Below are 56,672 nucleotides of genomic sequence, written 5' to 3'. Positions count from 1 at the left end.
TCGAGCTTTTCCCCGTTCAATGCTTGGAACAGTGCTGAATGTTCGCTGTCCACCGGCAGGATTTTCGCACCGTATACCGAGGCGTTTTCCATGACGAGATGCCCGGCTGTCACCAATGTCTCTTTGTTGGCGATGGCGATCGTCCGGCCGAGTTTGATGGCCTCGAGTGTCGGCTGAAGCCCGACGCTCCCGATGACCGCATTGACCAGGACATCTGCATCGTATGTAGCAGTCTCGATCAGGCCTTCACTGCCTGAAACGACAGAAACGCCCGGAAACTCGCTCCGCAAAGCGGCAGCATCTTCTGCCCCTTGCACGCAGACGATTTCCGGCCGGAATTCCCGGATGATGCCTCTTGCCATTTCTATGTTTTTCCCGGCTGAAAAGCCGGTCAATTGAAACTCATTCGGATGTTCCCTTATGATATCTGCTGTCTGCACACCGATCGAACCAGTGGCTCCGAGCAAGATGATGCTTTTGCGCATTCAGAAGCTCCCTTTCTTAAATGAAATGTAAAAAGTGCAGCAGCGGCATGACGAACAGAATGCTGTCGAAGCGGTCCAATATCCCGCCGTGCCCGGGCAGGATATGCCCGGAGTCCTTGACGTTGAAATGCCTTTTAAGCGCAGACTCGACCAAGTCGCCGAGCTGCCCGAAAATCGATGCTGCGATGGTGACGATTACAATGATAAGAATCGATTTGTCCAGATCGACAAAATAATTCAATACGAGCGCCACTGCGATGGCCCAGATAATGCCGCCCACAAATCCCTCGATTGTTTTGTTCGGGGAGATTTCCGGCCATAATTTGCGCTTGCCGATTTTCCGCCCGGTGAAATAAGCCCCCGAATCGGTGAACCAGACCACTAGCAGGGCATAGACGACAAAAGCCAGCCCCTCGATGCGGGTTTCGATCATGTAGTAAAATCCGACGCCGATATATAAAGTACCTAAAATAGCAAATGCGGCATCGTCGAATGTAAAACTGTTTTTGACCACTACTGTGTGGATGAGCAGCAGAATGACTGCAATAAAGGCAAATTCCACTTTGACATATCCGGTGAGTTCATAAATGTGAACTGCCCATTCGTCCGGCATCATAAATGCATACAAAGCGATCAGAGAGATCAGCCCGGGGATGCTGAACAAGCTTCTGCCTTTCATATTCAACAGTTCCTGCAGCCCGACGGTCGCGAGTGCGAACGTCATCAGAATAAACGGGATCCCGCCGTAGATGACGAATGGAATGAAAAGAGCGGCCGCAATGATTCCAGTAATAATGCGCTGTTTCAATTTGCTTCTTCCCCTTTCAATCCTCCAAACCGGCGATTTCGTTTCTGGAAATCTTCAATCGCTTCAAGCAGCGACTCTTCTCCAAAATCCGGCCATAAAGTTTCGGTGAACCAAAATTCTGTATACGCCAATTGCCAAAGCATGAAATTGCTCAGGCGGACTTCGCCGCTTGTTCGGATCAGCAAATCCGGCTCTGGCAGGTCATTTGTCATCAACCCGGCTGTAATATGGTCTTCCGTGATATCTTCAAGATTCAACGTGCCTGCTGCAACTTGCGCTGCGATGTTTTTGACTGCATCGACGATTTCTGCGCGGCTGCCATAATTCAAAGCGAAATTCAGCACAAGGCCGGTATTGTCTTTGGTCGCTTCCTTCGCTTTGCGGATCGCTTCCAGCGTATGGGCCGGCAAGTTGTGGTGATACCCCATCATTTCAACCCGGACATTCTCTTCGATCAATTCCGGCAGGAACACCGATAGGAATTCTTCCGGCAAGCGCATGAGGAAATCCACTTCCATTTTCGGGCGCTTCCAATTTTCAGTTGAAAAAGCATAAAGCGTCAGAACGCCTACGCCCAATTCATTGGCCAGCTTCGTGATTTTGCGCACCGTCTTCATACCTTCATGATGGCCTGCAACCCGCGGAAGAGACCGCTTTTTCGCCCATCGGCCATTTCCATCCATAATGATGGCAATGTGGGATGGAACACCCATTGCTGCAACTTCTGAAACGAAGCCTTCATTTTCAATTGCAGGATCTGCCATCCTTTTTAATAATTTATTGAACATATTTTAATCCTCCACCTATTGCAAATCGGCATGTCTAAAGCTTATCATATCAAAAAAAACAGGGTTGTGCGCTTTCTTTCTGGCTGTTGCCACATTTTTGGCAGAAAAAAAGCGTCCTGCTAGACAGGACGCTTTGCGTGATTAAAAGTTCTGTTTAAACTTCCATAATCTCTTTTTCTTTGTCTTTCGCCACATCATCGATTTTCGCAATGTACGAATCCGTCAATTTCTGGACGTCGTCAGAATAGCTGCGCAAATCATCTTCTGTGATCTCACTTTTCTTCTCGAGCTTTTTAAGATCATCGTTCGCATCGCGGCGGATGTTGCGGATGCCGACTTTCGCTTCTTCCGCTTCTTTTTTCACTTGCTTAACCAGATCCTTGCGGCGCTCTTCTGTCAATGCTGGAATCGCCAGGCGGATGACAGAGCCATCGTTTGACGGGCTCAACCCGAGATCAGATTTCAAGATCGCTTTTTCAATGTCGCCCAAGACTGATTTGTCGTAAGGCTGGATCATGATCAAGCGTGCTTCCGGTACGGAAACACCGGCCACTTGGTTGATCGGAGTAGGTGCACCATAATAATCCACTGTCAATTTGTTTAGAATTGAAGGGTTTGCGCGTCCAGCACGGATGGAAGAAAGTTCACGTGAAAAAGCTGAAAGTGCGTTTTCCATTTTCGTCTTCGTATCGTTCATCACTGTTTTTGGCATTATAATGTTCTCCTCACCACTGTCCCGATTTTTTCACCGAGAACAGCCCGTTTTATATTTCCGTTTTCCATAATTGAGAATACTACGAGTGGGATGTCATTGTCCATACATAGTGTAGAAGCGGTGGAATCCATGACCTGCAAGCCTTGCTGGATGACGTCGAAATACGATAATTCTTCGTATTTCACTGCGTCCACGTCTGTTTTCGGATCCGCTGAGTAAACGCCATCCACATTGTTTTTCGCCATCAGGATGACATCAGCTTCAATTTCTGCAGCGCGCAGGGCAGCTGTCGTATCGGTTGAGAAGTACGGGTTGCCGGTGCCTGCCGCAAAAATGACAACACGCTTTTTCTCCAAATGGCGGATTGCCCGTCTGCGGATATAAGGTTCGGCGACCTGGCGCATTTCAATAGAAGAAAGCACCCGGGTTTCGACGTCCTGTTTTTCCAAGGAATCCTGAAGCGCCAGCGAATTCATCACTGTTGCGAGCATTCCCATATAATCTGCAGTGGCGCGGTCCATGCCCATTTCAGAGCCGATCTTGCCTCTCCAGATATTGCCGCCGCCGACAACAACTGCCACTTCCACACCAAGTTCCACTACATCTTTGACCTGGCTAGCCACCGATTTGATGATTTCAGGAGATAAACCGAATCCCTTTTCCCCAGCCATCGCTTCTCCACTAAGTTTTAATACAATGCGTTTATATTGTTGAACACTCATCGGTACCCTCCATTACACTTTTATTGAAAAATAGGGAACACATGCTGTGTTCCCCGGGTGGATCGTATGCTTTTCGAACTTATTTTTTGTTGACTTGGCTCATAACTTCATCAGCAAAGTTGTCTTCGCGTTTTTCGATGCCTTCGCCGACTTCGTAGCGGATGAATTCTTTTACTGTTCCGCCAGTTGAAGCTGCAAAGTCGCGTACTTTCTGGTCAGAGTTCTTAACGAACGCCTGGTCCAAAAGGCAAACGTCTTCGAAATATTTGCCAAGGCGGCCTTCAACCATTTTCGCAACGATGTTTTCTGGCTTGCCTTCGTTAAGGGCTTGCTCAGTCAAGATTTTGCGCTCGTGTTCAACTTCGTCAGCTGACACTTCGTCACGTGAAACGTATTTCGGGTTCAAAGCAGCGATATGCATCGCGATGTCGCGTGCAGCTTCTGCGTTTGTAGAGTTTTCAAGTACAACCAATACGGAAATGCGGCCGCCCATGTGCAGGTAAGGACCGAAAGCGTCAGCATCCGTTTTTGTGCGGATTTCGAAACGGCGCAAAGTGATTTTTTCACCGATCTTCGCGATTGCGTTCGAGATGTGGTCAGCAACAGTCAAGCCGTTTGACATTGTTGAAGCAGTAGCTTCTTCAATTGTAGCAGGCTTCGTGTCGATCAAGTGCTCGCCCAATTCTTTTACAAGTGTCTGGAAGCCTTCGTTTTTAGCAACGAAATCAGTTTCCGCGTTCACTTCGTAGATTACAGCTTCGTTGTCTTTCACAAGGATGTTTGTAATCCCTTCAGCAGCAATGCGGTCTGCTTTCTTAGAAGCGCTTGATAGGCCTTTTTCACGCAAGAAGTCGATAGCTGCGTCGATGTCGCCATCTGTCTGCACTAGCGCTTTTTTGCAATCCATCATACCTGCGCCTGTTTTTTCACGCAATTCTTTTACCATTTGTGCTGTAACTGCCATGATTGAATTCCTCCTTAGGATATGAACAATTTCTCAAAAAAAGGTGATAAGTGGGTTTCGCCGCTTATCACCTGTAACACTTGTGAATTACTCAGCAGCTTCAGCTGGAGTTTCTTCGTCTTCTTCCGGTTTAGACTCAAGCAAAGCGTCCGCCATTTTACCAGTTAAAAGTTTAACAGCGCGGATTGCATCGTCGTTTGCAGGAATTACATAATCGATTTCATCAGGGTCGCAGTTTGTATCAACGATACCTACGATCGGGATGTTCAATTTCATTGCTTCTGCAACAGCAATGCGTTCTTTGCGTGGGTCAACTACGAACATAACGTCCGGCAGTGAACTCATATCACGGATACCGCCAAGGAATTTAACAAGGCGTTCGTGTTCTTTTTTCAATTGAACTACTTCTTTTTTCGGTAGAACTTCAAAAGTTCCATCTTCTTCCATGCGCTCGATCTGTTTCAAACGGCTCACACGTTTTTGGATTGTACCGAAGTTTGTAAGTGTTCCACCCAACCAACGCTGGTTGATGTAGTAGTTGCCAGAACGTTCAGCTTCTTCTTTGATTGCGTCCTGAGCTTGTTTTTTCGTTCCAACGAATAGTACTTTACCGCCTTCTTCGCCCACTTGTTTCATGAAGTTATAAGCTTCTTCCAATTTGCGGACTGTTTTTTGAAGGTCGATGATGTAGATACCGTTACGCTCAACGAAAATATATTTTTTCATTTTCGGGTTCCAACGGCGAGTCTGGTGGCCAAAGTGTACACCAGCTTCAAGCAATTGTTTCATAGAAATTACTGACATGTGTGTTTCCTCCTGATAGGTTATTTTTTCCCTCCGCATTCTTCTTCTCTGTACCGTTACTTTTGAAAAAGCACCTGCGGCACAAATCCGAATGCGTGTGTATTTAACACCATTTGAAATTATACCACGGTCCTTGTACGGACCGCAACAAGTTTCTCTTATAAATTAGCGGAAACGCTTCGGACATTCGCTTCCCATAATTTCATCTGGATCGTTCATAAAGAATATGGAGCACCAGACCGACGAAGCCAGCAAAGAAAGCAAAATAAAAAAGCACCGGACAGAATCCGGCGCTTTTCGATCATGCTTAGTTCATTTTCAATTGTTCAAGCTCTGCAAGGAACTTCGTGTTCAATACTTTGATGTAAGTCCCTTTCATCCCAAGCGAACGCGATTCGATAACGCCGGCACTTTCAAGTTTGCGGAGTGCGTTGACGATTACCGAACGTGTGATGCCGACGCGGTCAGCGATTTTTGAAGCGACAAGCAAGCCTTCGTTGCCGTCCAGCTCTTCAAAAATGTGCTCAATCGCTTCAAGCTCACTGTATGAAAGTGAAGAAATCGCCATTTGAACAACTGCTTTACTGCGCGCTTCTTCTTCAATGCGGTCGCCTTTTTCACGAAGGATCTCCATGCCAACTACAGTCGCACCATATTCGCCAAGGATCAAGTCATCGTCATGGAATTCTTCTTTGACGCGGCCGAGTAGCAATGTGCCCAGACGTTCGCCTCCGCCGATAATCGGAACGATCGTTGTCAAAGCATCTTTGAACAATTCACGCTCTTCGACCGGGAAGATTGTGTGTTCGCTGTTTACATCAAGGTTAGCAGATGTTTCAGTGATGTTTGAAAGGTTTTGTGTGTATTCCATCGGGAATTGGCGCTCTTCGAGCATCCCTTTCATGCGTTCGTTCTCGATTTGCTGGCTGACAGCAAATCCTAGCAGTTTACCTTTACGGCTAACGACGAACGTGTTGCATTCAATTACTTCGCTCAATGTTTCAGCCATGTCTTTAAAGTTAACAGGTTTCCCTGCCGCTGCTTGAAGCATTGAGTTAATTTTTCTTGTTTTTTCCAATAAATTCATTTAAATGAACCTCCTACGGTTTTCATGCAGTATTTATTAAATATTCTAAAGGTTTTTACTCTTTAAAGATACTGAAACGCCTTGAATTACAGGATAAATTGTGACAAATCTTTGTTTTTTGCCACATTTTCAAGCTTTTCATTCACATATTGAGGCGTGATGTCGATCTGGGCAGGCGATATTTCACTTGCTTCGAATGACAGCTCCTCCAATAAGCGTTCTAAAATGGTGTGAAGCCGGCGGGCACCGATGTTATCGGTTTCCTGGTTCACCTCATAGGCGATTTCAGCCAGTCTAATAATTGACGCATCATTGAAGTTTATCACAACTCCCTCTGTTTCGAGAAGTGCTTTGTACTGATTTATCAATGAATGCTTCGGTTCTGTTAAAATTTTGACAAAATCATCAACTTCCAGCTTCTGCAGCTCCACGCGGATCGGGAAGCGCCCTTGCAGTTCCGGAATCAGATCGGACGGCTTGGACATATGGAATGCCCCCGCAGCTACAAACAGCACATAATCCGTTTTCACGGTGCCGTATTTCGTGTTGATCGTCGAGCCTTCCACAATCGGCAGGATATCGCGCTGGACACCTTCGCGCGAAACGTCCGCCGAAGATGAGCTGTTCTTGCTCGCAATTTTATCCATCTCATCGATGAAGATGATGCCCTGCTGCTCGGTCCGCTCAATGGCTTCTGCTGCCACTTCCTCGTCATCGACCAGTTTAGCCGCCTCTTCAGCAGCCAGTATCCGGCGGGCTTCCTTCACTTGGACTTTGCGTTTTTTCTTTTTCTTCGGCATCAAAGAAGACAAGGCGTCTTGCATATTCGCACCCATCTGCTCCATTCCCGAACCTTGCAGGGCGTCAAACATGCTCGGAATATTTTCCGAAACTTCGACGGTCAGCCAGTTTTCTTCCAGCTTTCCGGCTTTGAGGTCAGCTGCAATTTCACGACGCTTGACCCGCACCTCCACTTCAGCCACCGGATCTTCCTCTTCCTGGTCCATCTTCTGCCCGAAAAGCATTTCGAGCGGATTCTGGCCATTCGGCTTTTTCTTCAAGGAAGGGGCGAGCAATTTGACGATGCGGTCGTTCGCTGCTGCTTCCGCCTGCTCCTTCACCGCTTCAAAACGCTCTTCTTTGATCATGCGGACAGCCGCTTCCACCAGGTCGCGCACCATCGATTCCACATCCCTGCCGACATAGCCGACCTCCGTGAATTTGGTCGCTTCCACTTTAACGAAAGGGGCACCGGTCAGTTTGGCGATCCGGCGGGCGATTTCCGTCTTGCCGACGCCTGTCGGCCCGATCATCAGAATATTTTTCGGTATCACTTCATCGCGCAATTCGTCATCAAGACGGCTTCTGCGGTAGCGGTTGCGGAGGGCGATCGCGATGGAGCGCTTCGCATCTTTCTGCCCGACAATATATCGGTCCAGATGGTCTGTGATTTGCCTTGGAGTCAGATCTTGCTGTTTTTTCATTTCGCCAGCTCCTCCACTACGATTTGATGGTTGGTGTATACGCAAATATCCGCTGCTGTCTCCAGTGCAGACTGCGCGATTTCATAAGCAGTCAGTTTGTCGCCTGCATATTTCTTCAGCGCACGGCCGGCTGCCAATGCGTAATTCCCGCCCGAACCGATGGCCAGGATCCCGTCATCAGGCTCGATGACTTCCCCGGTTCCGGAAACCAGCAGGAGCTCATCTGCATCCATGACGATCAGCATCGCCTCAAGCTGGCGGAGCATCTTATCGCCGCGCCATTGCTTTGCGAGTTCGACTGCTGCGCGCTGGAGGTTTCCGTTGTATTCTGTCAGCTTGCCTTCAAACATTTCAAACAGCGTGAAGGCATCTGCCACGGAACCGGCAAACCCGGTCAATACTTTGCCGTTGTACAGCCTCCGCACTTTCCGCGCCGTGTGCTTCATGACGACTGCATTGCCGAATGTCACTTGCCCGTCGCCGGCCATCGCGCATTCCCCGTTATGCCGTACTGCAAATATCGTGGTTGCATGGAATTCGTGCATTTGGATATCCCCTCTCTAAGCTCTTGGATGTGAATTCAAATAGGTCTTCCGTAAATGCTCTTTTGTAACATGGGTATAGACTTGGGTAGAACTCAGATGTGAATGGCCCAGGAGTTCCTGGACCGTCCGCATGTCCGCCCCGTTGTTCAATAAATGCGTTGCGAATGTGTGGCGGATCATATGGGGATAGATCGCCGAATTGGCGGACGCTTTTTTCATGCATTCGTTCAATATATGGCGGATGCCGCGGTCCGTTACCGGTTCGCCGCGATTGTTGACGAACAAGCTTTGGTGGTCCTGCTTCTTCATCAGCTTAGGACGCACTTCTTCGATGTAATGTTCCAAAGCATCATGAGCAAACCCGCCATACGGAATATAGCGTTCTTTGCGCCCTTTCCCCATGACTTTGACAATGTGCATGGTCCGGTCTAGATCCTGCATCCGGATCGACACGCATTCATTGACCCGCATGCCGGTCGCATAAAGCAATTCCAGCAGCGCGGTGTTCCGTTTGGACAGTTTATCCTCACCCTGGACCGATTTGAACAGCACTTCCATCTCTTCTTCGTAGAAGAACTGGGGCAGCCGTTCTTCTTTTTTCGGATGGTAGAGCGACCGGAAAGCCGCTTCACTCAGCCCGAACTCGCGGCTGCCATACCGGAAAAAGGAACGGATGGATGAAATTTTCCGGGATATGGTGGTGCGTGACAGCTTCGTTTCATAAAGCTTCGTCACATAATTTCTCGCGTGCAGGTATTCCACTTCCTGCAATTCACCGATTCCTTCCTGTTCCATAAACAGAAAAAAATCCTCCAAGTCTTTCTCATAGTGGTGGACGGTGTGTTCGGAATAATTTTTTTCAAGTTGGATGTAGGCCATGTAAGATTTCAGCATTCCGTGTTTATCCATATCTCGTGAGCCCACCTTTTCCGCAAATACAAAAGCCTCTAAATTATAACAACATTCAGAGGCTTTTATCAATTAAACAGTTACGGTATTCATAAAATTGTGAATAGCTTTCAACGCCCGGTCTGCATGTTTTTCTGCGCGTTCCTGCTTGGACTTGATGCGTTCCCCGAGGTCGGGGAACAGTCCGAAGTTGACGTTCATCGGCTGGAAGTTCTTGCTGTCCGCTTCTGTGATATAGCGCGCCATGCTGCCCAATGCCGTTTCAGCCGGCATGACGATCAACTCTTCCCCTTGCGCCAGGCGGGCGGCATTGATGCCGGCAAGCAAGCCGCTTCCTGCCGACTCCACATAGCCTTCGACACCGGTCATTTGCCCGGCAAAGAAAATCGTCGGGTTGGCCCGCAGCTGGTATGTCGGCTGGAGCACTTTCGGCGAATTGATGAATGTGTTGCGGTGCATCACGCCGTAGCGAACGATTTCCACATTCTCAAGGCCCGGAATCAGTTTCAAGACTTCTTTCTGAGGTCCCCATTTTAAATGCGTCTGGAAGCCGACGATGTTGTAAAGCGTGCCGGCTGCGTCATCCTGGCGAAGCTGGACGACTGCATACGGGCGCTTGCCTGTTTTCGGGTCTTCCAGTCCAACCGGTTTCATCGGGCCGAACGTCAGCGTTTTCTCGCCTCTCGCCGCCATCACTTCAACGGGCATGCAGCCTTCGAAATAAATCTCTTTTTCGAATTCCTTCAACGGCACCACTTCCGCTTCGACGAGCGCTGTGTGGAAGCGTTTGAACTCCTCTTCAGTCATCGGGCAGTTCAAGTAAGCCGCTTCCCCTTTGTCGTAGCGGGATTTCAAGTAGACCTTGTCCATATCGATGCTGTCTTTTTCAACGATCGGCGCTGCCGCATCGTAGAAGTACAGATAGTCCTGGCCGGTCAAGTCCCGGATTTTTTCAGCTAATGCCGGAGAGGTCAACGGCCCGGTCGCGATGATTGTGATGCCTTCAGGAATTTCCGTGACTTCTTCGTTGATCACTTCAACCAGCGGATGGTTCCGGACTTTATCGGTCACCATGCCGGCAAATTCGTGGCGGTCAACTGCCAATGCACCGCCTGCAGGGACAGATGCCTTGTCTGCCGACTCGATGATGACGGAGTCGAGCTGGCGCATTTCTTCTTTGATGACGCCTACTGCATTTGTCAATGAATTTGCGCGGAGCGAGTTGCTGCATACCAATTCCGCAAATTTATCCGTATGGTGTGCTGGCGTCTGCTTCACCGGACGCATTTCGTAAAGACGGACATTGATGCCGCGTTTTGCTACTTGCCAAGCCGCTTCGCTGCCTGCGAGGCCAGCCCCGATTATATTTACATACTTTTCCATTCTCAAACACCTCTATCAATTATTGAACTTCTTCTTTATAGTCGCATTTCGTACACGTAATCTGCACGCCTTTTTTCACTTTTTTCTCTACGAGCAATTCGCTGCATTTCGGGCACGGCCGTTCAATCGGCTTGTCCCATGAAACGAATTCGCATTCCGGGTAGCGGTCGCAGCCGTAGAAGACACGGCGTTTTTTGCTCTTCCGCTCGACGATCTCGCCTTTTTTGCATGTCGGGCAAGTAACGCCGATGTGCTTGACGATCGCTTTCGTATTCCGGCAATCCGGGAAATTGCTGCAGGCCATGAATTTGCCGTAGCGCCCCAGCTTGAAGACCATCGGGGATCCGCAAAGTTCGCAATCTTCCCCTGCAGGCTCGTCCTTGATCTGCACTTTTTCCATTTCGTTCTCGGCCACTTCAAGATTTTTTTCAAAATCTTTGAAGAACGCATCAATGATGTTTCTCCACTCGATTTCGCCGTCTTCGACGCTGTCGAGGTCATGCTCCATCTTGGCCGTAAATTCGATGTTCAGAATATCCGGGAAAAATTCAAGGACCAGCGCATGCACAATTTCGCCCAGTTCAGTCGGGATAAACCGTTTCGCATCAAGCGCTACATAGCCGCGTTTTTGGATCGTGTCCAATGTCGGAGCATATGTCGACGGACGGCCTATGCCGAGCTCTTCAAGCGTGCGGACCAGGCGCGCCTCAGTATAGCGCGGAGGCGGCTGCGTGAAATGCTGTTTCGGCTCGATGCCGACAGCTTTTACAATATCACCTTCTGCCATCTCAGGCAAAATATTGTCTTTTTCGTCTTTCTGGTCATCAGTTCCTTCAATATAAAGCTTCATGAAGCCCGGGAATTTCACTTGGGACCCATTCGCCCGGAACACCGCTTCGCCGTTTTGCAGTTCAGCCATCACCGTATCAAGAATAGCAGGCGACATCTGGCTTGCCACAAAACGGTCCCATATCAATTTATACAAGCGGTAAAGGTCGCGGGACAGGATGCTCTTGAGCGATTCCGGCGTCCGCATCACGCTTGTCGGTCGCACCGCTTCGTGGGCGTCCTGCGATTTTGCGGATTGTTTGGCCGCAGTCGTTTTCGTGACATAGTCGTCTCCGTAATTCTGCGTAATAAAGTCAAGGGCATCTCTTTTCGCCGTATCCGAAATACGCGTTGAATCCGTACGCATATACGTGATCAAACCGGTGATGCCTTCTTTCCCGACGGATATACCTTCGTAAAGCTGCTGTGCCAGCATCATGGTCTTTTTCGCACGGAAGTTCAGTTTGCGGGCAGCCTCCTGCTGGAGGGATGAAGTTGTAAAAGAAGGGGAAGGATTTCTCTTTCTTTCCTTTTTGACAACGCGGTTGACTGTGAAGTCGTCGCCTTTCATGGTGGCCATGACGGCTTTCACGTCTTCTTCATTCTGCAGTTTCGCTTTTTCGTCTGCTGTGCCGTAATACTGGGCTTCGAATTTCTTTTTCGCTTTTTCAAATTCGCCCGTGATGGACCAGTATTCTTCCGGTTCGAAGTCCTTGATTTCGTTTTCCCGGTCGATGATCAAGCGCAGGGCTACCGACTGGACGCGTCCAGCCGACAAGCCTTTTTTCACCTTTTTCCAAAGAAGCGGGCTGATGCTGTAACCGACCAGCCGGTCGAGGATGCGGCGTGCCTGCTGTGCATCCACAAGGTCCATATCGATTTTTCTCGGGTGTTTGAATGATTCCTTAATGGCATCTTTCGTAATTTCATTGAAAACCACCCGGCAGTCTGAATCCTGATCCACGCCAAGGGCATGAGCCAAGTGCCATGCAATTGCTTCCCCTTCGCGATCCGGGTCAGCCGCCAGAAAGACTTTCTTCGCTTTTTTTGCTTCTTTTTTCAAATCCTGTAAAATCGGGCCTTTGCCTCTGATCGTGATATACCGGGGTTCGTAGTTGTTCTCTACGTCTACTCCCATTTGGCTTCGGGGCAAATCGCGCAAATGTCCCAATGACGCGCGGACTTTATACTTTTTCCCTAAATACCGTTCAATTGTTTTCGCCTTTGCCGGCGATTCAACAATCACCAAAAAATCCGCCATACTTTTTCCTCCTCATAGAGGTTTCTTAAAATTAGCTAAAAGAATTACCTGATGCAAAATGTATAACAGTTTTTACCGGATTGCAAGGCTTTTCGTTTTAAGCCATTATTTTTCAGCCGTCAATTGCCTGTATTCCTCTGTAATTTGGCTGCCTTTCCAGACCGGTTTCGCGCCTTCCAGAATCAATTTATGGGGCCCTTCCGACAGCGGGGACCGGATGTCGCCCGGCACTGCAAAAACATCTTTTCCATGGTCGAGGGCGTGCTCGATCGTGCTCAGCGTCCCGCTTTTCGGCCGTGCTTCCGTCACGAGTACGCCTTGGGACAATCCGCTGATGATCCGGTTGCGCATTGGGAAATTCCAACGCGCCGGTTGCATATAAGGCGGATATTCCGTAATCGATAAAAATTTTTCTTCTATTATATTATGCAGTCTGGCATTTTCTTTCGGGTAGGGATGCAAAAAGCCGCTGCCGCAAACCGCAATGGTTTCGCCGCCGAGTTTGATGGCAGTTTCATGGGCCATCGCATCGGCGCCTTTCGCCAACCCGCTGACGATCAGGAACCTTTCGTCGATAAGTTCCGGCAATATGGCATTCATGGCTGTACGGGAATAGGGAGTGGCTTTGCGCGAGCCGATCACTGCCAGCTTCCGAGGGAAAAGAAGCAAGTCGGCACGGCCTTTCGCGTAAAGCACGGCTGGGGGATCGGCCAGTTCCATCAAAGATTCGGGGTAATAAGGATGCAGATAAGATACGGGGGTTATCTTATGTTTGGCGTAGATGTCCCGAAACGGAATCCGCAGTGCTTCTTGGTAAGCCGATTTCAACTTTCCGGCTTGCTCTTGGCCGATCTGAAGGATAAATGCCAGTTCAGCGGAGCTCTTCTTGCCGAGAGCGATCAGTTCGGGATCATCCGTCATCAATCTCTTTAAGCGGTTAAGCGGTTTGGGGTAGACGTAATGAAGTGCGTACAGGCGCTGCAAAAAATCTTCGTTCATCTTATTCCTCCTTGTTTTTTGGGATAAAAAGAAGGCGCATCAGCAAGATGCGCCTTACTCTTATATTAATGTGTTTTGCAGCGGTCGTACAAGCCATTTTCTTTGATGACACGGATTAAAGTTTCACCGATTACTGATGGCGTTTCTGCAACCTGGATGCCAGCTTCGTTCATTGCTTTGATCTTGTCTGCAGCCGTACCTTTACCTCCGGAAATGATCGCACCAGCGTGGCCCATGCGTTTTCCTTCTGGAGCCGTTTGCCCGCCGATAAAGCCGACAACCGGTTTTGTCATATTTTCTTTGACCCAAGCAGCAGCATCTTCTTCAGCTGTGCCGCCGATTTCGCCGATCATGACAACCGCGTAAGTATCTTCGTCCTCGTTGAATGCTTTCAAAACATCGATGAAGTTTGTTCCGTTGACCGGATCTCCACCGATACCGACAGCAGTCGACTGGCCGATGCCTTCTTGAGACAATTGGTGAGTCGCTTCATACGTCAAAGTACCTGAGCGTGAAACAACGCCAACGTGCCCTTTTTTGTGGATGTAGCCAGGCATGATGCCGATTTTGCATTCTTCCGGCGTGATGACGCCTGGGCAGTTCGGTCCGACTAGGCGGGTTTTCTTGCCTTCCATATAGCGCTTCACTTTGACCATATCCAATACCGGGATGTGTTCCGTGATGCAGATCGCCATATCCAAGTCAGATTCAACCGCTTCTAGAATTGCATCAGCAGCAAAAGGAGCCGGTACATAAATTACAGAAACGTTTGCTCCTGTAGCTTTAACAGCGTCTTCAACTGTATTGAAAACAGGTACGCCTTCTACTTCCGTGCCACCTTTGCCTGGAGTTACTCCGGCAACGATTTTAGTTCCGTATTCAAGCATTTGCTTTGTGTGGAAAAGGGCAGTTGACCCTGTAATCCCTTGCACAAGCACTTTCGTGTCTTTATTAATATATACGCTCATTTTTGTCCCTGCCCTTCTTAGCCTACAAGTTCTACGATCTTTTTAGCGCCTTCTGCCATTGTGCCGGCAGCGACGATATCAAGACCTGATTCGTTCAGCAGTTTTTTGCCTAGTTCAACGTTTGTTCCTTCTAGACGAACGACTAGAGGTACGCTCAAGCTGACTTCTTTGGCAGCTTGGATTACGCCTTCAGCAATGATGTCACACTTCATGATTCCGCCGAAAATGTTAACGAAGATCCCTTTTACATTCTTATCTGAAAGAATGATCTTGAAAGCTTCCGTTACTTTTTCAGCGGTCGCACCGCCCCCAACGTCAAGGAAGTTAGCGGGTGTTCCGCCGTAGTAGTTGATCGTGTCCATTGTTGCCATAGCAAGCCCGGCGCCGTTAACCATACAGCCGATGTTCCCGTCTAAAGAAATGTAGCTCAAGTCATACTTGGAAGCTTCGATTTCTTTTGGATCTTCTTCGTCGTAGTCGCGCATTTCCATGATGTCCTGGTGACGGCCTAATGCGTTTGCGTCAAAGTTGAATTTCGCATCCAATGCTACAACTTGTCCGTCTCCTGTAACTACTAGAGGGTTGATCTCAACGATTGCGGCATCTTTATCAATGTAAGCCTGGTAAAGGCCAAGCATCAGCTTAGCAGCTTTGTTGACAAGTTTTGCCGGAATGTTCATTTTGAATGCCATGCGGCGTGCCTGGAAGCCAGTCAAGCCGACAACCGGGTCGATTTCTTCGTAGAAGAGGCGCTCCGGGTTGTTTGCTGCTACTTCCTCGATGTCCATTCCGCCTTCTTCAGAACCCATAAGAGTTACACGTGAAGTTTCGCGGTCAAGAACTAGACCAAGGTAGTACTCTTTTTCGATGTTGCTTCCTGCTTCGATGTACAGGCGTTTGACTTCTTTGCCTTCAGGACCTGTCTGGTGCGTTACGAGCACTTTTCCAAGAAGCTCTTTCGCGTAAGCGCGCACTTCATCCAAATTCTTGGCAAGTTTGACGCCGCCTGCTTTACCGCGGCCACCTGCGTGGATCTGGGCTTTCACCACAACAACATCAGTACCAAGTTCTTTAGCGGCTTTGACTGCTTCTTCTGGTGAAAAAGCGACATAGCCTTCAGGAACTGCTACTCCATATTGTTTTAGGATCTGTTTCCCCTGATATTCATGGATATTCATCTTTCGTCCTCCAATCAAACATCTGTATCGTAATTTTATTGCCTTTACCATTGTATTAAAGTTGCCATAAAATGTCCACAGTTGTCGGCTATACTCCAAAAAACTTGAAATATTCCAATATCTCAGGCCTAAGGCAGCGAATGTTCCGCTTCTAATATCGACTTCACCGGTTCGAACGTTTTCCGGTGGATCGGGCAAGGTCCATGCAGCCTCAGCGCTTCGACATGGTCTTTCGTCCCGTAGCCTGAATGCCGGTCAAATCCGTATACTGGATATTCTTCCGCGTATGCATCCATGAGGGCATCCCTCCCTGTTTTGGCGAGAATCGAAGCGGCGGCGATGCATAGGCTCTTGGCATCTCCTTTGATGATCGACTCACACCGCACGCCGCCTTCAAGCATCATGGCATCCGCCAGAATGACTGCAGGCGTCGGCTGGAGCCGGGCAGCCGCTTCCACCATCGATCGCTTTGTCGCCTGGTAGATGTTCAGTTCGTCAATCTTTTCAGGGGGTTGGATATGTACTGCGTAGCTTACCGCCAGCTCCTTGATGAGTTCTGCCAACTCTTCCCGCTTCGTTTTCGAGAGCTTTTTCGAATCATCCAGTCCGGCCAAGCGGCTGCAATCTTCCGGCAGGATGACCGCTGCGGTGACGACCGGCCCGGCAAGCGGCCCTCTCCCCGCTTCGTCGATGCCACAGACCAAGTCGCCGGCCTCTTCTTTGAAGGATCGGTCGAACGCCAATTTCGTTTCGAGATCAAGAAGCAATTTTTGCTGCTGTTCTTTTTTCCTCCGCCAGCTGGCCACTAGCGCCTGTACGCTTTTGCGCGGGTCCGCCTCGACGGCTTCCATCCACGGCTGCCAGTCTTCTGCCGACGCCAGCATTTCTTTGATTTCTGCGGTTGTTTTCATTTCGGTCACGCTCCTTTTCCTAATCTCCGGATGCGTCCAATCGGATGCAGCAGCCGGGAAACCAAAAAAGGCCGAGCCCAATTGCTTGGGTTCAGCCCTGTATGTTATTCCTCATCAACGATCATTTCGTCGCGGTAATCGAATGTCACTCGTCCGAGATACTGATTGCGGATGTCGCGGACAATCGCTTCAGCGGTCATTTCATAGTCGACTTCACCGCCCGGCGAAACAAAGCTCCGCTTTTTGCCGATATGGTCGAAGGTCTTAACGATCTCTTCATCCACAGCGTCGATGCCATAGCGCTCTTTCAACCGCTCCGGGTAGCGCTGTTCCAGAAACTTCAGCGCATAAATCGCCAGTTCCTGCATCTGGATGACCGAATCTTTTATGGCGCCGGTAACGGCCAATTTGAAGCCGATTTCCGGGTCTTCGAACTTCGGCCAAAGAATGCCGGGCGTATCCAGAAGTTCGATTTCCTTGCCGACTTTGATCCATTGCTGGGCTTTTGTAACGCCCGGCATGTTTCCGGTCTTCGCCAGGCTTTTTTTCGACAGGCGGTTGATCAGCGTCGATTTCCCGACATTCGGTATGCCGACGATCATCGCCCGGATCGCACGCGGTTTGATGCCTTTGGCAATCATGCGGTTCCATTTTTCTTCGAGGATTTCCTTGGACGCTTTCGTGACCGCCTGCAGCCCTTTTCCTTCAAGGGAATTGATGGCGACGGCACGTGTGCCCTGCTCTTCAAAATAGCGGATCCATTTTTTTGTTTCAGTTTCATCTGCCATGTCCATCTTGTTCAAGATGATCAAGCGCGGCTTCTGATTGATGACTTGATCAATCATGGGATTGCGCGAAGATAAAGGCAACCGGGCATCGACCAGTTCAAAAATGATATCCACCAATTTGAGCTTTTCCGTCACTTCTCTTCTTGCTTTGGCCATATGCCCTGGAAACCATTGAATCGTCATAAAAACACTCCTTAGTTAACGACGCCGGCTTCTTCCATCGGCCAGAATATGAAACTCGTACTGCCGATGACTTCCTCTATCGGCACGATTCCGATATGCCGGCTGTCCTTGCTCTGTCTGCGGTTATCACCCATCACGAATACATATCCTTCCGGGATGGTGCTCTGGTTCGTAATATCCTCCAACGTAAAATCTTCTGTCAGCGTTCCGGTAATGCCCTGTTTATAAGTATCGAGATACGGTTCTTCCACCGCTTCCCCGTTGATATAAAGCTGGTCATTTTCATAAGCGACATGGTCGCCAGGCAACCCGATCACACGTTTAATATAATCTTTTTCTTCAGGTGCATGGAAAACGATGATATCGAACCGGTCCGGCTCTCCGACTGAATAGCCGATTTTATTGACGATCATCCGGTCTCCGTGTTCCAATGTCGGCATCATAGATTCTCCGTCGACAACTATTGGCGTGAAAAAGAATACCCGGATTATCGCAGCAAGCCCGAAAGCGATCAACAGCGCTTTAGACCATTCCCAGACTTCATTCTTTTTCTTTGCTTCACGTTCCATGCGCGTTCCTCCCTAAACTTTCTGGTTTAATTGTACAAGGATTATACACTTTTAGCAAAGAAAAGCGACGGCGGCCGCGCATCGCCCGGCAACCCCCTGAAGGCTTGGCCGAACGGTGTTCATAGCCTTTCGCCCCCGGACCGCTTCGGCCTCGGGAAGCCCGCCGCCGGACTTGTCGGCACAAAAAAGAAAGAGGGCGCATTCGCCCTCTTCCACTAGTGCAATCTTATCGAATTTCTTTGATGCGAGCTGCTTTACCGCGTAGGTTGCGCAAGTAGTACAATTTCGCACGACGTACTTTACCACGGCGAGTAACTTCAAGCTGTGCAATTTTCGGCGTGTGTACAGGGAATGTACGCTCAACGCCAACACCATAAGAGATTTTGCGGACAGTGAATGATTCACTGATCCCGCCCCCACGGCGGCCGATTACGACTCCTTCGTATACCTGGATCCGTTCGCGAGTTCCCTCGACAACCTTCACGTGTACACGAACAGTGTCTCCCGGACGGAAATCTGGAAGATCCGTACGAAGTTGTTCTTTAGTAATGTCTGCAATAATGTTTTGCATGTTTTTTCTCTCCTTCTACAGATGCTCTTGCACACAATTGCTGCTGCAGCGGAACACCGTGATCCTGTACTTCACATAAAAGTACAGACTCCATAGTATCACTAAACCGCAGGTTGTGCAAGGGGCATTCCGTATATCATTTTATTTTTTCAAGCCGTCTAAAATCTTTTGCTGCGATGGCGTCAGTTCGATTTCCTCCAGCAGATCCGGACGGCGTTCGAGCGTGCGCTTCAGCGCTTGCTCTTCGCGCCAATGGTCCACTTTCCCGTGGTTTCCGGAAGTCAGCACTTCCGGCACTGTCCATCCGCGGAAATTGGCCGGGCGGGTATACTGAGGATGCTCCAGAAGCCCCGTAGAGAAGGAATCGCGTACAGGGGAATCAGCATTGCCCAGCACTCCCGGAAGCAGCCTGACGACGCTGTCAATGACCGTCATGGCTGCCAGTTCTCCTCCGGTCAGCACAAAATCCCCGATTGAGATTTCATCGGTCACCAAATGCTCCCGGATCCGCTCGTCATAGCCTTCGTAATGGCCGCAGATGAAGATGAGCTCTTCTTCTTTTGCAAGCTCTTCCGCTTTCTTCTGCGTAAAGCGTTCGCCCTGCGGGCACATCAGGATCACGCGCGGGTTTTTGACTTCAGCCAAGGATTCAACTGCATTGAAAATCGGCTCCGGCTTCAGGACCATTCCCGCTCCGCCTCCGAACGGATAGTCGTCGACTTGCCGTTTGTTGTCGGCGAATTCGCGGATATCCACTACGCTGAGTTTTACGGCCCCTTTGTCTTGCGCTTTTTTCATAATCGATTGGCTGAAGACGCCCTCGAACATCGGCGGGAATAACGACAGAACATTTATATTCATTCGTTTAACAAACCTTCCATCACTTCGATGGTGATTTTCTTTTCATCGACATCGATTTCTTTGACGACGTCTTCAATGTAAGGGATGTAATGCTTTTTCCCGGTTTTCGGGGTCACTTCCCAGACATCGTTCGCGCCGGTCTCCAAAATGTCGCTGACCTTCCCGATTTCACGCCCCTCTTCCGAGTAGACGGTACAGCCAATGATTTCATGGTGATAAAAGGCATGATCTTCAAGTTCCGTCAGATCGTGTTCGGCAATGCGCAAATACGAGTCTTTGAACTCGACGACATCGTTGATGTTCGGATAGCCTTCGAAGGTCACCAGCTCGAAATTCTTATGCTGCCGGTGGCTTGCGATGGTCACCATGATCGGTTTTTTCGCATCCGGCTTGAACAGCCCAAGCTTTGTGCCGACCGCAAAACGTTCATCCGGAAAGTCTGTACGGGACAGCACCCGGACTTCTCCGCGGATTCCGTGAGTGTTCACGATTTTTCCTACATTAAACCATTCCATGCGCTAAACTCCTTTGCAAATTCAATCCAGATTGACAAAAAAGGAAGGAACCTAGGCTCCTCCCTTTTTTGCTAATCCACAATATCGACGTAAGTTTTTTTCTTATGATAATTGCCTGCTGCTGAGTACACGATGGAGCGGATCGCTTTCGCCACCCGTCCTTGCTTACCAATCACTTTCCCTGTATCGTCTTGATTCACAGAAAGCTTGTAGACAATACGGCTTGCATTTTCGTCGGTTTCGACGCGTACATCATCCGGATGATCAACCAATGGTTTCACAATGTCTTCAATCAGCTGCTTCATAAGAAAGTCTCCCTTACTTGCTTAATTTTTCGTTATGGAATTTTTCCATAATGCCGTTTTTAGAAAACAAGTTGCGGACAGTGTCAGATGGTTTTGCGCCATCATGAAGCCATTTCAACGCCAATTCTTCGTTGATTTTAACTTCAGCTGGAACTGTCAGCGGGTTATAAGTACCTACTGTCTGGATTTGACGGCCGTCACGTGGAGCACGTGAATCAGCAACTACGATACGGTAAAAAGGAGACTTTTTAGCTCCCATACGTTTCAAGCGAATTTTTACTGCCATTTCTTAAAGCACCTCCGAATAGTTTCACACAAGATATTATATTAGCAAGCTTTAAATAGTTTGTAAAGTATTTTTTCTTAACACCTAAAATTTTATTTGAAAAGCGAGTCCAAACCAGGCATCGACATCTTCTTCTTGCCTTTTTGGGTCATGCCGGACATCTGTTTCATCATCTTTTTCATGTCCTCGAACTGCTTGAGCAGGCGGTTGACGTCCTGGATCGTCGTACCGGATCCTTTTGCGATCCGCTTGCGGCGGTTGGAGTTGATGATCTCCGGCGTCGTTTTCTCCTGAGTCGTCATCGAGCGGATGATCGCTTCTACACGCCCCATCTGGCTCTCGTCGACCTTGGCATTTTCCAGGCCTTTGATTTTATTGGCGCCCGGAAGCATTTTCAAAATCTCATCGAGCGGCCCCATCTGCTTGACTTGGTTCATCTGGTCAAGGAAATCGTCGAATGTGAAAGAAGAAGTCCGGAATTTCTCTTCCAATTCCCGCGCTTTTTCTTCATCGACGTTCGATTGCGCTTTTTCGATCAGCGACAGCATATCGCCCATGCCGAGGATGCGGGACGCCATGCGCTCCGGATAGAACGGTTCAAGCGCGTCCAGCTTCTCGCCCATCCCGACAAATTTGATCGGTTTCTGGGTGACGGAACGGATTGACAGCGCCGCACCACCGCGCGTGTCGCCATCGAGTTTCGTCAGCACGACGCCGGTGATGCCGATCGCCGCATCGAAGTTCTGTGCGACGTTGACCGCGTCTTGTCCGGTCATGGCATCGACAACCAGGAAAATTTCATCCGGCTCTTTAAGCGCACGGATGTCTTTCAGCTCCTGCATCAGCGCTTCGTCGACATGCAGGCGGCCTGCTGTATCGATGATGACGGTGTCCAAATGCTGTTCTTTGGCATATTCAATCGCTTGGCGGGCAATTTCCACCGGCGAGACGTCCGTGCCTTTTGAGAAGACAGGAAGCGACAATTGCTTGCCGATCGTCTCAAGCTGCTGAATAGCGGCCGGGCGGTAAACGTCCGCCGCAACCAAAAGCGGTTTGCGGTTGTTCTTCTTGCGCAGCTGGCTCGCGAGTTTCCCTGTAGTGGTCGTTTTACCGGCCCCTTGCAGTCCAACCATCATGATGACAGTCGGCTGTTTGGTCGAGAATACGATTTTGCTTTGTTCACCGCCCATCAATTGGGTCAATTCGTCTTTAACGATTTTCACGACCTGCTGGCCCGGCGTCAAACTTTCCATAACATCGATGCCGATGGCACGTTCGCTGACTTTCTTCACGAATTCTTTTACAACTTTTAAATTGACGTCCGCTTCGATCAAGGCAAAACGGACTTCGCGCATCATTTCTTTGACGTCTGCCTCTGACACTTTCCCTTTGCCTTTGATCTTTTGGACAGTGCCTTGCAGGCGGTCAGCTAATCCTTCAAATGCCATTGCTTTCGCCTCCTAATCCCATTCTTTCAGCTGGGTGAGGAATTCCCCTACCCGTTCGTCTGTAAATGGATGTTTTTCGAACTCTTTTACGAGCTGTTGGCGTTTCTGGAACTTCTCGAACAATTGCAGCTTATGCTCGTATTCTTCAAGCATCGCCTCGGTCCGGCGGATGTTGTCATACACCGCTTGCCGCGTAATATCATAGGCTTCCGCGATTTCCCCGAGGGAGTGGTCGTCCAGATAATAAAGCTCCATATAACTGCGCTGTTTAGGCGTCAGCAATTCCTGATAGAAATCAAACAGGTAGTTCATGCGTGTCGTTTTTTCCAGCCCCATCATTGCAGTTCACCTCGTTTGCTCTTCTATCTACGATACTGAAAACCGTTTCAAGCGTCAAGTAATTTTACTTGTCTCCCTCAGCCGATTCCATCGCTTCTTCGCGGTCCAGCCCTTCAGCAAACAGGCCATACACGTATTTTTGCGGATCGAACGGCTGCAGGTCGTCCATTTGCTCGCCGAGCCCGACAAATTTCACCGGAATCTTCAATTTGCTGCGGATGGCCAGCACGATACCGCCTTTTGCGGTGCCGTCCAGCTTCGTCAGGACAATGCCCGTCACATCCGTCACTTCTTTGAACATTTCCGCTTGGATGAGCGCGTTCTGGCCGGTTGTGGCGTCCAGTGCGAGGAGCACTTCATGCGGCGCACCCGGAATCTCGCGTGCAATGACGCGATGGACTTTTTCCAGCTCTTTCATCAGGTTCACTTTGTTCTGAAGCCGCCCTGCTGTATCACAGATCAGGACATCGACACCGCGCGATTTGGCCGCGCGGACCGCATCGTACATGACCGCTGCCGGGTCGGACCCTTCGCTTTGCTTGATGACATCCACACCGACGCGTTTGCCCCAGACGTCCAATTGTTCAATTGCCCCTGCGCGGAACGTATCGCCTGCAGCCAGCAGCACCGTCTTTCCTTCGCCTTTCAGACGGTGGGCAAGTTTCGCAATGCTGGTCGTCTTGCCGACGCCGTTGACGCCGACAAAAAGAATGACGGACAACTCGTTGTCCAGGTTCAGCCCGGTCGTTTCTTCTTCGCCGGCTTCGTAGATTTCCACCAGTTTCTCAGAGATGACCGATTGCACCGATGAGGTGTCTTTTACATTTTTGCGCTGCACTTCATAGCGCAATTCATCCATCAATTCCATCACGGTTTCGAATCCGACATCCGCCTGGAGAAGGATTTCTTCAAGTTCTTCGAAGAAATCTTCATCGACTTTGCGGTATTTTGCGACCAGGTCGTTGATTTTTGATGTAAAGCCGGTGCGGGTCTTTTCGAGCCCTTCTTTGTACTTCTCTGTCGACTCTTCAGCTTCGGCATTGCCGGCAAATTTATCTTTCAGCTTTTTAAAGAAACTCATTCCTTCACTCCTCGGTTAAGTTTGTTCCTGCAGTTTAACAGATACCAGCTTCGAGATGCCTGATTCCTGCATCGTAATGCCATACAGCACATCCGCGCCTTCCATTGTGCCTTTGCGGTGCGTGATGACGATGAATTGTGTGTCCGCGCTGAATTTCTTCAAATACTGGCTGTACCTGACGACATTCGATTCATCAAGCGCCGCCTCAACTTCATCCAGTACGCAAAACGGCACTGGGCGGATATTGAGGATGGCGAACAACAGCGCGATGGCCGTGAGCGCACGTTCCCCGCCGGACAACAGGCTCAATGTCTGCAGTTTCTTGCCCGGGGGCTGTGCAATGATCTCGACGCCCGTCAGCAGCATATCATCGGGATTCGTCAATACAAGATCCGCTGAGCCGCCTCCGAACAGCTCCTTGAACACCCGCTGAAAATGGCCGCGGATGGCGTGGAATGTCTCATCGAACCGGCTTGTCATTTCTTCATCCATTTCACGGATGACGGTGCGCAAGGTTTCTTTGGCTTCGTTCAAGTCGTTCCGCTGTTCGGTCAGGAAGCTGTGGCGTTCGGAGACATGCTCGAATTCTTCGATGGCCCCGATATTGACCGGCCCCAATTCCTCGATCGACTGCTTCAGCAGCTTCACTTTGCGCCTGACAGCACTTTCCTCGTCCTGCAAGTTGAAGCGCTGGGCTTCATCGAACGACAATTGGTAGTTGTTCTCGAGCTGCGCGAGGTACCCCTGGATCTGTACATCGATGCGGGTCGCTTTGACTTCGCAGATGCGGATGGCTTCGACGTACCCTTTGTAGATCCGCTGGGTCTCTTTCAGCTGCTCTTCGAGCACATTGAGCTCTTCCTGCTTCGCGGTCCGTTCGGACTTCAGCGTTTCGATTGTCCCTTGTTCCGCTATTTTCTGGCCGCTCCATTTTTCGATCTCTGCCAGGATTTCTTCATCGGAGTACACTTTTGCCGCTTCTTCCGATTGGATCCAATCCAGTTCTTTCTGTATCGCTTCCAGTTTCTGGTCACTCTTCAGCTTGCGTTCGAGGAGCTCGGCTTCGCTTTCGGTCAGCTGCGCCACCCGTTCCTTCATGACGGCATACATCGACTTCTGGTCCGCTAATTTGCTGATGACGCTGTCACGCGCCGTGTCGCTTTGCTGCTTGAGCTGCGTCAATTCATCAATTTGCTGTGAGATGGACGAGAGTTCCCCGCTGATCTGGGCCAGGCGCACCGTTGCGGAATCCCGCTTTTCGGATACTGCCGTCAAATCGATCGTCCGGCTGCTCTGTTCCGCCTGGAAAAGGCGATAGCGCTCTTTGGTCGTTTTGAAGACCGCTTCCACTTCCCGCAAAATCATGGCGCGTTCCGATTCAAGGTCGCGGTACTTTTCGCCTTCTGACCGCAAATTGTTGAGCTGCTGTTCCAACGCATTGACTTCCGATTGTTCTTTCCGGATCGTCTTTTCCGCCCCCTGCACAGTGCTGTCGAGTTCCTTCAGCTGGGCGACCAAACCTTCCAATTCCGCTTTGCGCGTGAAGAACGACGCCTGGGATTTGTTGGCGCCTCCGGTCATCGAGCCGCCGGCATTCACCACATCGCCTTCAAGCGTCACGACCCGGTAGCGGTTCATGGTCATTTTAGCGATGGCGGATGCCCCTTTCAGATCTGTGGCGATGATGACATTGCCCAATAAATTCTCGACAATCATGCTGTACGCTTTATCAAAGCCGACCAATTCATAGGCCATTTTGACAAAAGACGGATGCTGTTGGATCGACGCGATGCTGCCGGAAGCCAGCTTCCGTGATTTCATGACGGTCATGGGCAGGAAGGTCGAACGGCCCGCGCGTTTTTTCCGCAGGAATTCGATCGCTTCCCGGGCATGCTGTTCCCCTTCGGTGACGATGTGCTGGCTTGCGCCCCCTAGTGCAGTCTCAATCGCTTTTGCGTAATCCTGATCCACTTGGACGATTTCCGCAACCGCTCCGACAATGCCGCCAAGCTGGCCTTTGTCCCGGGCGACGAGCACTTCCCGGACGCCTTGGAAAAATCCGGAGAAGTCCGCTTCCAGCTCCTGGAGCGTATCGATGCGCGAACCCAATTGCTTCTGGGACTGATAGGCCTGGAAAAGCATTGCCTGCTTCTTATCGAAAGCCTGTTTTGCCGATAGAAAAGCCGCTTCTGCCGTTTTATACTGCGCACGCTTTTCTTCAAGCAAATGCTGGATATCCTTATGTTTCGCTTCCGCTGCCTGCTTCTCTTTTTGGAGCTTCTCCAGTTCAGAAGAAAAATCCGCTTCTTGGAGCGCTATGCGGCTGCTTGAATCTGATAACTGCTTTTCCTGCAGCTCAATATTCTTCAATTCATTTTTCACAGTTGCCTGTTCGTTCATCAAATCGAAATAGGCGGATTTATGTTCTTCTATATCCTGGTCGATGTCTGCAGGCGTTCGGTTCAATTGGTCTTCCAACCCTTTGAGCGTCCGGCGTATGGCCTGCTGCTCCGCTTTGCGCGCTTCGAGGAGAGCCAGGTGCTCACTGTGTTTTTTCGCAAGCGCGGCATTCTCCAGCTTTTCCGCTTCAAGATTCCCTGAAAGCTGCTGCGCCTGCCGGTGGGCATTGTTTTTCTTCTCAGACATCAGCAGCTTGCGGCCTTCCCATTTCTCGCTTTCCCCGCTCGCCACAACCAGCGCATTCTGCGAATGGTCAATCCTGCTGTCGAGGACTTTCAAGGATTTACGGATACCTGATACAGCCGCTTCTTTTTCTTCAATTTCGACGGCGAGCTGCCGCTCTTTACCGGCATGCGCCTTCGCTTCGCTCTCCAGCCCTTCCAATTCCTGCTGAAGCTGCGAAATGTCGTGCGCCAAAAGTGCGATATCCGCATCTTTCAGCTGCTCGTTCATGTCCAAGAAATCCCTGGCTGCCGATGCCTGGATCTGCAGCGGTTCCATGCGCCCGTCCAGTTCGTGGAGGATATCGAGCACGCGGTTCAAGTTCTCATCGGTTTCGTTCAACTTCGATTCCGCTTTCCGCTTCCGCTGCTTGTATTTCAGCACACCCGCGGCTTCTTCAAAAATCGAGCGGCGCTCTTCGGCTTTGCTGTTGAGGATTTCATCGACACGCCCTTGGGAAATGATCGAGAAGGCCTCCTTGCCAAGGCCGGAGTCCATGAACAGATCGGTGATGTCCTTCAGCCGGCAATTTTGCTTGTTCAGCAAATACGCGCTTTCACCACTGCGAAAAACCCTCCGCGTTACGCTGATTTCGCTGTAATCGAGAGGGACTTGGCCGTCCGTATTATCCAGGATCAGAGTGACTTCTGCAAAATTCAACGGCTTTCGGGAATCGCTGCCGGCAAAAATGACGTCTTCCATCTTTGCCCCGCGCAGCGATTTTGCCGATTGTTCACCGAGAACCCAGCGGATGGCATCGGTTACGTTGCTCTTGCCGCTGCCGTTCGGCCCGACCACTGCGGTCACGCCCGGAACGAAATCGATGCCGATCCGGTCGGCGAACGATTTGAATCCCATGACTTCTAAACGTTTTAAATACATCACTTAATCCTCCATTGCTTCCTGCAATTTGCGGATTGCCAACTGAGCGGCCTGCTGCTCCGCTTCTTTTTTCGAGCGGCCGTTCCCGACGCCGAGCTCCTGCTCAGCGAGGGACACCCGTGTGACAAATACCCGGCTATGTGCAGGCCCTTTTTCTTCGATGATCTCGTATGTCAAGGCGCCGCTGTTTTTCTGTTGGACCAGTTCTTGCAGCTGGCTCTTATAATCCATCACATTCGAAAAAGCCCCGACTTCGACTTTCGGGAACAAAACGGTTTCCAGAAATGCGACTACGGCTTCAAGCCCTTGATCGAGGTATAATGCGCCGATCAGCGACTCGAACACGTCAGCTAAAAGTGCGGGCCTTGTCCGGCCGCCTGTCTGTTCCTCACCTTTTCCAAGCAGGATGTAGTTCCCGAGATTGAGCTCATTGGCAAACGTCACCAAGGATGGTTCGCAGACGATGGCTGCGCGCAGTTTTGTCAGTTTCCCTTCGCTCATCTCCGGATATTTTGCATACAAAAAGTGAGAGACAGACAGTTCCAGAACAGCGTCTCCTAAAAATTCAAGGCGTTCATTGTCCAGGTAGTGGCGTCTGCGGTGTTCGTTCACATAGGACGAATGGGTAAACGCCTGGTAAAGCAATGCCGGCTGCTCAAATTGGATGTTCAAGGTTCTTTGGAGCTCGTCGAAAGCTGCACGGGCGCTTTCTTTGATCGCTCCGGGTTTTTGTGTATGGGGTTTTCTTTTCATTGCCATTTTTTATCTGCCTTCCTATAACGTTCTGCCTTTGATTTTACCTTGTTTTATGGGTTTGTGCAAAAAATGAATTGGCGCCCACCAGCTTCTTGCAAAGCCGGCGGACGCCAAGTTACACTCGGTCTATTACGCTTGTTTTTTCTCGATATACGATACTGCGTCGCCTACTGTTGACATACCTTCTGCGTCTTCGTCAGAAATTTCCATGTCGAATTCGTCTTCAAGTTCCATGACCAATTCAACTACGTCCAATGAATCTGCACCAAGGTCGCCTGTGAATGAAGCTTCTAGCTTAACTTCGCTTTCTTCCACACCAAGACGATCCACGATTACTTTTGTTACGCGCTCTAATACTGTTGACAATGCCGTCACCTCCCCTCAAATCAGTATACAGAATTTTTTCTTACATGACCATGCCGCCGTCAAGATGCAGCGTCTGGCCAGTCATATAGGACGAATCGTCCGATGCCAAAAACAGCACCGCTTTCGCCACTTCTTCCGGTTTGCCGAAACGGCCAAGCGGGATTTGCGATAGCATCGTCTTCTGGATGTCCTCGCCCAGCTTGTCTGTCATATCCGTCGTGATAAATCCAGGCGCCACCGCGTTTGCTGTGATATTCCGGCTTGCCAGTTCGCGCGCCGTCGTTTTTGTAAGACCGATGACGCCCGCTTTCGCCGCCACGTAATTGGCCTGCCCTGCATTGCCCATAACACCGACGATGGAAGCGATGTTGATGATCCGGCCTGCTCGCTGTTTCATCATTTGGCGGGTCACGGCTTTCGTGCAGATAAAGACGCCTTTCAGGTTGGTGTTGATGACATCATCCCACTCGTCGTCTTTCATGCGCATCATCAGGTTATCGCGGGTGATTCCCGCATTGTTGACCAGAATGTCGACCGATCCGAATGCCTGCATGGCCTCATCGACAAGCGCCTTCACCGCTTCGGCATCTGAAACATTGGCCTTGACCGCAATGGCTTCGCCGCCGCCCGCTTTGATTTCCTCTACAACCGCTTCCGCTTTTTCCTGGCTGCCGCTGTAATTCACGACTACCTTCGCGCCGGCAGCTGCCAATTTACGGGCGATTTCTGCACCGATTCCGCGCGAGGCCCCGGTGATTATGGCTGTCTTTCCTGTTAAGTCCGTCATTTCGCCAGCTCCTCTACCGCTTTTTCAAAAGTTTCCACATCGTATACCGGCAAAGTCAGAACGGAACGGTCAATTTTCTTGACCAGCCCGCTCAGCACTTTTCCTGGCCCGACTTCGACAAAGACCGTCACCCCTAAATCGATCATTTCCCGTACCGACTGCTCCCACAGGACCGGCGAATACAGTTGGCGCACCAAAAGCTCCTGGAATTGCGAGGCATGGGTTTCGCTTTTCGCCGTCACGTTTGTCACGACCGGAATAATTGCGTCTTCAAGAAACGCTTCGCTCAGCACTTTGGAAAGCGACTGGGAAGCCGGCCGCATCAACTCCGAGTGGAAGGGCCCGCTGACGTCAAGCGGAATCGCCCGTTTGGCGCCTTGTTCTTTCGCCACAGCGCATGCCTTGGCAACGCCTTCTTTGGTGCCGGAAATGACGATCTGCCCTGGACAGTTTAAATTCGCCAGTTGGACAACGCCGTTCGTGTCGGTCACTTTGTTCGTGATTTTTTCCAGTTCTTCGCTGTCCATGCCGAGAATCGCCGCCATGGCGCCTTCTCCGGCCGGCACTGCTTCGTTCATGAACAAACCGCGTTTGTGGACGATGCCCACGGCCGTTTCAAATGGCAGGACACCGGACGCCACAAGCGCGCTGTATTCACCCAGGCTATGGCCGGCTGTATAATCGGGGGAAATGCCCGCCCGGTTCAGCCTTTCAGTGATCATTGCGCTCACTGTCAAAAGCGCTGGCTGTGCGTGGTATGTAAGCGTCAAGTTTTCCTGTGGGCCGTGGAGCATCATTTCCGAAAGGTTGACGCCCAGCACTTCGTCGGCTTCTTCAAAGAACCGGCGGCTCCGGTCGTCGGCAAGAAAGCTTTCGCCCATGCCGACCGTCTGCGATCCTTGTCCTGGATAGATAAATGCAATTTTAGTCATGAGGGTTCTCCTTTTTCAGCGTGCTGTATATCGTTCCTGTCACATCGTGCTCCACCATTGTCCGCGCCTGGCGGACGGCGTTGAACAATGCATTGGCATTTGACGAACCGTGCGCTTTGATAACCGGCGCTTTTAGTCCAAACAATCCGGCACCGCCGTATTCGCTGTAGTCAAGCATGCCTTTCAGGCCGCGCATATCATCTTTCACCAATAATGCGGCCATTTTTGTCTTCGCTGATTTATTGAAAACATCTTTGATCATGGCAAACACGTTCATTGCGGTGCCTTCAATTGTCTTGAGCACCATATTGCCGGTAAAGCCGTCCGTTACGACGACATCCGCAGCGCCATTCAGCAGATCGCGCGATTCCACGTTGCCGATGAAATTGATCGGCGCTTCCTTCAGCAGCGGAAACGCTGCTTTGGTCAATTCGTTGCCCTTTTTCTCTTCCGTTCCAATGTTCAGCAAGCCGACGGTCGGGTTTTGGATGCCGCGTACTTTTTCCGCATAGATGCTGCCCATGACGGCGTACTGGACCAGATGCTCCGGCCGGGCTTCGGCGTTCGCCCCCATGTCCAGCATGACAAACCCTTTGCCGTCGATTGTCGGCAGCGTCGGGGCCAGCGCCGGACGGTCCACGCCTTCGATCCGGCCGACAACAAACAATCCGGCCGACATCAACGCACCGGTATTCCCGGCAGACACACAGGCATCAGCGCGCCCTTCTTTGACCGCTTGCGCCATCTGGACCATCGAAGAATCTTTTTTCCGGCGCACCGCGCGCACCGGGTCGTCTTCCGCTTCGATCACTTCCTCGCAATGGATGACCTCCAAGCGGTCATGGTTTTTCAAAAACGGCTTCATCCGTTCCTGATGGCCATATAATTGAATCTGCAGATCGCTGAATTCGCCTAAAGCTTTGTAGACGCCTTCAATGATCTCTTTTGGGGCGTTGTCTCCGCCCATTCCGTCTACTGCAATAATCATTTCCCGTCACCTTCGCTTCGTTCCGTCATTCGGTACATTTCAAATGTCCCAATAAATACAGTCGCCTGATCGACAGACGACACCACTTTTACAAATGCCCGGTTCTTTTCGGGCTGCCGTTCGATCACTTGCGCTTTCGCCACCACCCGCTGCCCCGCTCTGACCGGCCGCAGAAACTGCAGCTCCGATTTCACGGTCAATGCCAGTTCGTCGTTCATCACGGCCACAGCAAGGGAATTTGCCTGGGCAAATAAATGATGGCCTCTGGCGATCTGATTGCGCTGGAACACATGCTCCGGCTTTACATCGAATATGGAAATCGCTTTTTCATCCAGCTCAATATCGATAATTTCGCCGATCACTTCGTCAATCGGCAATGATTTGACTTCATCCTCGAATGTTTTGACAGCGACATGCTTGATGCGCTCCCGCAGCTCGGGGATCGCCAATTCCATCCGGTCCAGCCGGATCGTCTGAACACTGACGCCGAAATTGGCCGAAAGTTCCTCGTCCGTCACGAATGGATTCGCATTGATGGAAGCTGTCAGCGCTTGCTGTCGCTCTTTTTTGGTCTTTTTCACTTTGTCACCGCCCGCTATTAGCACTTGGTCCTAATATGAGTATATTAATAACAAAAAAAGAATGCAAGGATAATATTGCCCCTGCATTCTCAGTCCAGCCTTCCACCGGCAAGAGCGCCCGAGGTTTCGAGGTGCTCCCGCAGGCATTTTGTTTCCTCGCTGATCCAGAACTCTTCGGAGTTCACCATCGCTTCGGCATCTTTCCGGGCCGTTTCCAGCGCCCGGTAGTCATGCACCAGGTCCGCCATCTTAAACTCCGGCAATCCGCTTTGCTTGCGCCCGAAAAAGTCGCCGGGCCCGCGCAATTGAAGGTCTTTTTCCGCCAGCACGAACCCGTCGTTCGTCTCGGTCATGGAAGACATGCGCTCTTTGCCGACTTCCGTCTTCGGATCGGCGAGCAGCACGCAATAGGATTGGTCGCTGCCGCGCCCGACACGTCCGCGCAATTGATGCAGCTGCGACAAGCCGAATCGTTCCGCATCGTAGATCAGCATGAACGTCGCGTTCGGGACATTGACCCCGACTTCGACGACTGTCGTCGAGACGAGCACGGAAATCTTCCCTTCCGTAAATTCCCGCATGGTCGATTCCTTCTCGTCGCTCGAAAGGCGTCCATGCATCAGGCCGACTGTAAACTTCCCGTGGAAAACACTCGACAGCTGCTGGAAAAGCTCCACTGCGTTCTGGTAGTCCATTTTGTCGGACTCCTCGATGAGCGGGCAGATGACATACGCCTGCCTTCCCGCTGCCAGCTCTTTTTCCATGCGTCCGAGTATTTTGCCGAACATTTCTTTCTTCATCCAATACGTCTCGATTTCTTTGCGCCCTGACGGCATTTCATCGATGACCGACACATCCATTTCACCGAACGCAGAAATGGCGAGCGTCCGGGGGATCGGAGTGGCTGTCATGAACAGCACATCTGGATTATAGCCTTTGTCTTTCAGCACCCGGCGCTGGTCGACGCCGAAACGGTGCTGTTCATCGGTAATGACCAGTCCGAGCTTCTTGAACTGCACATCCGGCTGGATGAGGGCGTGCGTACCGATCAGGATATCGATCTCCCCTGCTGCCAGCTGCTCCATGAGAAGCCCGCGTTTCTTCCCTTTCACCGAACCGGTCAGCAAAGCGATCTTCACCGGAAAGGCCGCAAACCACTCAGCAAGCGTATTGGCATGCTGCTCCGCCAAAATTTCGGTCGGCGCCATGAGGGCGCCTTGCTGGCCGGCCGTAACTGCCGCGTACAGCGCAATGGCGGCGACCACCGTTTTCCCGGAACCTACGTCACCTTGGAGCAGCCGGTTCATCCGGAAAGGCTCTTTCATGTCTTTCGAGATTTCATTGACCACCCGTTTCTGGGCGCCGGTCAGGTCATAAGGCAGCGATTGGATGAAATTCCTCAATTCGTTCAGATCATAATCGATGAATGAACCGCCTTCTTCCTCCCGGTTCTTCTTGCGAAGCGCCTGCATCTTCAACTGGAACATCAGCAGCTCTTCGTAGACAAATCGCCGGCGTGCCTGTTTCAGCGCCTCGCCGTCGGACGGGAAATGGACCGACTCCAATGCTTCGGCAAACGATTCGAGATGATAGGCTGAACGGATGCGCTCCGGCAAGCAATCCTCCAGATCCTCTTTCGCCGAGTCGAGCGCCTGGCGCATCAATTTTCGGAATGTCTTCTGGTGGATGCTGCCTTTCAGGCTGTAAACCGGTTCGAAATCAGCGCCCCCGGTCCGCGGGCCGATCGTATGGCTCTGGACCGTGATGACCTGGCGGCCGCGGTCCCACTTGCCGGCAAGGGTCACGATTTCGCCGATATGCAATTTGGCTTTTACATAAGGCTGATTAAAGAAAATTGCTTTGATCAAATGGCGGCCCACCAGCACTTGCACTGTTGTCCGGGATTTGTTCCTCCCTAAAAAAAGGACGGAAGGTTCACTTTCGACCCTTCCCTCCACAGTCACCCGTTCATTATGCGGCGTATCCGCCAGATCCTTCAGCTGGAAATCTTCATGGCGGTACGGAAATGTCATGATCAGATCATGGATCGTCTCAATTTTCATTTCCTGTAAAGTTTCCGCAGCTTGTCTGCCGACCCCTTTTAACGTGGCGACAGAATCTTTACTTCCCACTGCCGACCACTGCTCCGCCGAAAATTTTCGCTTCCAGCCATTTGCCGGTCGGTGTTGCGGCAAGTCCGCCTTTTGCCGTTTCCCGTAATGCGCTTGGCATCGTTTTGCCGATTTCGTACATGGCACTGATCACTTCATCACACGGAATGCGGCTGGTCACGCCTGCAAGCGCCATATCCGCAGCAACCACTGAATTCGCCGCGCCCATTGCATTGCGCTTGACGCATGGCACTTCAACAAGGCCCGCCACCGGGTCGCACACCAATCCAAGCATGTTCTTCAATGTAATCGCAAATGCTTCAGAACATTGCTGCGGCGTGCCGCCGGCCATCTCAACGATAGCGGCTGCTGCCATTCCGGCAGCCGATCCGACTTCCGCCTGGCATCCGCCTGCAGCTCCGGAAATCGAAGCGTTGTTCGCCACTACGAAACCGAATGCGCCGGAGGTGAATAAATAACGGATCATCTGCTCACGCGTCGGGTTGAGCTTGTTCTGGACGGCGAACAGCGTACCCGGGACGACTCCTGCAGAGCCGGCTGTCGGCGTCGCACAGATCGTGCCCATTGCCGCGTTCACTTCGTTTGTTGCAACCGCTTTGCTGACCGCATCAAGAAGCAGGTCGCCGGACAGCGAATTGCCTTTTCTCATATATTCCTGCAACAGGACCGCATCGCCGCCTGTCAGCCCGGAAACCGAATGGACGCCTTTCAGGCCTTTTTCGACCGCTTCTTCCATGACCGTCAAATTGCGGTCCATCTGTTTGATGATTTCTTCGCGCGAACGGTCGGTGATCATCATTTCCTGCTCTATCATAATTTCCGAAATCAGTTTGTTCTCTTTTTCCGCACGTTCAACCAGCTCTTTAACATTTCGAAACAAAGGTTCCACTATGTTGACCTCCTTCTTAATCAGCGATCCGTGTTACTTGTGTGATATTCGGCAATTCTGCCAGTTCATCCATCACTTCTTTATCGACATTCTGATCCACTTCAATCACCATCAGCGCCATATGCCCTTTTTCTTTGCGGGACACTTCCATATGGCCGATATTGATATCGTATTTGTATAAGCAATTTGCGACATTCGCGATGCAGCCCGACCGGTCATTATGGACAACCAGAATTGCCGGATGCTCGCCGGACAGCTTCAGCGGAAAACCGTTCAGTTCAGTAATCTCGATTTTCCCGCCGCCGATCGAGATGCCCATCATGGACATTTCAGACTCGTCGTCGCCGATGACGACGCGTGCCGTGTTCGGGTGCTCGACATTTGCAGTCTCCGGGATAAACTCGAATTCCATGCCGACCAGTTCCGCTTCTTCGAACGATGTCTTGATGCGTTCGTCGAATGTATCATAATCCAACAAGCCGCCGATGATGGCGACGTCGGTGCTATGGCCTTTGTAAGTTTCGGCAAACGATCCGTACAAATGGATCTTCGCCCATTTCGGCTGCCGCCCGAATAAATCCCGCGCCACTCTTCCGATGCGTGCAGCTCCTGCAGTATGCGAGCTCGAAGGGCCGATCATGACCGGCCCGATTATATCAAATACAGATTTGAACTTCATTGCCCAAACCCCTTCCCTTCGGTTACGTATACCTTTAGTGTACATGAAATTGCCATATTTCACAAAAATAATAAAGCCTATGAATGCGCTCTCTTTCAAGCGCCTGTAAAGCTTCCGCCCGTCTGCCTCCCACACGCAGTCCGGATAAAAGCTATTGCGTGAACAGCCGGTTCCGAAACAGCCCTTCCTTCATGGATTCGGAAACAGGCAATACGTGAAGCCTCGTTCCTTCGAGCCTTCCATTAAAAAACTGCAAGGATTCCGGAATGCCCGGAATCCCTGCAGCTGGCACAGCCTGAACGGCTGGCTATAAGCCCTTATTCGACTGAAATGATGTATGGATAAAGCGGTTGTTTGCCGTCATGGATTTCCACTTCGATGTCTTCGTTAAGCGATTCGATGAATGCGCCCAATTTTTCGGCGTCCGCAGAAGTGACATCTTCACCAAAGAGGATCGTTACGATTTCCGAATCCTCATCGATGAGTTTTTTGGCCAGTTCTTCTGTCACACGCTGCATGCTTTTATCTGAGATGACGATCTTGCCTTCTGAGATGCCCATGAAGTCATCTTTCTTGATTTCGATACCGTCTATGGACGTATCACGCACCGCAAACGTCACAGATCCGGACTTCACGCCTTTGGATGCAGAAGCCATCGTCTTGTAGTTGTCTTCAACTGAAGCGTCGGGATTGAATGCCAGAAGCGCCGCCATTCCCTGTGGAACGTCTTTTGTCGGAACTACGGCCGCTTCGATATCAAGCAATTGCGCTGCCTGTTCGGCAGCCATGATGATGTTTTTATTGTTCGGCAGGATCAGGACGCGTTCTGCTCCGATCGATTTGACAGCGTTCACAATATCTTCCGTCGACGGGTTCATTGTCTGCCCGCCTTCGATCACGTAAGACGCGCCGATGCTGCGCAGCAGTTCTGCAACTCCTTCACCCATGGCCACCGTAACGATTGCATAAGGATGTTTCGCTTCCGCTTTCGGCGCTTCCTTGCGGAAATCTTCGCCGACGATGTCGATATGCTGCTGGCGCATGTTTTCGATTTTCATCGAGATCAGGCTGCCATATTCCTGGCCGTATGTAAGCACTTTGCCGGGTTCTTCAGAGTGGATATGGATTTTTGCAATTTCGTCATCAGAAATGACCAAAAGGGAATCGCCGTAAGCACTCAAATCCGTGCGGAATGAAGCTTCGTTGAATTCTTTTTTGCCTTCTTCGAATTTGACCATGAACTCGGTGCAATAGCCGAAAGTGATGTCTGACGTATCCATGAAGCCGGCAATGTTTTTATGGTGCTCGGCGCTGACCAGGTCGTCCATCGTATTATGGGCATGCTTTTCAGGCAACTGCTCCCCTTTAAGGGCTGCCAGGAATCCTTCGTATACGTATACGAGCCCTTGGCCGCCGCTGTCGACAACGCCGACTTCCTTGAGCACCGGCAACAGATCCGGCGTCCGTTCCAGGGATGCTTTCGCTTCTTCGACTACCCCTTCAAACAAAGCGATGACATCGCTTTCCGTTTTTGAAAGTTCCATGCCTTTGGCGGCTGAATCTTTAGCTACCGTCAAAATCGTCCCTTCCACGGGTTTCATGACTGCTTTATAAGCCGTCTCCACACCGTGCTGCAATGCTTCAGCCAGCTTCTGCGCCGACAATACCGGTTCGGCCACAATAAACTTGCCGAATCCGCGGAACAATTGGGAAAGAATAACGCCGGAATTTCCGCGCGCTCCCATAAGAAGGCCTTTTGACAAGGCCTCCGCTGTTTTCCCGATATGTTCCTGCGCGTTCGCTGCTGTTTCTTTTGCACCTGATGTCATTGATAAGTTCATATTCGTTCCGGTATCGCCGTCCGGCACCGGAAAGACATTCAATGCATCTACATAATCTGCGTTCTGGTAAAGATGGTGCGCGCCCATCTGGACCATTTCCGCAAATTGAATTCCATTTAATGACTTCATAGCCGCTTTTTCCTCCTCTTACGGGTTCGTGACACGAACTCCCTGAACAAAAATATTAACCGCTTTGACAGGCATGCCAAGGGTTTTCGTGACAGTATATTTCACTTTCGACTGGACCTGGTAAGCCACTTCAGAAATTTTGGTTCCATAACTGATGATGACATACATATCAATGAGCAAATCGTTATCTTCCTGTCGGACGATCACGCCTTTTGCGAAATTCTCTTTGCGCAAGATATCCGTCAGTCCGTCCCGGATCTGATGTTTTGTAGCCATACCGACAATGCCGTAGCATTCGATTGCTGCACCGCCGGCAATCTGAGCGATCACATCATTGGAAATATCGATTTGGCCGTATTCGTTGTTCAATTCAATCGACATCGGAATTCCTCCTTGAGTCCTATTCACTCTTTTATTCTACATGAAACCATTATACAAGAAAAGCGGGCGTTTAGGGTGTAAAGGTTTTTTTCTTGAAAGAGGGGTGAAAAGGAGTTGCAAACAGGATATGTCTATGGTAAATTATTAAAGTATGTGAAACGAAAAACGAACTGAAATTCTATTATAATTTTCAGCTTCACTTGTGAGGAGGGACTTACATGCCTAAAGTATGTGCAGTTAGTGGACGCAAAGCTCGTTCTGGAAACGCCCGTTCACACGCGTTGAATTCGACAAAACGTACATGGGGAGCAAACCTTCAAAAAGTTCGCATCCTTGTAGACGGTAAACCGAAACGTGTATGGGTTTCAGCAAGAGCATTGAAATCAGGAAAAGTAGAGCGCGTATAATCGCTCAAGGATCATGCCGGGCCGACATCAGTCGGACCGGCATTTTTTCATGGACACACAAAAAGAACGCCAAGGGAAACAACATCGTTTCCCTTGGCGTTCTTTTTGTGTTTTACAACGGCTTCTGGCCTTCCCTAGCCTCAAAGCCCACGAATGTCCATCCCTTCAATCCCGGCTTTCGATGACCATGCACTGGCCCTGCACGAACGAAACGGTCCCTTCCTTTTCGAGCTCGTTGCTGACAAAGCGCGTGGAACCGAACGGGACGGTTTCATCCGCCACCTCGTATTTGAAATGGCGGAGTGTGAACCCCTTCACTTCTTCGCCGAACGGATAGAATGAAACGAAGCGGTAGGCCGCGTCCCGTTCCAGTGTATGGGTGCCCGGAGGCAGGAAACGGATGCGGTTCTGCTTGTTGATGATTGAAAAGTCGATTTCCGGATGCTTCAGCTGGGCGGCGTACACGGCATGAAGCGCGCTCATGTAATGGTCGAGCCGGCCACCTGTTACTCCCGTAATGACCACTTGCCGCGGTGAAAACTCCAACGCTTTGGCGAGCGCCAGTTCCGTATCCGTTTCATCTTTTTCCGCTTCCGCTTTTTCAAAGCCGGGCAGCGATGACACGATCTCCTCCAGCTGGGATGGGGTGACGGAGTCAAAATCCCCTACTGCCGCTTTCGGGGATATGCCTTGCCCAATGAGCACCAATGCGCCCGCATCCACTCCGATAAATGCCGCTTCCGACCATGCATGCAGGTCCGGGAGCTCATCAGCCGGTCCGCTGCCGACAATGACGACTGTCACGAGATCGCCACTTCTCCAGCCTGTTTGATCGCCTGCAATGCGGCTTTCCGGTCTTCTTTTCCGAATATCGCAGAACCGGCAACAAATACGTTCGCGCCGGCTTTGGCACATGGAATGATTGTTTCTTCATTGATCCCGCCGTCGATCTGGATATCGATCGACAATCCTTTTTCACGGATCACTTTGGACAATTGCTCCACTTTCGGAACCACAGATTCGATGAATTTTTGTCCGCCGAAACCAGGGTTGACGGTCATAAAGAGCACCAAGTCAATTTCCTCCAAAATCGGAAGGATCGACTCAATCGGCGAATGCGGGTTCAAGACCACGCCGGGTTTGACGCCAGCAGCGCGGATCATTTGAATTGTCCGGTGCAAATGCGGATTCGCTTCCACATGAACCGTGATGTAATCCGCGCCGGCTTTCGCAAAATCCTCAATATAGCGGTCTGCGTTTTCAATCATCAAATGGACATCCAGCGGAAGTTTCGTCAATGGGCGCAAAGCCTCGACGACGATTGCGCCGAATGAGATGTTCGGCACGAAATGGCCGTCCATGACATCAATGTGGATCCAATCCGCTCCTGCTTTTTCCACTTCCAGAACTTCTTCTCCCAATTTCGAAAAATCTGCTGCGAGTATAGACGGTGCAATTTTAATCATTAGAGTACCTCGGCTTTCTCGTCATAATTTCTTCTAAAAACTTCAGGTAATGCTTGTAGCGGTATTCCGGAATTTCCTTGCTTTCCACAGCCGCTTTGATGGCGCATTTCGGCTCGTTCAGGTGGAGGCATTCGCGGAATTTGCACTGGTTCGACCGTGCGGCAAATTCCGGAAAATATTCGGACAGCTCCTCTTTTTCCACCGTGTCAAAATCAAAAGAACTGAAGCCCGGCGTGTCTGCCAGCAGGCCGTTATTGACTTCGATCAGCTCGACATGGCGCGTCGTGTGCTTCCCGCGGTTCAGTGCTTTGGAGATGGAATCCGTCTTCAGCTCCAGAGCCGGCAGGATCGTATTGAGCATCGTGGACTTGCCGACGCCGGACTGGCCGGCCAGCACGCTGATCTTCCCTTCAAGCACCGGCATCAGCCGCTCCTGCAAAGCAGGGTCGCCGATAAAGGTTGGGATCACTTCATAGCCGATTTTCTCATAGTCGGCGATGTACCCGGCAAGCTTGTCTTTTTCGCCTTCTTCTAATAGATCCATTTTCGTGATGCAAATGATCGGCTGGATATCGTGCGATTCAATCGCTGTCAGGAACCGGTCAAGGAGCATCGGATGAAAATCCGGTTGCTTTGCGGAAAAGACAAGGATCGCCTGGTCGACGTTCGAGATCGGCGGCCGGACCAGTTCATTTTTTCGTTCATATACATGAGTGATGGTGCCTTCTAAATCATTGTCCGCTTCGTAATCGACGTAATCGCCGACGAGCGGCGAGATCTGCCGGTTGCGGAATACGCCCCGGCCTCTGCACTGGATATACCGCTCTCCGTTCTCATCCAGTACGTAATAGAATCCGCTTAGCGCTTTTCTGATTTGTCCTTTCGGCATGCTTGCTTTCACTCCTTTTTTTCGTACTGTTCATCTCGGATCTAGTGCTTATTCGACGTTGTCGTAAGGGATGGTCTCTTCGAGGATCACTTGTGAATCCCGGACGATCCGGTAAGTCGCACTGCCGCCTTCGGCTATCTGCAGTTCCAGTTTCCGCGATTCGTCCCCGGTGATCGTAAATTCCTCTACCGGTTCCACCATTGTATCATCGTTATCCTGCACATAAATCTGGATTGTCTGCGGAGCCGGCTCTTCGCCTTCAGCCGGAGGTTCCGCGGCTTCGTAAGGAATTTCAACCGTATGGATATACGTCTTCAGCGGCAGTGGCGCTTTTCCTGAAGACAAGACCACTTCAATCGTGCTTCCTGCCTCTAGCTCATCGCCTGCCGGAGGATTCTGGGACAGGACTGTTCCTTCCGGAGCGCTGTCCGACGCTTCTTCACCGATAATGCGGATGTTGAAGCCGGAAGTGCGGGCGTATTGGTTCAGATCCGCTTCTGAAAAGCCGGCAAGGTTTTCCACTGCCCGCATATCTTTCCCTTTGCTGACGGTGAGTTCCACATCCGTTTCAGAGGCGATGACCTCTTCCCCTGCTTCCGGCTCCTGCTCCAGGATCGTCCCTTCAGGCTCATCGGAGAATTCCTCAGTCTGGTTCACTGATTTGTAATTGCCTTCATCGAGCAGCGCTAGCGTCTGTTCGATGTCCCGGCCTACGTAATCCTGGAATTCGACCGATTCCTTCCCACTGCTGACGAACAGCTGGATTTCGGTTTCCCGTTCCCGCATCTTGTCCGCTTCGGGAATCGTCCGGATGATCCGCCCTACTTCCACTTCTTCAGACGGCTGCTCTTCCTCTTCGCCGACGACAAACCCGGCCGCCTGCAATTCTTCTGCCGCTTCGTTCCGTTCCATGCCCGAAACATCCGGCACGGCTACAAGGCGCGGGCCGAAAAGATCCGGAAAGGCAATGGCTGCCACCAGCCCGGCGAGGATAAGAAATCCGATGATGCCGACAGCCCATGGCATTTTCCGCTTCTTTTTCTTGGCGGGTCCGGCAGGCTTTGCCACTTTCACATCTGCATCCTCATCAGCAGGAGGGAGCATTTTCGTTTCTTCTACATTCGTAAATACTTTCGGATCTTTGATCACCGGCATCGCTTTTGTCGCGTCGTCATCATGCGGCACCGTGAATTTCGGTTCATTGAGCCGCTCCGGCAGCAATACTGTCGCCAGGTCTTCTTCCAATTCATCTGCCGACTGATAGCGGTGCTGCGGATTTTTGGCCGTCGCTTTCAGGACGACGTTCTCAAGGCTCTGCGGCAATGAAGGCACGATTTCACGCAGCGACGGCGTTTCCGTCTGCAAATGCTTCAGCGCGATTGACACAGCCGATTCGCCGGAAAAAGGCAGCCGGCCCGTCAGCAATTCGAACATGACAATGCCAAGCGAATAGATGTCGGATTTCTTATTGGCAGCGCCGCCCCGCGCTTGTTCCGGCGACAAATAATGGACTGTGCCAAGGACCGAATTGGTCTGCGTATAGGACGTGGCGCTCAGTGCCATAGCGATGCCGAAATCCGTGATTTTGACATTGCCGTCCGCATCCATGAGGATATTCTGTGGCTTGATGTCACGGTGGACAATCTGGTTCTGGTGGGCGTGCGCCAAAGCCGATGCCAACTGTTTCATAATCTTGACCGCCTGTTCCGGCGGCACGGGTGAGTGGTCGATTATGTATTCTTTCAGTGTTTTGCCGGGCACGTATTCCATTACGAGGTAGTGGATCGAACCTTCTTCCCCGACATCGAAAATGTTGACGATGTTCGGATGGGCAAGGCTCGTCGTCGACAGGGCCTCGCGCTGGAACCGCCGGCGCAGTTCTTCTTCGTTCGAGAAATCATAGCGCAGGACTTTGATGGCGATGTCGCGGTCCAAGATCATGTCATGGGCCAAGTAGACATTGGACATCCCGCCCCCGCCGATCAATTCCAGGATCTTATAGCGGCCATTTATGCTTTTGCCGATCAGCATGCCTACACCTCCTCATCCTTCAAAGATAGAAGAACGAATGAGATATTGTCCTCTCCTCCCATGTCGTTCGCCAGCTTGACCAGTTCTGCCCCTTTTTGGGTCAGCGGCGATTCCGAAAGAATGATGGAGGAAAGTTCTTCTTTTGTGATTTTATTGCTCAGGCCGTCCGAACAGATGAGCATGAACGATAGGCTTTCTGTGGAGAAATGGAGGATCTCCCCATCGATGACCGGATCGGTGCCGAGCGCTTTGACGATCCAGTTTTTCTTCGGATGGTCCTCGGCTTCTTCCTGGCTGATTTCGCCGCTGTCCACCAGCACATTGACATAGGAATGGTCCCGCGTCAATTGCTCGATCGAGCCGTTGATGACATAGGCGCGGCTATCGCCGATGTGGCACATGACGCAGTCGCCGGCTTCAATCAAAGCTGCAATCAGCGTCGTGCCCATGCCTTTGCAGCCGGGATTCTGCTCTGAATAATCATAAACCAGCCGGTTGACGTTCTGTACATTCAATGAAAGCCAGGTTTTTTTCTGGTCGACCGTCAAGAATGATTCCGGATTTTCCTCAAGAAAAAGCTTCCCCAAGGTGTCCACTGTCATCTGGCTCGCCACGTCGCCTGCGTTGTGGCCGCCCATTCCATCAGCGACCAATGCCAGCAGCAGGCCTTCCGGACGTTTCAGGACCGCTACACGGTCCTCATTGATTTTTCTTTTTTTTCCAGTATCACTTTCCAAGACATATTGCACCAACTTCAGGCACCCCATTCCTTAACTGATCTTGCCATTCTCTTATCACGCCATGCGCTTTTTGCGGAAAGCGGAAATGAAAAATCCGTCGCCCCCAAAGTCCTGCGGGAATACCTGGACAAAGCCGGTGTTTTTCAAGCCCAGCTCTTCCGGCAGGGAAACTTCGATTTTCTCCATTTCTGGGTGGTCCTTCAGGAAGCGCTCGGCAGTGCCGCGGTTTTCCGTAGAATCCACAGTACACGTGCTGTAGACCATGATGCCATCAGCCTTCAGCAATCGGGCCGCCTGGTCCAGCAGTTCCAGCTGGATTTCCTGCAGCCGCGCGAAATCCTCTTCTTTTTTCGTATATTTGATATCAGGCTTCCGTTTGATGACGCCGAGCCCGCTGCAAGGGGCATCAACCAGGATACGGTCGAATTTTTCCTCGCCGAACCGCTCCACACTTTTTTTGCCGTCTCCGGCTTCCGTTTGGATGATCGTGTGGCCGAGCCGCTTCGCCGTTTCATCAATCAGCTTGATTTTATGCTTATGGAGGTCCATCGCGAACAGATTCCCTCGGTTCTCCATTTTTTCGGCAATATGCGTTGTTTTTCCGCCAGGCGCCGCACACATATCCAGGACGTCCATATCCGGCTCCACTTGCAATGCATAAGCAGGCAGCATCGAACTTTCATCCTGTATCGTGATAAATCCTTTTTCAAACGTCGCCGTCCTTACCGGCTGCCCTTCTGTGACGATGAGGCATTCCGGCACCAGCTTGCTCTGTACCGCATGGAGGCCTTCCGATTCGAGCATTTCGATCACTTCTTCAGGTGTTGCCTGCACCGTATTGACGCGTACTGTCTGGGAAGGCGCTTTATTGTTTTCAAGTGCCATTTCACGCGTTTTCTCCAGCCCGAATTGCTCGGCCCAGCGTTTGATCATCCAGACCGGATGGCTCGTCTCGATCGCCACTTTTTCATACGGATCGCTGATGGTATTGTAGGAGCGGACGCCGTTCCGCTGGATGGATCGCAAGACGCCGTTCACCACGGAGGCGACACCGCCGTGACCGCGGCGTTTGGCGATTTCCACCGCTTCATGGACCACTGCATGTGCCGGGATCCGGTCAAGGTAAACAATTTGGTAAAGCGAAAGCCGCAGCAAGGTTTTCACCCATGGCTCGATTTTGCCTTTTAAATAAGGTTCGAGGTAAAAATCGAGGGTCATCTGATGCTGGAGTGTCCCGTAGGTGATTTCCGTCAGCAATCCTTTGTTCTTATCTGCGATGCCGTAGCTCTGGATTGTCTGATTCAGCAAAAGATTGCTGTATGCCTGGTTGTTTTCCACAGCCCATAGGATCGAAAAAGCCGCATCGCGTACATTGCCTTGCAATTTTTTGTTTTTCATTCGAATACGTCTCCTGCCTGGATTTTAGGTCCTTTTAGATAATCGGCGGCACTCATGCGTTTTTTGCCGGCCGGCTGCAGATCCGTAATGGCCAAAACCCCTTCGCCCGTCTGTACGAGAATGGCGTCATCCGTCAATTCGAGCACTTCACCCGGACGCCCGGATTTAAGCGAGGCAGCGGGTTCAGTCCACCAAATTTTCATATTCTGATCATTGAATGTGGTGAACGCTACCGGCCATGGATGGAGCCCCCGGACTTGGTTATAGATCGCTTCTGCAGATTTCGACCAGTCGATTCTTTCCTGTTCGCGCGAAATATTGCGGGCATAGGTGACTCGTTCTTCATCCTGCGGCGTACGCGGATTTGTTCCTTCTATAATAGAAGGCAATGTTTCCTTAAGCAGCTCCATGCCGACAACACTCAATTTCTCGAACATGGAGCCGGTGTGGTCTTCTCTTTCGATCGGAATCGCTTTTTGTGAAATGATATCGCCTGCATCCAGACGGTCCACCATGTACATGATCGTCACACCGGTTTCTTCCTTGCCGTCGATGATCGCCTGATGGATCGGGGCCCCTCCCCGGTATTCCGGCAGCAGCGAAGCATGGACGTTGATCGCACCCAGCTTCGGTGCTTGCAGCACTTCGCTCGGCAAAATCTGGCCGAACGCCGCTGTGATGATCAAGTCCGGTGAAAGGTCCAGCACGTGCTGGAGCTCTTCCGGATTTTTCAGTTTTTCCGGCTGGTAGACCGGCAAGCCGAGGCGCAGCGCCTCTTCTTTGACAGGCGTCGCCGTCAGCACTTTTTTGCGGCCGACGGGGCGGTCCGGCTGTGTCACCACGGATACGATGTCATAGCCTTCTTCCGCCAGCATGCGCAGGATCGGCGCCGAAAAGGCGGGCGTCCCCATAAAAACGATTCTCGTCAAACCTGTTCCTCCTCTGTTTCAGCCGCCTCAGCTTCAGCGATCATGGCGTCCAGCTCTTCCTGCGTCACGTATTTGGAGATTTTGCTGGTGAACAGGATGCCGTCCAAGTGATCCATTTCGTGCAGGATCGCCCGCGCCTCGTAGCCTTCCGCTTCAAGCTCATACCATGAGCCATCGCGTTCCTGGGCCTTGATCTTGATATGGTCCGGACGTTCGACTTCGCCGAAAATTCCGGGGAAGCTCAGGCAGCCTTCGATATCGGTATCGAGCCCTTCGAAAAGCGCCAATTCCGGATTGATCATTTCAATCGGCTCCTGCCCTTCGTTGAAATCGACGATAGCCACGCGCAGCCCTACATTGACCTGCGGCGCAGCAATGCCGACGCCATCATTTTCCAGCATCGTCTCATGCATATCATCAAGCAATTTGCTTAGTTTTTTATCGAACTTTGTTACGGTTTCACATTTCTGCTCCAAAATCGGATTCGGATGTTTTACGATTTCTAGGATGGTCATTTGGGGTTCCTCTTTTCTTTTTACATCACCGATGTCGGGTTCATATCAATTGATAGCGTGGCGCCTTTTTTAATCCATTCGGAACGGTGGATCTTGATCAATTGCTGCATGACATCGGCCAATTTCGGCTCTTTTTTGTATTTTATCAAACATTGATAGCGATATCTATTGTTCACACGGGCGATCAGCGACGCGGATGGCCCAATGATGATCGTGCTTCCGGAGAGCTGCCCCTGCAGGAAACGGACGGTTTGTTCCGCATACCCGGCAACCGTCATCAAATCCTCATGGGTGAACTGGATATTGACGACATAATAATACGGAGGATAGCCGCTCGCTCGGCGCATTGCCATCTCCTGGTCATAAAACGGTTCATATAGTTGGTCTTTCGCTAGCGTGATTGCATAGTGTTCAGGCGTATAAGACTGGACATACACCTCGCCGGGCAGTTTGTCCCGCCCTGCGCGCCCGCTGACCTGCGTCAGCAATTGGTAGGTCTTTTCCGCCGCCCGGAAGTCGGGCAGGTGGAGCGTCGTGTCCGCAGACAAGACGCCGACCAATGTGATATTCGGAAAATCGAGCCCTTTGGCGATCATTTGGGTGCCCAGCAGAATATCCGCTTTGCCCTCGCCGAATGCCGACAGGATTTTCTCGTGTGCACCTTTATTGCGCGTCGTATCGACGTCCATTCGCAGCACGCGGGCGCCGGGAACCAGTTTTGCCAGTTCTTCTTCCACTTTCTGCGTCCCAGTCCCGAAAAACCGGATGTGTTCGCTTTGGCATTCGGGGCATGTATGCGGCACAGGTTCGTCATAGCCGCAATAATGGCATTTCATCAATTCGCTCGACCGGTGATAGGTTAGCGATATGTCGCAGTTCGGGCATTGCATAACCGTCCCACAGTCGCGGCACAGGACAAATGACGAGTAGCCGCGCTTGTTGAGGAACAAAACCACTTGCTCTTTGCGGTCAAGACGCTCCCGTATCGCTTCTGCGAGCGGAATCGAGAACATCGACCGGTTGCCGTTTCGCAATTCCTCTCGCATATCGACGATATGGACCGTCGGCAGCGGCTGGTTTTTCGCGCGTTTTTCCAGCACCAGCAGTTCATAGACGCCTTTTTGCGCACGGGCATACGACTCAAGGGACGGCGTCGCACTGCCCAGGATCACCGGGCAATTGTGCTGCCCGGCGCGCCAGATGGCGACATCGCGCGCATGGTAGCGCGGCGAATCGTCCTGCTTATAGCTGGATTCATGCTCTTCATCGAGAATGATCAATCCAAGGTTCTCAAACGGCGCAAAAATCGCCGATCTCGCGCCGACGACCACTTTCACTTCCGCCCGCTGGATCTTCCGCCACTCATCGTATTTCTCGCCGGCAGACAAGCCGCTGTGCAGCACGGCCACCAGATCGCCGAACCGTTCCTTGAAGCGCAGCGTCATCTGCGGGGTCAGCGAGATTTCCGGCACGAGCATGATCGCTTCCTTGCCTTCTTTCAGCACCTCATCGATGGCCTGCAGATAAATTTCGGTTTTCCCGCTGCCTGTGATGCCATGGAGGAGGAAAGTCTTCGGCGTTTGGAGCGCCCCACGGATTGCATCAAAAGCCGTCTGTTGGGCTTCGGTCAATTGCAGGAACCCTTTCCGCTCGATTTCCGCAAGCAGTTTGGGATCGCGGTAGGATTCTTCATTGCGGATAACCGCAGCTCCTTTGTCCGCCAGACTGTAGATGGTCGGCAGCGTCGTTTCGGCTGCGCGCTGCAAGTCGGAAGACTCGATTGCCTGTCCGATATGCTCCTTGAAAAATTCCAGCAGTTTTATCTGCTGTTTGGCATTCGGGCGGATGTCGATCGCTTCAAGCTGTTCCAGCGAATCGGCAATATGGATCATCCTCACCTTCTTGACGGCGGTCTGCTGGGAAATGTCAGTATCCGCAACGACCGTGCCGCGCTCTAACTCTTTTTTCAGCAAAGCATAAACTTCCACGGCGTCTTGTGCGCGCACAAACGGACGGTTGCCGAAATAAATCCTTAGCGGCTCCGGAATCTCTTCCAAAGGCGCATTCAGGACAAAACGTTTTTCATATTTCGCCCGCAGCGCCGAAGGAATCATCACTTGCAGGGCGTCAATTTCAAAACAGACGGTCTGCTTTTTCATCCACTTGGCCATCGCCAGCAATTCATCGTTCAACACCGGCACGACATCCATCAATTCATGGATCGGCTTCAAACGGGATGGATCGAATTCGGATGTTTCTTTGATGTCCGTCACAAAACCGAGCACTTTGCGGTTGCCGAAAGGCACTTTGACCCGCATGCCCGGCTCTACCAGCACTTCCAACTCTTTCGGTACAGCATAATCGAATGGGCGGTCAATGGGATGGGCGGCAACGTCGACAATCACTTCAGCGATCATGGCGCATTTCCCTTTCCATTATCGCTGCCAGCAAACGGCGCGCCAGCTCATCTTTCGGCATCATGCCGAACGCCTGTTCAAAACCGCCTGCCCCGAAAAGCGTCACACGGTTCGTATCCGAATCAAAGCCGGCTTGGGCTTCGCTCACATCGTTCGCAATGATATAATCGGCATTTTTCCGTTCGAGTTTGTCTTTGGCGTAGTGGGCGACGTCATTCGTCTCTGCAGCGAAGCCGATCAGCAATTGCTGCTGTTTTTCCCGGCCGAGCGTCTGCAGGATATCGACGGTGCGTTCAAGTTCGATAACGGCGCCGCCTTCTTTTTTCTTCATCTTCTGCGTCTCGGCATGCACCGGCCGGTAATCGGCAACCGCAGCAGACTTGATCACGACATCCGCATCCGCATATTCCGCTTTTACGGCCTGGAGCATCTCTTCCGCGCTTTCGACCCCGATCCGTTTTACGCCTCTAGGGACGGGCAATGAAACCGGCCCGCTGATCAGAATCGTTTCCGCTCCCATTTGGGCTGCCGCCTGTGCCATGGCATACCCCATCTTCCCACTGGAAAAGTTCGTCAAAAACCGCACAGGATCAATGCGTTCCCGCGTCGGTCCTGCCGTTACAACGACTTTTTTTCCAGCCAAGAGTTGCGGGCGGGAAAAATAATCGGTAACAAGCGCCGTGATCTTTTCCGGTTCTTCCAGCCGGCCTTTACCGACATAGCCGCATGCCAAAAAGCCTTCGGATGGCTCAATAAACTGGATGCCGTCCTCATGGAGCTGCTGGATATTGCGCTTGACTGCCGGATGGTCGTACATATGGACATTCATCGCAGGCGCCACCCAGATCGGCGCTGTCGCTGCCAGCAACGTTGTGGTCACCATATCATCGCCGATGCCATTGGCCAGTTTGCCGATGACATTCGCGGTCGCAGGCGCCACAATGATAAGATCGGCCCAATCGGCCAAATCGATATGGGCAATGACTGATGAGTCTTTTTCGTCGAACGTATCAAAATAGACGTCGTTTCTCGACATCACTTGGAAAGACAATGGCTGGACAAACTGGCGTGCAGACTCGGTCATGATGACTTTGACCACAGCTCCGGCTTGGGACAGTTTACTGACCAGTGCTACCGCTTTATAAACGGCGATGCCGCCGCTAACACACAATAGGATTTTCCGATTCGCCAACAACGTAAACACCCTTTCTAAACAACAAACTCCCAAAGAACATATTTGCTCTGGGAGTCGTCGGTTGCGATTAATGGTTAAATTTCATCTTCGTAAATTGCGAATTCGTCTCGCTGTTCGATCTTCAATGCCCCGGCAGCCACTTCTTCAAGCGCTTTCCCTACAGATTTATGGGAAACATAGGAATCCAACTTCTCGTCGCCATGTTCGTGCAATTGGCGTGCGCGCTTGGAAGCGAGCGCCACCAACGAGTATTTCGAATCGATCTGGCTTTTCAATTTATCAACGGATGGGTATAACATCAGGCATTCTCCTTTAGCATATCAAGATATCGTTGCTCTACACGTTCACGCTTGCAATGTTCAGCGATGATGATCGCATTGATGCGGTCGCACGCTTTTTCAACTTCGTCGTTGACGACGACATAATCATATAAATTCATCATTTCCAATTCCTGCCGGGCTGCGGCAAGACGGGAAGCGATCACTTCATCCGACTCGGTGCCGCGGCCAACTAACCGGTCCTCAAGCTCTGTCAGGCTTGGAGGCGCCAGGAAGATGAACAGGCCGTCCGGCACTTTCGAACGCACCTGCGCTGCCCCCTGCACTTCGATTTCAAGGAAGACATCACGGCCGGCATCGCGCATCTTATTGACATATTCAAGCGGCGTGCCGTAATAATTCCCGACAAACTCGGCATACTCGAGCAATTGCCCCTGGTCGATCAATTCTTCGAATTCACTGCGTGTCTTGAAAAAATAATCGACTTCATCCACTTCCCCTTCGCGCGGAGCGCGGGTGGTCATTGAAATGGAGTATTCATAATTCGTATCCGGCTGCGAGAACAGCTCTTTTCTGACAGTGCCCTTGCCGACACCCGAAGGCCCTGATAATACAATCAGCAGTCCGCGTTGTTTTCTCATTTTATCCCTCATTCATTCCGTCGTCATTTTCTTCTGCCCGTGCAATGACTGTTTCAGCCGATAGCGCAGAAATCACCACATGGTCGCTGTCCATGACCAAAATGGACTTGGTTTTCTTTCCGCCTGTCGCATCCACAAGCAAGCCTTTGCTGCGGGCTTCTTGGACCAGCCGTTTGGAGGGCGCGGAATCTGGTGTCACAATCGAAACGATCCGATTCACCGATACGGCATTGCCACCGCCTAAAGAAACAAAATTCGCCGATTTTTTCACAGACATCACCGCCACCTAAAACTGATCGTTGATCTTCGTTTTCTATCTAACTGTCTTATTATATCATAATACACCGTGAAAATGATAAGATGGAACAAAACGATTTGAAAGAGGGATTTTTGATGGCATTTGATGGATTATTCACAAAAGCGATGACTACGGAGCTCCAAGGGCTTGTGTCAGGCAGGATTTCAAAAGTTCATCAGCCCAACCAGCTTGAACTATTATTGCAGATTCGCGCACAAGGAAAAAACCATAAATTATTGATTTCGATCCACCCTTCCTATTCCCGGATCCACTTGACGGGAATGGCGAACACCAATCCTTCGGAACCGCCGATGTTCTGCATGCTGCTGCGCAAACATATCGAAGGCGGCATCATTACTGGTGTCGAACAGCACGGCCTGGACCGGCTGATCATCCTGAAGATCAAAAGCAAGAACGAAATCGGTGACGATATCGAGCGGGAACTCCATGTCGAGATGATGGGCCGGCATTCGAACGTCATCCTGGTGGATGCGGAACGCATGATGATCTTGGACAGCCTCAAGCATCTGCCGCCGAGCGTCAACTCGTTCCGGACAGTGCTGCCTGGCCAGCCATATGTATTTCCCCCGTCCCAGGAAAAAGAAGATCCGTTTGCAGCACCTGAAAAACTGGCGGGCTTGGACGACAAGGAACTGCTCAGTACATATGCCGGATTCTCCCCGCTCCTTGCCAAAGAGCTCGCCCATCGAATGGCAGATTCGGAAAACCAGCAGGAAGCTGCCCGCAGCTTCCTGAACGAATTCCTGAACCCAGAGCCTGCCGGCTATTACGCCGAACTGGACGGCAAAAGCTATTTCTCGGCCGTACCGCTGACGCATCTCGGCGTCGAAGGGCTTTCCTTCCCGACGCTCGGCGAGCTTCTGGACCGCATGTATTATGCGAAAGCCGAGCGCGACCGGGTCAAGCAGCAAGCCGGCGATCTGGAGCGTTGGCTGCAGAATGAAATCGCCAAGCTGAAATCAAAACTGAAAAAGCTCCAAAAAGAGCAAGACCAGGCAGAGAAGCGCGACCAGCTCCAGCTGAACGGCGAACTGATCATGGCGAACCTCCACCGCATCACCAAAGGGATGAAGGAAATCAAAGCCGACAATTACTATAATGATGAAAAAGTGACGATTGCGCTCGATCCTCGGAAAACGCCAATCGAGAATTCGCAGAAGTACTACTCACGTTATCAAAAAGCGAAAACCGCATTGGTCAAGACGCAGGAACAGATCGAGAAGACAAATGAAGACATCGAATATTTCGAGACACTCATGCAGCAAGTCCAGCAAGCCGGCCTTGCTGACATCGAAGAAATCCGCGAAGAGCTGGCCGAGCAAGGATTCATGAAAGCCCAGAAATCGAAGAAAAAGAAAAAGCCGGTGAAACCAGCCGTAGAATCCTATGTTTCAAGTTCAGGCATCCCGATTTCAGTCGGCAAAAACAACAAGCAGAACGATTATGTGACTTTCAAAGTCGCTGCCAAATCCGATACATGGCTCCATACGAAAGATATTCCGGGCTCCCACGTCATCATCCATGCAGAGGAACCGGACGAAACCTCGATTTTGGAAGCTGCCACCATCGCCGCTTATTTCAGCAAAGCGCGCGAATCGAGCTCGGTGCCAGTCGACTATACGGAAGTCCGCCAAGTGAAAAAGCCCAACGGTGCAAAGCCGGGCTTTGTCATCTACTTCGAACAGAAAACCGTTTTTGTCACGCCGGACGAAGATCTGGTCATCAAATTGAAAAAATGAATTTTAAGGAGCTGTCCCCGAAAAGCCAGAAAAAGGCTTTCGGCGGCAGCCCTTTTCACTATTTATCCCCCTTCAAAAAGAATCATTTCTTATAATATAATAATGGTTTCCTTAAAGTTAACATAATAATAATATTGAAAAATCAGGAATGGGCGGCATTGCTTCCATGCGAACTAAATGCTATCTTTTTAAAGGACTTAACTTTTAGGAGGCTCTTACATCATGATCAATTTATCAAACAAGCCGAAATGGCTTATGGCCGCAGGTGCTGCATCTCTGGTTTTATTGGGCGGCTGCGGAAATTCAGGCAGTGGATCTGAGGACAACGCCGAAACCAAAACTGCCTGGGATGAAATCCAGGAACAGGGTTCGTTGACGGTCGCCACTTCGGGTACACTTCTGGCAACATCGTTCCGCGATCCCGACTCGGACGAACTGACGGGCTTTGAAGTCGAAGTCGTCCGTGAACTCGGCGAGCGGCTCGAATTGGACATCGAATTCAAAGAACTGGGCTTTGATGAAATGCTGACCAGCGTTAAAACCGGACAGATTGACATCGCAGCAAATGATATCGAAATTACAGAAGACCGCCTCGACAACTTCATCTTCTCAACACCGATTAAATATTCCTACGGGACAGCCGTTGTCCGCAAAGATGACCTTTCCGGCATCAAGACTTTGGAAGACATCAAAGGCAAAAAAGCAGCAGGGGCATCCACCTCGATTTATATGGAAATTGCTCGCGACTACGGCGCTGAAGAAGTGACGTATGACAACGCGACAAATGAAGTTTATTTGCGGGATGTATCTATCGGACGGACAGATGTCATCTTGAATGATTATTATTTGTCGACTTTTGGCGTCGCTGCTTTTCCTGATTTGAACATTACGATCCACCCGGATATCAAGTACAGCCCATCAGAAGTCGGCCTCGTGATGAACAAAGACAATACGGAACTTGCAGAAAACGTGAATGCTGCATTGGAGGAAATGCTCGAAGACGGCACCATTTCCGAGATTTCCGCCCAATTCTTTGCCGGAGCGGACGTTTCTGTGAAGCCGGATATTGAGTAAGCCATATTGGAGGTTTTATAATGCGTGACATAGAATGGGGGCTGCTTTTCGATCCGCAACTAGCCATCGATTCCCTTCCATACGTCCTTGGCGGCATCGGTTATACACTGCTTATTTCCGTTGCAAGCATGGTGTTCGGGCTGCTGATCGGTTTTTTCCTTTCTCTTGCCCGGACAGCACCCTACAAAGTTCTCGAATGGCCGGCACGCCTGTATATATCCTTTATGCGCGGCGTTCCCATCTTGGTCATTCTCTTCCTATTATACTTTGCCCTTCCAGTAATCGGTGTGGAATTCTCTGCCCTGCAGGCAGCATTGATCGGCTTCACCATCAACAGCGCCGCTTATATCGCTGAAGTGTTCCGTTCTTCGCTCGCTTCGGTCGATAAAGGACAATGGGAATCTTCGCGTGCGCTCGGCATGTCGTATTGGCAGACCATGCGCCGCATCATTCTGCCGCAGTCGGTCCGCATCGCCATCCCGCCGTTGTCGAACGTCTACCTGGACCTGATCAAGGCTTCTTCACTCGCCGCAATGATCACGGTGCCGGAAGTGTTTCAGAAAGCACGCATCGTCGGCGCCCGCGAGTATGACCTGCTGACGCTGCTGATCCTGGTCTCGCTTATTTATTGGGCAGTTTGTTCCTTGATGACCGTTCTCCAGAATTACCTGGAGAAGCGTTTCGAAGAATATTTATAAGAATCGACAAGCATCTTGCAAAAGATGCTTGTTTTTTTTGAAACCTCTCCGAAAGCGTTCCGTATAGAGGAGGAAGGATAGCAAAGTTCAGGCGCAGGCTGATCAAATGAAAACGGCGCAGGAAATCATTTTGTAGGAAAAAGCCGGTTAAGGAGGAATGAAAAATGCCGAAATACGTTTTGTTATGTGGAGGAATCGGCTTCATTTTCCTTTCGTTTTTCAGTTTGTACAGCGCTTTTGCACCTCGGACCGGTCCCATTGGCAACGGTCCGGACCTTGGCTGGATCTGGTTCAATTTTTCCGTTTTTTTCATTACTGGCTTGTCGTTCCTTGTTCAGGCGATGATCCTATTTTGGCAGCAAAAAAAGCAAGTGTAGGTGCTTCCGCACCGGTTTAAAAAAGAGCCCGAGTGAACTGCACCAAAAATGTTAGATAGACTCTAACAGTGGCGGTACAGTTCACAAAGGCTCTTTTTTTATTCTGCATTTCCTTCGTCCATATAAATCACTTCCCAAAGGTGCCCGTCCGGATCCTGGAAACTCCAGCCGTACATATACTCATTGTCCATCTTGTCGTTTGACGCCGAACCTCCGGCGTCGAGCGCTTTTTGGACCAGCTCGTCCACGCTTTCCCGGTTGTCAGCCGAAATCGCAATGATCACTTCGGTGCTGGCTGCTGGATCGGCCAATGGTTTTTTGGTGAAGGTTTCAAAAAATGGTTCAGTCAGCAGCATCACGTAAATATTTTCGCCAACGATCATGCATGTGGCTTTTTCATCTGTCATCTGAGCATCGAAACCGAACCCGAGATGCGTGAAAAAGTCGATGGAGCGCTGTAAGTCCTTGACCGCAACGTTGACGAAAATCATTTTTGCCTGCAAGGCCATCCTATCCCCTTCTTTCCCCGAGATTTATTGCGTTCTGTATTCGGTAAGGAGGGGACAATATCCTGCTGGAAAATTATTTATTCTGTTCTGAGCATTGCCAAAGCCTTGAAACGTCCAATCAACGCAGCATAGCCTTCCCTTGCCGGTAGAAGCGTTCACGGTCCGCCTGAGGGACGAGCGAGCCGCCCGTCGCCCAGGCCAGATGGACAACTTTTGACATGTCGAGGCCTTTCTTCTCCGGATAGCCGGATTTCAGAACGGCAGCGGGACCGGGAAAACCGGCTGTCGCTGACGGTTCGACAAACAGATCCTCGCTGTCCGCCAAGAGGGCCAGCCCTTTGAACAATTCATCGTCCTCCAATGTGTAGACGCCGCTGACCAGCCGCTCGCTGATCCCGGAAGCGAAGGAAGACGGCCGGCCGACTGCAAGGCCGTCAGCTTCTGTCCGGTTGTCGATGCCGAAGTCCTGCACGCTGACTTTTTCCTTTTCGCCGATCATCAAGCCGATCAGTACGGCAGGCGAATGGGTCGGTTCTGCAAAGAAGCAATGCACCGCATCTCCAAACATTTGCTTCAGGCCGAAGGCAATGCCCCCCGGGGCCCCACCGACGCCGCAAGGCAAATACACGAAGAGCGGATGGTCTGCATCCACCTGGATGCCTTCGCGCTCCAATTGCGCTTTCAGCCGGAAAGCTGCCACGCTGTACCCGAGGAATAAATGCTTGGACTTTTCATCGTCGACGAAATAGGCATTCGGATTTTGCCTTGTTTCCTCACGCCCCCGTGTGATCGCTTCCCCGAAGTCGCCTTGGCATTCCAAAACGTGTGCCCCATTGGCACGCAGAAGATCCTTTTTCCACTGCTTTGCGTCGGAAGACATATAGACGGTCGTCTGAAAGCCTAACACTGCACCGACGATGCCGATGCTCAGGCCCAAGTTCCCGGTTGAACCGACGGCCATGGAATAATTGCTGAAAAATTGCCGGAATGCATCGCTTGCAAACAATTCATAGTTGTCGCTTTTTCGGATCAGCCCTGCCGCCAGCGCCATCTCTTCAGCATGCTGAAGCACTTCATAAATGCCGCCGCGCGCTTTTACCGAACCCGCAATCGGCAGGTCGTTATCGCACTTCAGGAAAAGGCTGCCGGAGATCGGCAGGCCCATATTCTCTTCCAGAGCCGCCTGCATATGCGGAATCGGCTTGAGCGGCGATTCGATGATGCCTTCGGCTTCCGCCGT

The 56,672-nt window shown here is 51.0% G+C and carries 59 protein-coding genes (2 of these 59 only partly in view); 5 read left to right on the top strand and 54 right to left on the bottom strand.

The annotated features are described in order from the left end of the window. From dxr to ACFSDB_RS05810, 39 genes are all read right to left on the bottom strand, one after another. Window positions 1–485: the start of a 1-deoxy-D-xylulose-5-phosphate reductoisomerase gene (gene dxr / locus ACFSDB_RS06000; protein WP_204892492.1), read on the bottom strand. Its footprint begins 661 nt before the window's first position; the window shows 485 of its 1,146 coding nt (coding positions 1–485); the start codon lies at window positions 483–485; its stop codon lies beyond the left edge, outside the window. A gap of 16 nt (window positions 486–501) precedes the next feature. Continuing rightward, window positions 502–1,293: a phosphatidate cytidylyltransferase gene (locus ACFSDB_RS05995; RefSeq protein ID WP_204892493.1), complete on the bottom strand. Its 792-nt coding sequence runs from the start codon at window positions 1,291–1,293 to the stop codon at window positions 502–504. Continuing rightward, window positions 1,290–2,057, bottom strand: coding sequence for an isoprenyl transferase (locus tag ACFSDB_RS05990; protein ID WP_377339621.1), 768 nt, complete (start codon window positions 2,055–2,057; stop codon window positions 1,290–1,292). The genes ACFSDB_RS05995 and ACFSDB_RS05990 overlap by 4 nt, the downstream gene beginning before the upstream one ends. 178 nt (window positions 2,058–2,235) lie before the next feature. Further along, on the bottom strand, window positions 2,236–2,793 hold the full coding sequence (gene frr, locus ACFSDB_RS05985; protein ID WP_204892495.1) for a ribosome recycling factor: 558 nt from the start codon (window positions 2,791–2,793) through the stop codon (window positions 2,236–2,238). Next, window positions 2,793–3,518, bottom strand: a complete 726-nt coding sequence (pyrH, locus tag ACFSDB_RS05980) for a UMP kinase (RefSeq protein ID WP_204892496.1) — start codon at window positions 3,516–3,518, stop codon at window positions 2,793–2,795. The genes frr and pyrH overlap by 1 nt, the downstream gene beginning before the upstream one ends. Before the next feature lie 79 nt (window positions 3,519–3,597). Then, a complete protein-coding gene (gene tsf / locus ACFSDB_RS05975; protein ID WP_204892497.1) occupies window positions 3,598–4,482 on the bottom strand; it encodes a translation elongation factor Ts in 885 nt (294 codons plus the stop codon). Between the two features lie 87 nt (window positions 4,483–4,569). Further along, window positions 4,570–5,286 (bottom strand): 30S ribosomal protein S2, encoded by a 717-nt coding sequence (rpsB, locus tag ACFSDB_RS05970; protein WP_204892498.1) that lies wholly within the window; start codon window positions 5,284–5,286, stop codon window positions 4,570–4,572. Between the two features lie 307 nt (window positions 5,287–5,593). Further along, the gene (gene codY, locus ACFSDB_RS05965; protein ID WP_204892499.1) at window positions 5,594–6,373 is read right to left on the bottom strand and encodes a GTP-sensing pleiotropic transcriptional regulator CodY; all 780 of its coding nucleotides are present in this window, start codon (window positions 6,371–6,373) and stop codon (window positions 5,594–5,596) included. 86 nt (window positions 6,374–6,459) lie between these two features. After that, window positions 6,460–7,857 carry an HslU--HslV peptidase ATPase subunit gene (hslU, locus tag ACFSDB_RS05960; protein ID WP_204892500.1) on the bottom strand — a complete coding sequence of 466 codons (1,398 nt, stop codon included), beginning with the start codon at window positions 7,855–7,857 and terminating at the stop codon, window positions 6,460–6,462. Then, a complete protein-coding gene (gene hslV, locus ACFSDB_RS05955) occupies window positions 7,854–8,402 on the bottom strand; it encodes an ATP-dependent protease subunit HslV (RefSeq protein ID WP_204892501.1) in 549 nt (182 codons plus the stop codon). The genes hslU and hslV overlap by 4 nt, the downstream gene beginning before the upstream one ends. Before the next feature lie 15 nt (window positions 8,403–8,417). Beyond that, window positions 8,418–9,311 carry a tyrosine recombinase XerC gene (gene xerC, locus ACFSDB_RS05950; protein WP_204892502.1) on the bottom strand — a complete coding sequence of 298 codons (894 nt, stop codon included), beginning with the start codon at window positions 9,309–9,311 and terminating at the stop codon, window positions 8,418–8,420. Window positions 9,312–9,383: 72 nt separating this feature from the next. Beyond that, entirely contained in the window at window positions 9,384–10,694 is a 1,311-nt protein-coding gene (gene trmFO / locus ACFSDB_RS05945) for an FADH(2)-oxidizing methylenetetrahydrofolate--tRNA-(uracil(54)-C(5))-methyltransferase TrmFO (protein ID WP_204892503.1), read from the bottom strand. A gap of 19 nt (window positions 10,695–10,713) precedes the next feature. After that, on the bottom strand, window positions 10,714–12,783 hold the full coding sequence (gene topA / locus ACFSDB_RS05940) for a type I DNA topoisomerase (protein ID WP_204892504.1): 2,070 nt from the start codon (window positions 12,781–12,783) through the stop codon (window positions 10,714–10,716). 105 nt (window positions 12,784–12,888) lie between these two features. Beyond that, the gene (gene dprA / locus ACFSDB_RS05935) at window positions 12,889–13,782 is read right to left on the bottom strand and encodes a DNA-processing protein DprA (protein ID WP_204892505.1); all 894 of its coding nucleotides are present in this window, start codon (window positions 13,780–13,782) and stop codon (window positions 12,889–12,891) included. Window positions 13,783–13,847: 65 nt separating this feature from the next. Beyond that, window positions 13,848–14,750 (bottom strand): succinate--CoA ligase subunit alpha, encoded by a 903-nt coding sequence (gene sucD, locus ACFSDB_RS05930; RefSeq protein ID WP_204892506.1) that lies wholly within the window; start codon window positions 14,748–14,750, stop codon window positions 13,848–13,850. Window positions 14,751–14,767: 17 nt separating this feature from the next. Next, complete coding sequence (sucC, locus tag ACFSDB_RS05925) at window positions 14,768–15,928, bottom strand: ADP-forming succinate--CoA ligase subunit beta (protein WP_204892507.1); 1,161 nt, start codon at window positions 15,926–15,928, stop codon at window positions 14,768–14,770. Between the two features lie 128 nt (window positions 15,929–16,056). Further along, on the bottom strand, window positions 16,057–16,839 hold the full coding sequence (locus ACFSDB_RS05920) for a ribonuclease HII (protein ID WP_204892508.1): 783 nt from the start codon (window positions 16,837–16,839) through the stop codon (window positions 16,057–16,059). A 104-nt stretch (window positions 16,840–16,943) separates the two neighbouring features. Next, the gene (gene ylqF / locus ACFSDB_RS05915; RefSeq protein ID WP_204892509.1) at window positions 16,944–17,810 is read right to left on the bottom strand and encodes a ribosome biogenesis GTPase YlqF; all 867 of its coding nucleotides are present in this window, start codon (window positions 17,808–17,810) and stop codon (window positions 16,944–16,946) included. An 11-nt stretch (window positions 17,811–17,821) separates the two neighbouring features. After that, window positions 17,822–18,379 (bottom strand): signal peptidase I, encoded by a 558-nt coding sequence (gene lepB / locus ACFSDB_RS05910; RefSeq protein ID WP_204892510.1) that lies wholly within the window; start codon window positions 18,377–18,379, stop codon window positions 17,822–17,824. A gap of 226 nt (window positions 18,380–18,605) precedes the next feature. Continuing rightward, window positions 18,606–18,950 carry a 50S ribosomal protein L19 gene (gene rplS / locus ACFSDB_RS05905; protein ID WP_204892511.1) on the bottom strand — a complete coding sequence of 115 codons (345 nt, stop codon included), beginning with the start codon at window positions 18,948–18,950 and terminating at the stop codon, window positions 18,606–18,608. Window positions 18,951–19,091: 141 nt separating this feature from the next. Continuing rightward, window positions 19,092–19,811, bottom strand: a complete 720-nt coding sequence (gene trmD, locus ACFSDB_RS05900; RefSeq protein ID WP_204892512.1) for a tRNA (guanosine(37)-N1)-methyltransferase TrmD — start codon at window positions 19,809–19,811, stop codon at window positions 19,092–19,094. Beyond that, window positions 19,808–20,326 carry a ribosome maturation factor RimM gene (rimM, locus tag ACFSDB_RS05895; protein ID WP_204892513.1) on the bottom strand — a complete coding sequence of 173 codons (519 nt, stop codon included), beginning with the start codon at window positions 20,324–20,326 and terminating at the stop codon, window positions 19,808–19,810. The genes trmD and rimM overlap by 4 nt, the downstream gene beginning before the upstream one ends. A gap of 71 nt (window positions 20,327–20,397) precedes the next feature. Next, window positions 20,398–20,631 carry a KH domain-containing protein gene (locus tag ACFSDB_RS05890; protein ID WP_204892514.1) on the bottom strand — a complete coding sequence of 78 codons (234 nt, stop codon included), beginning with the start codon at window positions 20,629–20,631 and terminating at the stop codon, window positions 20,398–20,400. A gap of 13 nt (window positions 20,632–20,644) precedes the next feature. Next, a complete protein-coding gene (gene rpsP / locus ACFSDB_RS05885) occupies window positions 20,645–20,917 on the bottom strand; it encodes a 30S ribosomal protein S16 (RefSeq protein WP_204892515.1) in 273 nt (90 codons plus the stop codon). 92 nt (window positions 20,918–21,009) lie between these two features. After that, window positions 21,010–22,365, bottom strand: a complete 1,356-nt coding sequence (gene ffh, locus ACFSDB_RS05880; protein ID WP_204892516.1) for a signal recognition particle protein — start codon at window positions 22,363–22,365, stop codon at window positions 21,010–21,012. 12 nt (window positions 22,366–22,377) lie between these two features. Next, window positions 22,378–22,701, bottom strand: a complete 324-nt coding sequence (locus ACFSDB_RS05875) for a putative DNA-binding protein (RefSeq protein ID WP_204892700.1) — start codon at window positions 22,699–22,701, stop codon at window positions 22,378–22,380. 67 nt (window positions 22,702–22,768) lie between these two features. Continuing rightward, window positions 22,769–23,785 (bottom strand): signal recognition particle-docking protein FtsY, encoded by a 1,017-nt coding sequence (gene ftsY / locus ACFSDB_RS05870; RefSeq protein ID WP_204892517.1) that lies wholly within the window; start codon window positions 23,783–23,785, stop codon window positions 22,769–22,771. A gap of 15 nt (window positions 23,786–23,800) precedes the next feature. Then, window positions 23,801–27,349 (bottom strand): chromosome segregation protein SMC, encoded by a 3,549-nt coding sequence (gene smc / locus ACFSDB_RS05865; RefSeq protein ID WP_204892518.1) that lies wholly within the window; start codon window positions 27,347–27,349, stop codon window positions 23,801–23,803. 3 nt (window positions 27,350–27,352) lie between these two features. Further along, window positions 27,353–28,108 (bottom strand): ribonuclease III, encoded by a 756-nt coding sequence (rnc, locus tag ACFSDB_RS05860; protein ID WP_204892519.1) that lies wholly within the window; start codon window positions 28,106–28,108, stop codon window positions 27,353–27,355. 126 nt (window positions 28,109–28,234) lie between these two features. After that, a complete protein-coding gene (locus ACFSDB_RS05855; protein ID WP_204892520.1) occupies window positions 28,235–28,471 on the bottom strand; it encodes an acyl carrier protein in 237 nt (78 codons plus the stop codon). 40 nt (window positions 28,472–28,511) lie between these two features. Then, complete coding sequence (gene fabG, locus ACFSDB_RS05850; RefSeq protein ID WP_204892521.1) at window positions 28,512–29,258, bottom strand: 3-oxoacyl-[acyl-carrier-protein] reductase; 747 nt, start codon at window positions 29,256–29,258, stop codon at window positions 28,512–28,514. After that, complete coding sequence (gene fabD / locus ACFSDB_RS05845) at window positions 29,255–30,190, bottom strand: ACP S-malonyltransferase (protein ID WP_204892522.1); 936 nt, start codon at window positions 30,188–30,190, stop codon at window positions 29,255–29,257. Before fabD ends, fabG begins: the two co-directional genes overlap by 4 nt. Then, the gene (plsX, locus tag ACFSDB_RS05840; protein WP_204892523.1) at window positions 30,183–31,178 is read right to left on the bottom strand and encodes a phosphate acyltransferase PlsX; all 996 of its coding nucleotides are present in this window, start codon (window positions 31,176–31,178) and stop codon (window positions 30,183–30,185) included. Before plsX ends, fabD begins: the two co-directional genes overlap by 8 nt. Continuing rightward, window positions 31,175–31,759, bottom strand: coding sequence for a transcription factor FapR (fapR, locus tag ACFSDB_RS05835; protein WP_204892524.1), 585 nt, complete (start codon window positions 31,757–31,759; stop codon window positions 31,175–31,177). Before fapR ends, plsX begins: the two co-directional genes overlap by 4 nt. Window positions 31,760–31,848: 89 nt before the next feature. After that, window positions 31,849–33,891, bottom strand: a complete 2,043-nt coding sequence (gene recG, locus ACFSDB_RS05830; protein ID WP_377339379.1) for an ATP-dependent DNA helicase RecG — start codon at window positions 33,889–33,891, stop codon at window positions 31,849–31,851. After that, entirely contained in the window at window positions 33,881–34,780 is a 900-nt protein-coding gene (sdaAA, locus tag ACFSDB_RS05825; protein ID WP_204892526.1) for an L-serine ammonia-lyase, iron-sulfur-dependent, subunit alpha, read from the bottom strand. Before sdaAA ends, recG begins: the two co-directional genes overlap by 11 nt. A 16-nt stretch (window positions 34,781–34,796) precedes the next feature. Beyond that, window positions 34,797–35,459: an L-serine ammonia-lyase, iron-sulfur-dependent subunit beta gene (gene sdaAB, locus ACFSDB_RS05820; protein WP_204892527.1), complete on the bottom strand. Its 663-nt coding sequence runs from the start codon at window positions 35,457–35,459 to the stop codon at window positions 34,797–34,799. Between the two features lie 317 nt (window positions 35,460–35,776). Continuing rightward, on the bottom strand, window positions 35,777–37,429 hold the full coding sequence (locus ACFSDB_RS05815) for a DAK2 domain-containing protein (protein ID WP_204892528.1): 1,653 nt from the start codon (window positions 37,427–37,429) through the stop codon (window positions 35,777–35,779). Between the two features lie 18 nt (window positions 37,430–37,447). Further along, window positions 37,448–37,810 carry an Asp23/Gls24 family envelope stress response protein gene (locus ACFSDB_RS05810; RefSeq protein WP_204892529.1) on the bottom strand — a complete coding sequence of 121 codons (363 nt, stop codon included), beginning with the start codon at window positions 37,808–37,810 and terminating at the stop codon, window positions 37,448–37,450. Between the two features lie 218 nt (window positions 37,811–38,028). Here ACFSDB_RS05810 and rpmB point away from each other — a divergent pair, with 218 nt between their 5' ends. Next, window positions 38,029–38,217 (top strand): 50S ribosomal protein L28, encoded by a 189-nt coding sequence (gene rpmB, locus ACFSDB_RS05805; protein WP_052651193.1) that lies wholly within the window; start codon window positions 38,029–38,031, stop codon window positions 38,215–38,217. Window positions 38,218–38,382: 165 nt separating this feature from the next. On the opposite strand, the gene ACFSDB_RS05800 is transcribed toward rpmB, so the two are convergent. The 13 genes from ACFSDB_RS05800 to ACFSDB_RS05740 all read right to left on the bottom strand — a co-directional run bounded on the left by ACFSDB_RS05800 (window position 38,383) and on the right by ACFSDB_RS05740 (window position 50,993). Beyond that, window positions 38,383–39,021, bottom strand: coding sequence for a thiamine diphosphokinase (locus tag ACFSDB_RS05800; RefSeq protein ID WP_204892530.1), 639 nt, complete (start codon window positions 39,019–39,021; stop codon window positions 38,383–38,385). Then, window positions 39,018–39,683, bottom strand: coding sequence for a ribulose-phosphate 3-epimerase (rpe, locus tag ACFSDB_RS05795; RefSeq protein WP_204892531.1), 666 nt, complete (start codon window positions 39,681–39,683; stop codon window positions 39,018–39,020). Before rpe ends, ACFSDB_RS05800 begins: the two co-directional genes overlap by 4 nt. Beyond that, window positions 39,676–40,572 carry a ribosome small subunit-dependent GTPase A gene (gene rsgA / locus ACFSDB_RS05790; protein ID WP_204892532.1) on the bottom strand — a complete coding sequence of 299 codons (897 nt, stop codon included), beginning with the start codon at window positions 40,570–40,572 and terminating at the stop codon, window positions 39,676–39,678. The genes rpe and rsgA overlap by 8 nt, the downstream gene beginning before the upstream one ends. 48 nt (window positions 40,573–40,620) lie before the next feature. Further along, a complete protein-coding gene (pknB, locus tag ACFSDB_RS05785; protein ID WP_204892533.1) occupies window positions 40,621–42,603 on the bottom strand; it encodes a Stk1 family PASTA domain-containing Ser/Thr kinase in 1,983 nt (660 codons plus the stop codon). 2 nt (window positions 42,604–42,605) lie between these two features. Beyond that, the gene (locus ACFSDB_RS05780; RefSeq protein ID WP_377339617.1) at window positions 42,606–43,352 is read right to left on the bottom strand and encodes a Stp1/IreP family PP2C-type Ser/Thr phosphatase; all 747 of its coding nucleotides are present in this window, start codon (window positions 43,350–43,352) and stop codon (window positions 42,606–42,608) included. 45 nt (window positions 43,353–43,397) lie between these two features. Continuing rightward, window positions 43,398–44,741 carry a 16S rRNA (cytosine(967)-C(5))-methyltransferase RsmB gene (rsmB, locus tag ACFSDB_RS05775; RefSeq protein ID WP_204892535.1) on the bottom strand — a complete coding sequence of 448 codons (1,344 nt, stop codon included), beginning with the start codon at window positions 44,739–44,741 and terminating at the stop codon, window positions 43,398–43,400. After that, window positions 44,738–45,670 (bottom strand): methionyl-tRNA formyltransferase, encoded by a 933-nt coding sequence (gene fmt / locus ACFSDB_RS05770; protein ID WP_204892536.1) that lies wholly within the window; start codon window positions 45,668–45,670, stop codon window positions 44,738–44,740. Before fmt ends, rsmB begins: the two co-directional genes overlap by 4 nt. Further along, entirely contained in the window at window positions 45,667–46,185 is a 519-nt protein-coding gene (def, locus tag ACFSDB_RS05765) for a peptide deformylase (RefSeq protein ID WP_204892537.1), read from the bottom strand. Before def ends, fmt begins: the two co-directional genes overlap by 4 nt. A gap of 20 nt (window positions 46,186–46,205) precedes the next feature. Further along, a complete protein-coding gene (gene priA, locus ACFSDB_RS05760; RefSeq protein ID WP_204892538.1) occupies window positions 46,206–48,602 on the bottom strand; it encodes a primosomal protein N' in 2,397 nt (798 codons plus the stop codon). After that, on the bottom strand, window positions 48,592–49,797 hold the full coding sequence (coaBC, locus tag ACFSDB_RS05755) for a bifunctional phosphopantothenoylcysteine decarboxylase/phosphopantothenate--cysteine ligase CoaBC (protein ID WP_204892539.1): 1,206 nt from the start codon (window positions 49,795–49,797) through the stop codon (window positions 48,592–48,594). The genes priA and coaBC overlap by 11 nt, the downstream gene beginning before the upstream one ends. Before the next feature lie 74 nt (window positions 49,798–49,871). After that, window positions 49,872–50,096 (bottom strand): DNA-directed RNA polymerase subunit omega, encoded by a 225-nt coding sequence (gene rpoZ, locus ACFSDB_RS05750; protein ID WP_204892540.1) that lies wholly within the window; start codon window positions 50,094–50,096, stop codon window positions 49,872–49,874. Continuing rightward, complete coding sequence (gene gmk, locus ACFSDB_RS05745) at window positions 50,096–50,716, bottom strand: guanylate kinase (protein WP_204892541.1); 621 nt, start codon at window positions 50,714–50,716, stop codon at window positions 50,096–50,098. Before gmk ends, rpoZ begins: the two co-directional genes overlap by 1 nt. Window position 50,717: 1 nt before the next feature. Next, a complete protein-coding gene (locus ACFSDB_RS05740; RefSeq protein ID WP_204892542.1) occupies window positions 50,718–50,993 on the bottom strand; it encodes a DUF370 domain-containing protein in 276 nt (91 codons plus the stop codon). A 116-nt stretch (window positions 50,994–51,109) separates the two neighbouring features. Here ACFSDB_RS05740 and ACFSDB_RS05735 point away from each other — a divergent pair, with 116 nt between their 5' ends. The 4 genes from ACFSDB_RS05735 (at window position 51,110) to ACFSDB_RS05720 (ending at window position 54,923) form a co-directional block, all read left to right on the top strand. Beyond that, on the top strand, window positions 51,110–52,774 hold the full coding sequence (locus tag ACFSDB_RS05735) for an Rqc2 family fibronectin-binding protein (protein WP_204892543.1): 1,665 nt from the start codon (window positions 51,110–51,112) through the stop codon (window positions 52,772–52,774). Between the two features lie 222 nt (window positions 52,775–52,996). Continuing rightward, window positions 52,997–53,848 carry a transporter substrate-binding domain-containing protein gene (locus ACFSDB_RS05730; RefSeq protein WP_204892544.1) on the top strand — a complete coding sequence of 284 codons (852 nt, stop codon included), beginning with the start codon at window positions 52,997–52,999 and terminating at the stop codon, window positions 53,846–53,848. 20 nt (window positions 53,849–53,868) lie between these two features. Beyond that, entirely contained in the window at window positions 53,869–54,546 is a 678-nt protein-coding gene (locus ACFSDB_RS05725; protein ID WP_204892545.1) for an amino acid ABC transporter permease, read from the top strand. A 164-nt stretch (window positions 54,547–54,710) separates the two neighbouring features. Continuing rightward, window positions 54,711–54,923 carry a hypothetical protein gene (locus ACFSDB_RS05720; RefSeq protein ID WP_204892546.1) on the top strand — a complete coding sequence of 71 codons (213 nt, stop codon included), beginning with the start codon at window positions 54,711–54,713 and terminating at the stop codon, window positions 54,921–54,923. 98 nt (window positions 54,924–55,021) lie between these two features. On the opposite strand, the gene ACFSDB_RS05715 is transcribed toward ACFSDB_RS05720, so the two are convergent. Then, window positions 55,022–55,432 carry a VOC family protein gene (locus ACFSDB_RS05715; RefSeq protein WP_204892547.1) on the bottom strand — a complete coding sequence of 137 codons (411 nt, stop codon included), beginning with the start codon at window positions 55,430–55,432 and terminating at the stop codon, window positions 55,022–55,024. Between the two features lie 118 nt (window positions 55,433–55,550). Then, on the bottom strand, window positions 55,551–56,672 hold the 3' portion of the coding sequence (locus ACFSDB_RS05710; RefSeq protein WP_204892548.1) for a D-serine ammonia-lyase. 210 nt of this gene lie beyond the right edge of the window; 1,122 of the gene's 1,332 nt are visible here — the last part of the coding sequence; its start codon lies off the right edge, out of view; it ends in the stop codon at window positions 55,551–55,553.

The organism is Planococcus chinensis, assembly GCF_042681545.1.
Taxonomy (GTDB): Bacteria; Bacillota; Bacilli; order Bacillales_A; family Planococcaceae; genus Planococcus; species Planococcus chinensis.
Note: the sequence above shows the minus strand (reverse complement) of the source record. Positions and strands in the feature narration are given on the sequence as shown.

Excerpts from the sequence above, each read along its gene's own strand:
- sucD (WP_204892506.1), bottom strand. The coding sequence starts at position 14,750 with ATGAGCGTATATATTAATAAAGACACGAAAGTGCTTGTGCAAGGGATT.
- ylqF (WP_204892509.1), bottom strand. The coding sequence starts at position 17,810 with ATGACGATTCAATGGTTTCCAGGGCATATGGCCAAAGCAAGAAGAGAA.
- rpoZ (WP_204892540.1), bottom strand. The coding sequence starts at position 50,096 with ATGTTATACCCATCCGTTGATAAATTGAAAAGCCAGATCGATTCGAAA.
- priA (WP_204892538.1), bottom strand. The coding sequence starts at position 48,602 with ATGATCGCTGAAGTGATTGTCGACGTTGCCGCCCATCCCATTGACCGC.
- rnc (WP_204892519.1), bottom strand. The coding sequence starts at position 28,108 with ATGGCAATGAAAAGAAAACCCCATACACAAAAACCCGGAGCGATCAAA.
- rpsB (WP_204892498.1), bottom strand. The coding sequence starts at position 5,286 with ATGTCAGTAATTTCTATGAAACAATTGCTTGAAGCTGGTGTACACTTT.
- ftsY (WP_204892517.1), bottom strand. The coding sequence starts at position 23,785 with ATGAGTTTCTTTAAAAAGCTGAAAGATAAATTTGCCGGCAATGCCGAA.
- rpmB (WP_052651193.1), top strand. The coding sequence starts at position 38,029 with ATGCCTAAAGTATGTGCAGTTAGTGGACGCAAAGCTCGTTCTGGAAAC.
- rpe (WP_204892531.1), bottom strand. The coding sequence starts at position 39,683 with ATGATTAAAATTGCACCGTCTATACTCGCAGCAGATTTTTCGAAATTG.
- tsf (WP_204892497.1), bottom strand. The coding sequence starts at position 4,482 with ATGGCAGTTACAGCACAAATGGTAAAAGAATTGCGTGAAAAAACAGGC.
- ACFSDB_RS05735 (WP_204892543.1), top strand. The coding sequence starts at position 51,110 with ATGGCATTTGATGGATTATTCACAAAAGCGATGACTACGGAGCTCCAA.
- fabG (WP_204892521.1), bottom strand. The coding sequence starts at position 29,258 with ATGACGGACTTAACAGGAAAGACAGCCATAATCACCGGGGCCTCGCGC.
- topA (WP_204892504.1), bottom strand. The coding sequence starts at position 12,783 with ATGGCGGATTTTTTGGTGATTGTTGAATCGCCGGCAAAGGCGAAAACA.
- ACFSDB_RS05815 (WP_204892528.1), bottom strand. The coding sequence starts at position 37,429 with ATGAAGTCATTAAATGGAATTCAATTTGCGGAAATGGTCCAGATGGGC.
- pknB (WP_204892533.1), bottom strand. The coding sequence starts at position 42,603 with ATGCTGATCGGCAAAAGCATAAATGGCCGCTATAAGATCCTGGAATTG.
- ACFSDB_RS05875 (WP_204892700.1), bottom strand. The coding sequence starts at position 22,701 with ATGGGGCTGGAAAAAACGACACGCATGAACTACCTGTTTGATTTCTAT.
- trmFO (WP_204892503.1), bottom strand. The coding sequence starts at position 10,694 with ATGGAAAAGTATGTAAATATAATCGGGGCTGGCCTCGCAGGCAGCGAA.
- ACFSDB_RS05715 (WP_204892547.1), bottom strand. The coding sequence starts at position 55,432 with ATGGCCTTGCAGGCAAAAATGATTTTCGTCAACGTTGCGGTCAAGGAC.
- fabD (WP_204892522.1), bottom strand. The coding sequence starts at position 30,190 with ATGACTAAAATTGCATTTATCTATCCAGGACAAGGATCGCAGACGGTC.
- ACFSDB_RS05725 (WP_204892545.1), top strand. The coding sequence starts at position 53,869 with ATGCGTGACATAGAATGGGGGCTGCTTTTCGATCCGCAACTAGCCATC.
- rimM (WP_204892513.1), bottom strand. The coding sequence starts at position 20,326 with ATGGAATGGTTTAATGTAGGAAAAATCGTGAACACTCACGGAATCCGC.
- codY (WP_204892499.1), bottom strand. The coding sequence starts at position 6,373 with ATGAATTTATTGGAAAAAACAAGAAAAATTAACTCAATGCTTCAAGCA.
- hslU (WP_204892500.1), bottom strand. The coding sequence starts at position 7,857 with ATGAAAAAACAGCAAGATCTGACTCCAAGGCAAATCACAGACCATCTG.
- ACFSDB_RS05720 (WP_204892546.1), top strand. The coding sequence starts at position 54,711 with ATGCCGAAATACGTTTTGTTATGTGGAGGAATCGGCTTCATTTTCCTT.
- def (WP_204892537.1), bottom strand. The coding sequence starts at position 46,185 with ATGACCATCCTAGAAATCGTAAAACATCCGAATCCGATTTTGGAGCAG.
- plsX (WP_204892523.1), bottom strand. The coding sequence starts at position 31,178 with ATGATTATTGCAGTAGACGGAATGGGCGGAGACAACGCCCCAAAAGAG.
- ACFSDB_RS05920 (WP_204892508.1), bottom strand. The coding sequence starts at position 16,839 with ATGAAAACAACCGCAGAAATCAAAGAAATGCTGGCGTCGGCAGAAGAC.
- ACFSDB_RS05990 (WP_377339621.1), bottom strand. The coding sequence starts at position 2,057 with ATGGCAGATCCTGCAATTGAAAATGAAGGCTTCGTTTCAGAAGTTGCA.
- hslV (WP_204892501.1), bottom strand. The coding sequence starts at position 8,402 with ATGCACGAATTCCATGCAACCACGATATTTGCAGTACGGCATAACGGG.
- gmk (WP_204892541.1), bottom strand. The coding sequence starts at position 50,716 with ATGAGAAAACAACGCGGACTGCTGATTGTATTATCAGGGCCTTCGGGT.
- sucC (WP_204892507.1), bottom strand. The coding sequence starts at position 15,928 with ATGAATATCCATGAATATCAGGGGAAACAGATCCTAAAACAATATGGA.
- frr (WP_204892495.1), bottom strand. The coding sequence starts at position 2,793 with ATGCCAAAAACAGTGATGAACGATACGAAGACGAAAATGGAAAACGCA.
- dprA (WP_204892505.1), bottom strand. The coding sequence starts at position 13,782 with ATGAACGAAGATTTTTTGCAGCGCCTGTACGCACTTCATTACGTCTAC.
- ffh (WP_204892516.1), bottom strand. The coding sequence starts at position 22,365 with ATGGCATTTGAAGGATTAGCTGACCGCCTGCAAGGCACTGTCCAAAAG.
- lepB (WP_204892510.1), bottom strand. The coding sequence starts at position 18,379 with ATGGAACGTGAAGCAAAGAAAAAGAATGAAGTCTGGGAATGGTCTAAA.
- ACFSDB_RS05810 (WP_204892529.1), bottom strand. The coding sequence starts at position 37,810 with ATGTCGATTGAATTGAACAACGAATACGGCCAAATCGATATTTCCAAT.
- trmD (WP_204892512.1), bottom strand. The coding sequence starts at position 19,811 with ATGAATATAAATGTTCTGTCGTTATTCCCGCCGATGTTCGAGGGCGTC.
- ACFSDB_RS05890 (WP_204892514.1), bottom strand. The coding sequence starts at position 20,631 with ATGAAGCAGCTGATTGAAGACATTGTGAAACCATTGGTTGATCATCCG.
- rsgA (WP_204892532.1), bottom strand. The coding sequence starts at position 40,572 with ATGCCGAAAGGACAAATCAGAAAAGCGCTAAGCGGATTCTATTACGTA.
- rplS (WP_204892511.1), bottom strand. The coding sequence starts at position 18,950 with ATGCAAAACATTATTGCAGACATTACTAAAGAACAACTTCGTACGGAT.
- xerC (WP_204892502.1), bottom strand. The coding sequence starts at position 9,311 with ATGGATAAACACGGAATGCTGAAATCTTACATGGCCTACATCCAACTT.
- sdaAB (WP_204892527.1), bottom strand. The coding sequence starts at position 35,459 with ATGAAGTTCAAATCTGTATTTGATATAATCGGGCCGGTCATGATCGGC.
- smc (WP_204892518.1), bottom strand. The coding sequence starts at position 27,349 with ATGTATTTAAAACGTTTAGAAGTCATGGGATTCAAATCGTTCGCCGAC.
- ACFSDB_RS05730 (WP_204892544.1), top strand. The coding sequence starts at position 52,997 with ATGATCAATTTATCAAACAAGCCGAAATGGCTTATGGCCGCAGGTGCT.
- ACFSDB_RS05740 (WP_204892542.1), bottom strand. The coding sequence starts at position 50,993 with ATGTCTGTGAAAAAATCGGCGAATTTTGTTTCTTTAGGCGGTGGCAAT.
- rsmB (WP_204892535.1), bottom strand. The coding sequence starts at position 44,741 with ATGAAAAACAAAAAATTGCAAGGCAATGTACGCGATGCGGCTTTTTCG.
- pyrH (WP_204892496.1), bottom strand. The coding sequence starts at position 3,518 with ATGAGTGTTCAACAATATAAACGCATTGTATTAAAACTTAGTGGAGAA.
- rpsP (WP_204892515.1), bottom strand. The coding sequence starts at position 20,917 with ATGGCAGTAAAAATTCGCTTGAAACGTATGGGAGCTAAAAAGTCTCCT.